Genomic DNA, 54,052 nt, shown 5'->3' with positions numbered 1-54,052 from the left:
CCGTGGTCAACGTGACCAATGGTGCCCACGTTCACGTGCGGCTTGGTCCGCTCAAATTTCTCTTTTGCCATTTTTCAATTCCTAGAAAGAACAAACCCGTGTCACGGTTTTAGGTCTGCATCCCACTGCTGATTCGCCCCGCACGGGGACAGGGCGGCGTGAGATCGCAGACCGGCTGAAATTACTTGGAGCGTGCAGCGACGATGGCCTCGGCAACGTTGCGCGGTGCCTCGGAGTAGTGCTTGAATTCCATCGTGTAGGTGGCACGGCCTTGGGTGGCGGAGCGCAGCGAGGTCGAATAGCCGAACATTTCAGACAGCGGCACTTCGGCCTTGATGGCCTTGCCGCCACCCACCATGTCTTCCATGCCCTGCACCATGCCACGGCGGCTGGAGAGGTCGCCCATCACGGTACCGGCGTAGTCTTCCGGCGTTTCCACTTCTACGGCCATCATGGGTTCCAGAATGACCGGCTGGGCCTTGCGGCAGCCTTCCTTGAAGCCAAAGATCGCGGCCATCTTGAACGCCAGTTCGTTCGAGTCCACGTCGTGGTACGAACCGAAGTGCAGCGTGACCTTGACGTCCACCACCGGGTAACCGGCCAGCACACCCTGACCCAGGGCTTCGATCACACCCTTTTCGACCGCGGGAATGTACTCGCGCGGCACCACGCCGCCCTTGATGGCGTCGACAAACTCAAAGCCCTTGCCGGCTTCCTGCGGCTCGATCTTGAGCACGACGTGGCCGTACTGGCCCTTACCACCCGACTGGCGAACGAACTTGCCTTCGGCTTCTTCGACGGTGCCGCGAATGGTTTCGCGGTAGGCCACCTGCGGCTTGCCGACGTTGGCTTCCACGCCAAACTCGCGCTTCATGCGATCGACGATGATTTCCAGGTGCAGCTCGCCCATGCCGGCGATGATGGTCTGACCGGATTCTTCGTCGGTGCGCACGCGGAACGACGGATCTTCGGCGGCCAGGCGGCTGAGGGCGATGCCCATCTTTTCCTGGTCGGTCTTGGTCTTGGGCTCGACGGCCTGGGCAATCACCGGCTCCGGGAACACCATGCGTTCCAGCGTGATGATGGCGGACGGGTCGCACAGGGTTTCACCCGTGGTCACGTCCTTCAGGCCCACGCAGGCAGCGATGTCGCCAGCGCGGATCTCTTCCACTTCCTGGCGGTTGTTGGCGTGCATCTGCACGATACGGCCGATGCGCTCTTTCTTGCCCTTGACCGCGTTGTACACGGTGTCGCCCTTCTTGAGCACGCCGGAGTACACACGCACGAAGGTCAGCTGACCCACGAACGGGTCGGTCATCAGCTTGAACGCCAGCGCAGACAGCTTTTCTTCGTCGTCCGCCTTGCGGGACGTCGGCGCTTCGTCTTCGTCGGTACCGGTCACGGGAGGAATGTCCACCGGCGAGGGCAGCAGTTCGACCACGGCGTCGAGCATGCGCTGCACACCCTTGTTCTTGAAGGCGGTGCCGCACAGCATGGGCTGGATTTCACAAGCCAGGGTACGCGCACGCAGACCGGCGGTGATTTCCGCCTCGCTGAGATCCCCTTCTTCGAGGTACTTGTTCATCAGCTCTTCGGTGGCTTCAGCAGCGGCTTCCACCATCTTTTCGCGCCACTCCTTGGCCTGCTCCAGCAGGCTGGCCGGAATTTCCTCGAAGGTGAACTTCATGCCCTGGGAGGCCTCGTCCCAGATGATGGCTTTCATCTTGCGCAGGTCGACCACGCCGGTGAATTTCTCCTCGGCGCCGATCGGGATCACGATGGGCACCGGGTTTGCTTTGAGGCGCAGCTTCATCTGGTCAACGACCTTGAAGAAGTTGGCACCGGTGCGGTCCATCTTGTTCACGAAGGCCAGACGCGGCACCTTGTACTTGTTGGCCTGGCGCCAGACGGTTTCCGACTGGGGCTGCACGCCACCCACGGCGCAGTACACCATGCAGGCGCCGTCGAGCACGCGCATGGAACGCTCCACCTCGATGGTGAAGTCCACGTGGCCGGGGGTGTCGATGATGTTGAAACGGTGCTCCGGGAAGGAGTTGTCCATGCCTTTCCAGAAGCAGGTGGTGGCAGCGGACGTGATCGTGATGCCACGCTCCTGCTCCTGCTCCATCCAGTCCATGGTGGCGGCACCGTCGTGCACTTCACCGATTTTGTGGTTCACACCCGTGTAGAACAGGATGCGCTCGGTGGTGGTGGTCTTGCCAGCGTCGATGTGCGCCGAGATACCGATGTTGCGGTAACGCTCAAGGGGCGTATTGCGTGCCATGAAAATTCTCCAAAATTAAGTACCAGAGCCCGCTGCCCTCATGAGGCCAGCGGGCTCGCTTCTGACAAGGATGGCGGGCTCGAATGGAACCCGCGAGCTTCAGAAGCGGAAGTGGCTGAAAGCCTTGTTGGCTTCGGCCATGCGGTGCACTTCGTCACGCTTTTTCATGGCGCCTCCGCGACCTTCGGTGGCCTCGATCAGCTCGTTCGCCAGGCGCATGGCCATGGACTTCTCACTGCGCTTGCGCGCAGCTTCCTTGATCCAGCGCATCGACAGCGCCAGACGACGCACCGGGCGCACTTCAACGGGCACCTGGTAGTTCGCACCGCCGACACGGCGGGACTTGACCTCCACCATGGGCTTGACGTTGTTGATGGCGATGGAGAAAGCTTCGACCGGGTCTTTGCCCGTCTTTTTCTCGATCTGCTCCAGAGCACCGTAGATGATGCGCTCAGCGACGGCTTTCTTGCCGCCTTCCATGATCACGTTCATGAACTTGGAGAGCTCGACATTGCCGAACTTGGGATCCGGCAGGATTTCACGTTTAGGGACTTCGCGACGACGTGGCATTTTTTCACCTCATATTTGTTCAGTTGGCACCTTTTCAGGCACCGCGAGAGCCATCCTGAACTCTCACTTACTCGACCCGCACGGACGATTCCGTGTTGTGGGCCTTGGCGCTCGATCCACCAGCCAGGCGGAAGCGGCACCGCAATTTCCAAAGAATCAGGCCTTCTTGGGGCGCTTGGCGCCGTACTTGGAGCGCGACTGCTTGCGGTCTTTCACGCCTTGCAAGTCGAGCGAACCGCGCACGATGTGGTAACGCACACCGGGCAAGTCCTTGACACGACCGCCGCGAACCAGCACGACGCTGTGTTCCTGCAGGTTGTGGCCTTCGCCGCCGATGTAGGAGATGACCTCAAAGCCGTTGGTCAGGCGCACTTTGGCAACCTTGCGCAGAGCGGAGTTGGGCTTCTTGGGGGTCGTGGTGTACACACGGGTGCACACACCGCGACGCTGCGGAGAGTTTTCCATGGCCGGGCTCTTGGATTTGGTCTTTTCGACCTCCCGGCCGTGGCGCACGAGTTGATTGATGGTTGGCATGAAACGTCCCTAAACGTTTAAAGAAAAGCGAAAACGAAAACCTCTCGGAAAATTCCGAAAAGCCCTCTACTGTAGCACGGGCCTGGTTTTCTGCCAAACCGTTGGAGGCAATTCCTCCGCCCGCACCGGGCAGGAGCGCCGCACGCAGCTCCTGCGCGCGGGCCGAATCACTGAATCCAAAGACGCAGGGCATCCCAAGCGCGGCCAAAAATACCGCTTTCATCCACCGTTTCGAGCACCGTCAGTGGCACTTCGGCCACGGGTGCGCCACTGGCCAGGGTCACGCGCAGCGTGCCGACGGGTTGTCCACGCCTCAGGGGAGCCACCAATGGTTCGGGTCGCACGATATCGGTCTTCAGGCGCGCCCCTTCGCCGGTCGGCACGGAAACCACCACTCCCTCGGGCCGCCCCAGTTTCACCTGGGAGGCCGTGCCTTTCCAGACGCGCGGCGTGGCCAGCGGCGCTCCCGCCTGGGACAGCCGCACGGCCTCGTAGGCCGTGTACCCCCAGTTGAGCAGTTTCTGGCTCTCCGCGGCCCGCGCGTTTTCACTGGCGGCGCCCAGCACCACACTGAGGAGGCGGCGCTGACCCTGAGCGCCCTCACCGAGGCCTGGCACTTGGCGCCGCGCCGTGGCCACCAGGCAATAGCCCGCCGTATTGGTGTGCCCCGTTTTCAGGCCATCGACGCTGGGATCGCGAAACAGCAACAGGTTGCGATTGGTGTCGTTGGAGGCGGGCGTGCCCGGGTAGCGGTAGCGCTGGATCGCGTAATAAGGCACGTACTCCGGGAAATCCCGCATGAGACGGGTGGCCAGGGTGGCCAGATCCCGGGCGGTGGTGGTGTGGCCCGCCACCGTCAGGCCCTCTGGGTTCTTGAAGCTGCTGGCCTTCATGCCCAGCGCCCTGGCCTGATCGTTCATCATCTGGACGAAACGCTCTTCGGTTCCCCCAACGCCCTCGGCCAACGCCATGGTCGCATCGTTGCCCGATTGCACGATCATGCCCTTGATCAGGTCTTCAACCGGCACCTGCATCTTGGGATCGATGAACATGCGCGACCCCGGCATCTTCCAGGCCCGCTCGCTCACCGAAAGGGTTTGCGTCAGGCTGAGCTTGCCCGACTTGAGAGCATCAAACACCAGGTAGGCCGTCATCAGCTTGGTCAGCGAAGCGGGTTCCACCGGCTGGTCGGCCTCCCGGGCCGCCAACACCTGCCCGGAGGTCACATCCAGCAACAGGTAGGCCTTCGCCGCGACCTCGGGTGGCTGGGGCGACTGGGCCGCCGCCGAAAGGGCCACCGTGGCGGCCAACACAGATACAACACGGGCAAACAATCGACGCAACAAATCCGGTCCTTGAGAAATAGAAAAGAAAGAGAGAAAAACCAGCCCGCCGCCAGCTCAGGCGCGCAGGTGGCGCAAAACCAGCTCCCGGAGCAACGGCAGCTGGCCATGAAAGAAGTGCCCGCCACCGGGAACCACCAGTACCGGCAGGGACTGGGGCCGCGCCCAATCCATCGCGGCCGAAAGTGGCACGGTGTCGTCGCGCTCGCCATGGATGACCAAGGTGCGCAGATGGAGTTCCGCAGGAACGCTCGCGACCTCAAATCGGCTGGCGGCGGTACCCACCAGAACCACCCGATGCATCTCACGCCGGGGGTGCAAGGCTGCCACCGCATGGCTGGTGACAAAGGCGCCGAACGAGAACCCGGCCAGACACAGCGCGCCCTGCGGCGCCTGGGCCTCCACAACCGACAGCAGATCGGCCAGTTCGCCCCGGCCTTCGTCGTAGGTGCCCTCGCTGCGCCCCACACCCCGGAAGTTGAAACGCACAGCGGTCCAGCCCGCCAGCACACAAGCACGCGCCAGGGTCTGCACCACCTTGTTGGTCAGCGTCCCGCCGTGCAGCGGGTGGGGGTGCGCCAGCACAGCCGCGCCCAAAGACACTCCCTCGGGCCGGTCGATCGCCACCTCCAGCAGACCGGTCGGACCCGTCTGCAGCAGGTATTCGGTCTGCGCATTCATGGGCAGACTCCCCGGACTGGGCGCGCGCCTGGCCCCAGCGCAGGACACACCGGTGCGACGACCATGGCTCAGCGCCCCACGTCGGGGGGCGTCAGGAGGCGCTGCACCACCACGCCATCGCGCAGGTGAGACTGCACGATCTCGTCGATGTCGCTCTCGTCGACATAGCTGTACCAGACCGCTTCCGGGTATACGACCGCAATCGGCCCCCCTGCACAACGGTCCAGGCAACCCGCCTTGTTCACCCGGACTTTGCCCGCACCCAGCAGGCCGAGACTTTTCGCCTGGGACTTGCAGCGGTCAAACGCGGCCTGGGCTTTGTGCTGGGCACAGCAGGCCTCCCCGCCTTCGCGCTGGTTGAGGCAGAAGAAGATGTGCCGCTCGTAATAAGACTTGTTTTCAGGCATTGTGGGATTTTAGTGGGGACGGGGTGGTGCTGCCGGCCGGGCCACGGCCATCACCCCATGGATCAGCGCGGCGAACGGCCAGAGCCAGCCCAACCACTGGGACAGGCCATGAAACCGGATGAACCGGCCCTGCTCCCAGACTTCGAGCGACTGGGCAAAGTATGGGCTGGCCGGCGCGCGGTTCAACAGGCTCAACGACACCGCCAGGCTCAGCAACATGCCCACGTTGCAGAGCCGTCGGGGCAGGGTCAGCAACGCCAACCCTGTCAGCAACGCCAGCCCCATGCCCAGAATTGCCTGAGGACTGATCCAGGACCAGACATGCTCCGGGCCGTAAGTGAGTGCTGACGATATGCTCGCCGACGCCGTGGCGCACAGCAGCAGCATCACCATGAACCCTGCCCGACGGGGAATGGAACGCATGTCGGCGTACCCCATCAGCAGAGGCGCCAACAGGCCCAGGACCACACACAGCACCTCGGCCAGCGGCCCCAGAGGAACCGACGCCGCTCCCCACAGGGGCAGCCAGTCCAGAAACGGGGTGTCTTCCAGCAGGGTGGTCAACCCCGTCTCCAGCCGATCCCACACTTGCCCAAGACCAAAAGGCACGGACACCGGATAGAGCAGCGCCATTGGCCACAGGGCCAGCAGCACCAGCCCGCCACGGGCGCTGGGTTCAAACCAGTCGGCACGAAACTGGGTCCAGCGCCTCAATCCCCCCAGCCGCTCGAGCACCCAGGCAGTGCTCGCCCCCAGCGCGGCACCGGCCGTGTTCAGCGCGAGATCCACATTGGACGGAACCCGCATGGGAAGGTAGTTCTGCAGCGTTTCCACCGCCAATGACAGGAGGACAGGCAGACCGACCGCCATCGGCCAGGACCAGTGACCCCAACCCGAACGCAGCATGGCCAGCGCCAGCAGAAAACCCAGGGGCGCATAACCGAGCAGGTTGGCGATCACGTCGAAACCGGTCCAGTATTGCGGCAAGGGCGCCTGGAGGAACGCCATGGGCAGGACGCCCTGCACCCGCCAGCCCGAAAAGGGATAGAGACTGGCGTAGACCACCAGCGCGCCAAACAGCAACGCCAGCGGCCAGGCGGAAGAGTACGGTTTCAAAGCGGATTCAAGTCCGCGGAACGGACGTCAAAAGGGTTTGACCACCACCAGCAGGACCACGATCACCAGCATGACGACGGGCGCCTCGTTGAACCAGCGGAACCAGCGATGATCGCGCCGATTGGTTCCCCGCAGGAACTGGCGCAGCACGACGCCACAGGCATGGTGATAGCCCAGGATCAGCAACACCACCGCCAGCTTGGCGTGCAGCCACCCGTTGCCCTCACCCCGCCCGATGCCGTAGCCCAACCAGAGCCACAGCCCCAGACCCAAGGCGGGAACCGCCAGCATGGTGGTGAAACGCATCAGTTTGCGAGCCATGAGCAGCAGGCGCTCGCGCTCCGCCACGCTCTCGGGCGGCACCATGGCAAGGTTCACGAAGATGCGGGGAAGGTAGAACAGGCCGGCAAACCAGCTGGTCACAAAAACGATGTGAAAGGATTTGACCCAAAGCATGGGGTCAGTGTAGCCCTCGGGCCGAAGCCTCGAAAAAGGAGCGGGCAAAAAAGAACCCGGCCGTGGGCCGGGTTGGGAAGCCTTTTTGCTGTCACACACTAAGGCACCCGCTCAGGGAGGAAAAGCGGGAGGCTCACCTTTCGGCTCGCCCGGCTCTATGCTACACCAAAAAAACATTTCCTCCAAAAAACACCCTGTCAATTTTGACAATTCCATGGCCTTCACACGCCACAAAGTGTGACATTTACATCATTTTTGCAAGTTCGAACATCACGGCGGTGCCCAGGGCCTCGCGGATATTGCCGCGCCCGACCTTGGCCATGGAAAACTCGCCGAACCCGGACATGTCAAACGAACTGTCGTCGGGCGAAATCTCGACGAACGGGAACTCGAACACCTCCCGCAGCAGGTCGCGGCGGAAACTCTCGAACGCGTCGTTCTTGATCTCCGAGTCGACCACGATCAGGTTGGGCATGCGCGCCTTGACGGCATCGCGGGCCTGATTGAAGTCCACCACGCTGTCGGAGACGATGCCGATTTCCCGCAAAGCGTCGCGCACGTCGGCGCGGATCTGCAGGCTGGGAGAAATGGTCAGCACATAGGTGCCCGAGAGCGACTTGAACATGGAGGAGTGCTCATCGGACAGGTCGACCGCGGAAATGCCATCGATCGCCTGCACGGTGCGGTTGAACAGCGCCGTGAAGTTCACGCCTTCGTCGGTCACCTCCCGCGAAATCTCGATCCCGCCGGCGCCCAGCGCGATCTGCCGGATCAACATCCAGCTCAGGTTGTCGGACGAAGTGACGCTGGAGGGCGGCACCCCATCGTTGGACACCCGCATCTGCAACCGGGCGTGCTGGGGCCAGGCGTTGAGGTCCATGCGCACGTCCACCCGGTTGCCAAACGGCATCCCCCAGTCGAGCACGGCGTTCACGAAGGTGTGCGCCACCGTGGGGTCGATCAAGACCTCGACCGGCTTGAGCTTGCGCCGCAATGCAATCCCCAGGATGGCCAGTTCCTTCTTGCGCTCCTGCAGCACGCCCTCGACCAGCACCGACATGTCCACTTTTTCATGCGATTGGCGGATGCGCCCGCCGTAGAACCGGTGGATCTGCTGGGCACTCACACCGGCGAGCTTGATCCGCTCGGCCGGAACGCTCAGCGCGCGGTGCTCCAGCTTGTTGATCCGGCCGTGGGCCAGCAGGTTGTCAAGGTGCTGCTGCAGCGCGCTCACGCCTTCGGTGATCTGGTCGGCCAGGCCGGTGACCAGTTCGGGCCAGTGCTCCTCCAGCGACCAGGCGCCGGCATCGGCGCCGCCCGCCTTGCCGGCGGTCGTTGGGTTGGAATGGCTTTTCTTGGTTTGCAACATGGTGAGGACTCGTGAAGTAAGTGCGGGATCCCCCACCTGAGCACACCAGCACCACACACGCCGGTCCACCACATGATCGAACGGCCCAGCAAGCCATTCGAGGGTAGGGGTTGACATGAAAGTACCACCGCCTCCCCGAACACGGTACGGATGCGACTGCAGTATTTTCTTCTTACTGTGGAGTTCAACACAAACCCCCAGGTTTTTCAATCCTCTTGCTGTTTTTACGATTCGACACATTCAGATTGACCTTGCCTCGCACCAGACCGTCCCCGCTGAGCTCCGCCCCGCGCCGGCGCGGCTTTGCCACAATACCCCCCATGCATCTACCCGCCCCCTACCCCCTCGCCCGCCCGCGCCGCCTGCGTCGCGACCCTTTCACCCGGGATCTGGTGCGCGAACACCGCCTCACGGTGTCGGACCTGATCTACCCGGTCTTCGTGCTCGACGGGCACGGCCGGCGCGAAGCGGTGGGCTCCATGCCGGGCGTGGAGCGCCTGAGCCTGGACCTGCTGCTGCCGGTGGCGGAAGACTGCGTGCAACTGGGCATCCCGGTGATGGCGCTGTTCCCGGTGATCGACCCGTCGCTCAAGACCCCCGACGGCCGGGAAGCGCTGAACCCCAATGGTCTGGTGCCGCGCGTGGTGCGTGAACTCAAGAAGCAATTCCCCCAACTGGGCGTGATGACCGACGTGGCGCTCGACCCGTTCACCAGCCACGGGCAGGACGGCGTGCTGGACGAACACAACTACATCCTGAACGACCCCACGGTCGAGATCCTGGTGCAACAGGCCCTCACGCAGGCCGAGGCGGGCGTGGACATGGTCGCGCCCAGCGACATGATGGACGGCCGCATCGGCGCCATCCGCCGCGAACTCGAAGCACGCGGCCTGGTGCACACGCGCATCATGGCCTACAGCGCCAAGTACGCCAGCGCCTTCTACGGTCCGTTCCGCGATGCCGTGGGCTCGGCGGCCAACCTGGGCAAGGCCGACAAGAAGGTCTACCAGATGGACCCGGGCAACAGCGACGAGGCCCTGCGCGAAGTGGCGCTGGACATCGCCGAAGGCGCCGACATGGTGATGGTCAAACCCGGCATGCCCTACCTGGACATCGTGCGCCGGGTCAAGGACGAGTTCCACGTGCCCACCTTCGCCTACCAGGTCAGCGGCGAATACGCCATGCTCAAGGCCGCCGCGCAGAACGGCTGGCTGGACCACGACGCGGTGATGATGGAAAGCCTGCTGGCCTTCAAGCGCGCGGGCGCCGACGGCGTGTTGACCTACTTCGCGCGCGACGCGGCGCGCCTGCTGCGCGCCTGAAGTCCGCACGCTCAACGTCCAAGCGTGGCCACGCATGCGCATCTTTCACATCCAGCCCCACGCGGTCGCCGAGATCGCCGCCCTGCCCGTCCAGGCGCCGCCCCAGGGCTATGTCTGGATCGCCTGCAGCCGGCGCGAGCTTGAGGTCGAACTGGGCGCGGTGCAGGCCTGCCTGCAAGCGACATGCGGCATGACCCTGGTCGACCTGCACGTCTCTGACCTGCTCAACAACCAGTTGCCCTCACACTACGACTACACCTCGCTGTACGACATCCTCGCCTTTCGCCGCCTCGCAGCGGGCCACAGCGAAACCGACCTCGACCACCCGGGCCAGCCGCTGACCCAGCGCCAGAAACAGAGTGGTCCGCCGGTGCTGCGCCGCATCGACACCAGCCCGGTGTGTTTCGCGGTGTTCGACAAGGTGGTGTTGACCGTGCACCCGGCCGGCTGTGGCGTGCTCGAGACCTACGCGGCGCGCCTGCTCTCGCCGGCCAACGGGGCGCAGCGCGCCATCGGCAACCAGTGGCCGACCAGCCCGGCCGACCTGATGCTGCGCGTGGTCAACCTCATGGTCGATGGTTTTCTGGAGCTGCGGCGCGAGCTCACGCGCCAGCTCGACCACTGGCAGACCGAGCTGCTACGCCCAGGCACGCACTTCAACAACTGGGGCTCGCTGCTGGACGCGCGCAAGTCGCTGCACCACCTCGACGAGATCTGCGAAGACCAGCGCGCCTCGATCCAGGACTGGATCGAGGCCCTGGCCGGCTGGGAAGCCAGCGAGACCATCGGCGGGCAGCGCGGCCTGGAGTTGCTCAGGGTGCGCAGCCGCGACGTGCTGGAGCACATCGAACGCGTGGTGCACCACGTGCGCCGGCTGGAACAAAACGCGGAAATCGCGGTGCAGATGCATTTTTCGGCGCAGAGCAACCGCACCAACGACATCATGCGCACGCTGACCGCGCTGACAGCCATCTTCCTGCCGCTGAACCTGATCGCGGGCATCTTCGGGATGAACTTCGAGTTCATCCCGCTGCTGCACCAGAAGTCGGGCTTCTGGTGGGCCATGGGCACCATGGCGCTGACGGCGGTGCTGCTGGGTGTGCTGTTCTGGCGCAAGCGCTACCTGGCGCGCACGGGGAGATAGGCCCAACCCTGCCGCGCTGCGCGCGGCCCCTCAAGGGGCCATGCGAGTGGCCCGGCGAAGCCGGTTCCACCGCATTCTGGGCTGGGTGCCTCGCGCCGGACACGCTGGGGCACGCACACGAAGGACGGACTCAAACAAACGGAGGGCTCAGGCCTTCGTTGGCCAGGGCGCGTTGCACCGCCGGCCGCTCCAGCACGCGCTGCAGGTAGGGCCCCAGGTGCGGCCGGTCGCGCGCCGGTGTGCTGGCGAAGTGCCGCGTCCAGCGGCACAGGGTGAACACATACGGGTCCAGCGCGGTGTACGAGGCCCCCATGAACCAGGGACCGGCGTGGCGCGCCAGTTCGGTGTCGAGCTGGTCCAGCAGGATGCGGGTGCGGGCCTCGGCATGGATCTTGACCTGGGCCATGCCCGAGGCATTGCCGGCGTTGACCCAGCGGTCCGGGTGGAAATACACCATGAGCGTGCTCTGCAGCGTATTGGTCAGCCACATCAGCCACTTGTAGAAATGGGCGCGCTCGGCCGTGCCCAGACCGGGCGCCAGGCCGGCCTCGGGGTGGGTGTCGCACAGGTGCAGGCAGATCGCGGCGGTCTCGTAGAGCACCAGGTCGCCGTCGGTCAGCACGGGAATCAGGCCGTTGGGGTTGAGCTTGAGAAAAGCGGTGGTCTTCTGCGCGTTCTGCGTGCGGTCCACCAACACCCGTTCGTAGGGCAGGCCCAGCTCTTCGAGCAGGATGTGCGGCACCATGCTGGCGCTGCTGGGGGAATGGTGCAGTTGGATCATGGTCGGTTCTTCGGGGTGGATACACCCAACAGGTGGGCAGCATTGTCCCAGGCGATGCGCCGCGTCAACTCGGCGGCGCGCACGGTGTCAGCCGAGGTGCTGGGCCAGGAAGGCCAACGTGCGCTCCCGCGCGAGTTTCGCAGCCGGGGCGTTCCAGGAGCCACGGTGGTCGCAGTTGAAGCCGTGGTTCGCGGCGTAGACGTGCACCGCCACGCCCGGCTGGGCCTTTTCGAAGGCGCGCACGCTGTCCATGGGAATCCAGCGGTCCTGTTCGCCGAAGTGGGCCATCACCGGCACTTTCGGCTGGCGAGCCGCTTCGGCCTCGGTGGTCATGCCGCCGCCGTAGTAGGGCACGGCGGCGGACAGGCCACTGAGCGCACTGGCCGCGCGCCAGGTCAGCAGGCCGCCCCAGCAGTAACCCAGGATCCCGACCTTGCCCGCCTGCGCCGCGTGGTCAATGGCGGCCTGGATGTCGGGCATCACGCCCGGCGCCGGCAACGCCTCCACCGCGGCCTTGAGCGCCATGCCGGCCTGCATGTCGGCTTCGGCGTAGCCCATCTCCACGCCGGCCTTCACGCGGTGGAAGGTCGAGGGCGCGACGACGAAATAGCCGTCGGCTGCGTAGCCATCGGCCACGGCGCGGATGTGGGCGTTGACGCCAAAGATCTCCTGCAACACGACGAGGCCGCCCCGGGGTTTTCCGGTGGGCTGGGCCACGTAGGCCGGAAACGTGAAGCCATCGGCGGCGGTGAGATTGGTGAAAGTCCCCATGGAAAGCTCCTGTGCGTTGTCAAACAAAGGGGTCAGGCGAGCAGCCGGCGCTCGACAAAATCGAGCCGGTCCTGACCCCAGAAAATTTCACCGTCGATGACGTAGCTTGGCGCACCGAATACCCCGGCGTCAATCGCCTGCGCGGTGTGGGTCGCGTACAGCGCCTTCGCACCGTCCTGCTGCGACTGCGCCAGGCGCTGCGGGTCCAGCCCGCATTCGGCCAGCAGATCGGCCAGCACGGTGGCGTCGGCGATGTCGCGCTCCTGCGCCCACACCGCCCGGCCCACCGCGCCGGTCAACCGCATCGCGGCGGCCTCGCCGTCCTGCCCGGCCACCGTCGTGATCAGCCAGCCTGCGGGATCGCCCGCCACCGGGAAGCAGCGTGGCTGCGGGTTGAGGGGGATGCCCAGCGCCTCGCTGAAACGGCGCAGTTCCACCAGCCGGTAGGCCTGGCGCTGGGGCGCCCGCTGCGGCAGCGGCAAACCGCCCGACGCGGGAAACACTTTGCCGAAGTCCACCGGCAGCACCCGCACCTGGGCGCCGCTGCGCTGCAGCAGCTTGGCAAAACGCTCGTGGCCGAGGTACATCCAGGGGCTCTGGGGGGCGAAGTAGTAGTCGACTGTGCGACGCATGGTGGTTTCCTGACGCTGTTGTAATGAAGGGCGGTCGAGCCGGTGTTGTAAGCGATGCCGGCTGCTTTTGCAGGAGAGAGGTTATGGGACAGGACGACAACGCAAGGTATCCGAAGGTGTTGCTGGTAACGGGTGGCAGTCGCGGCATCGGCGCGGCCACCGCCCTGCTCGCCGCGCGCCAGGGCTGGGCCGTGGCGGTGAACCACACCGCGAACTCGCTCGCGGCCGACGAGGTGGTGCGCGCGATCCGCGCGGGCGGCGGCACGGCGATCACGGTGCAGGCCGATGTGGCCGACGAGGCACAGGTGCTCAAGATGTTCGAGAAGGTGGACGCCAAGCTCGGGCGGCTCACCGGGCTGGTGAACAACGCGGGCGTGGTGGACGTGACCGCGCGGCTGGATCAGATGAGCGTGGCGCGCTGGCGCCGCATGTTCGACATCAACGTGATCGGCAGCATGCTCTGCGCGCGCGAAGCGGTGCGGCGCATGAGCACGCGGCATGGGGGCGAGGGCGGCGCCATCGTCAACGTGTCCAGCGCGGCGTCTCGCCTGGGTTCGCCCGGGCAGTACGTGGACTACGCGGCGGCCAAGGGCGCGGTCGACACCTTCACCATCGGCCTGGCCAAGGAGGTGGCGGCCGAAGGCGTGCGCGTGAACGCCGTGCGCCCGGGCCTGATCGAGACCGGCATCCACGCCTCGGGCGGATTGCCCAACCGCGTCAACGAGCTCAAGCACCAGGTGCCCATGCAGCGCGGCGGCACGGCCGACGAGGTGGCGCAGGCCATCGTCTGGCTGCTGTCGGATGCCGCGAGTTACACCACCATGAGCCTGCTCGACGTTTCTGGAGGACGCTGAATGACCGCCACCACCCCCGAACAAAGCCCGCACATCAAGATCTGGTGGGAAGACCTGGAGATCGGCCAGGTGCGCGACCTGGGCAGCGTCTCGCCGACGAAGGAAGAAATCATCGCCTTCGCCAGCCAGTTCGACCCGCAACCCTTTCACCTGAGCGAAGAAGCCGGCCAGGCCTCGGTGTTCGGAGCCTTGAGCGCCAGCGGCTGGCACACCTGCGCCATGGCCATGCGGCTGATGGTCACGAATTTCCTGCATGAAACATCGAGCCTCGGTTCGCCCGGGCTGGAGAGCCTGAAGTGGACCAAGCCGGTCTACCCCGGCGACGTGCTGCGGCTGCAGCACACCATCACCGAAAAGCGCGCCATGAGCAAGCGGCCCGACGTGGGCCTGGTGCGCACGGTGTGGGAGATGTTCAACCAGCACGGCGACAAGGTGCTGCACATGGAGGGGTATGGCATGTTTCGGCGACGGGAGCCTGGGACGCCAAACCCGGCGTGAATGCCGCCTGATTTCCGCTGATGCAGCGCGGGTGGGCCCTTCCTGCCCCACAATGCCGGCCATGGATTTCAAGCCCCTCATCACCCTGCTCGCCATCGTCAACCCGCTGGCGATCGTTCCGTTCTTCATTCACTACACGCAGGGCTTCAGCTCGGCGCAGCGTCGGCGCACGATCCTGATCTCGTCGATCAGCGCGTTCGCCGTGATCGCCACCTGCGCCATCATCGGCCTGCAGATCCTGGAATTTTTCAGCATCTCGCTGGCGAGCTTCCAGGTGGGTGGCGGCATGCTGCTGCTGACCTCGGCGCTGTCGATGCTGAACGCGCAACCGGCCGAGGCCAAGACCACCCAGGGCGAGGTGGACGACGCCTCGGCGCGCGCCTCGATTGCCGTGGTGCCGCTCACCATCCCGCTGCTCACCGGCCCAGCCACCATGTCCACGGTGGTGATCTACGCCGACCAGGCCAAGACCTTTTTCCAGCACGCGGCGCTGGTGGGCTACGGCGTGGTGGTCGCGGTCGCCACCGCGCTGTGTTTCTCGCTGGCCAAGCCGATCGCGCGCCTGATGGGCCAGACCGGCATCAACGTCATGACCCGGCTGATGGGCCTGATCCTGGCCGCGCTGTCGGTGGAGGTGATGGCCGCCGGGCTGGTCAAGCTGTTCCCTGCGCTGGGCGCGTGACACGCGCCCGATTTCAGTAACCGCCCGATGCGCCAGCCGCCGCCGCGCGGGCGCCGGAGAACCGGCGCGCCAGATCGGTCGCGGCCTTGACCAGCAGGCTGGTGTCCAGCCCCACGGCCACGAACAGCGCGCCGGCGTCCAGGTACTGCTGCGCCAGCACCGGGTCGGTGGCCAGGATGCCGGCGGCCTTGCCGGCGGCCCTGACCGTGGCGATGCCTTCCAGGATCACTTTCTGCACCTCGGGGTGGCCGGGTTGGCCCCGGTAACCCATGCTGGCCGAGAGGTCGGCCGGGCCGAAGAACACACCGTCCACGCCGTCGGTCTCGGCGATGGCTTTCAGGTTCTTCACCGCCTCCACCGTCTCGGCCTGCACCAGCAGACACATCTGGCCGTTGGCCTGGTTGAGGTAGTCGTCGACCTGGTTCCAGCGCGAGGCGCGGGCGAGCGCGGCACCCATGCCGCGGATGCCGTCGGGGGCGTAGCGCATGGCCTTCACCATCAACGCCGCCTGCTCGGCCGTGTCCACCATCGGGATCAGCAGGGTCTGCGCGCCCACGTCGAGGTACTGCTTGACCAGGGCCACGTTCGCCTCGACGGCGCGCACCACCGAGTGCGTGGTCGTGTAGGGCGCGACGGCGCGCAACTGTTGCAGCACGCTGCGCGGGTCGTTGGGCGCGTGTTCGCCGTCGAGCAGCAGCCAGTCGAAACCGCAGCCGGCCAGGGCCTCGGCCACGTCGGGCGAAGCAAAGCCGACCCAGCAGCCGATCTGCGGTTGGCCGGCTTTGAGGGCATCGCGGAAGGTGTTCTGGGGGATCTTCATGTCGAAATGCCTAAAAAATTGAGGAAGTCGTGCCTTCGCCCAGAAGCACCGCCGGGCTGGCTTTGCCAGACGGCTAGTGCCGTCCCCCTGGGGGGAAGACGCGAAGCGGCGCAGGGGGGTACAAGTCTCGCATCTGGCCCATGAGCCTGGTGAGGCCCATGAGCGCGTCCATGTTCGGCGTGGCCACGCCCAGGTGCTGGCCGATCTCGCGCACCGCGCCCACCAGGGCGTCGAGTTCGATGGGGCGGCCGGCTTCCACGTCCTGCAGCATCGAGGTCTTGAAGGAACCGAGCTTGCGTGTGACGGCGTGGCGGTCTTCGGGCTGCTGGTCAATCGGGATGCCGATGCGCGCGCCGATGGCCTGCGCCTCGCGCATGACGGCGCTGCAGAAGCCGCGCACGAGGTCGTCGTCGAGGATGCGGTCGCAGGGCGCGCCGGTGATGGCCGAGACCGGGTTCATGGTCATGTTGCCCCAGAGCTTGAACCAGATGTCGCGCTGGATGCGTTCGGACACGGTGACGCCAAAACCCGCCGCGCTCAGCAGATCGGCCACGGCCTGCACGCGCGGCGTCGCGCCGCCGGCCGGCTCGCCGATGATGAGCTGGTTGTTCTTGATGCGCTCGATGCGCGCCGGGGACGGCGAAGCGGCGCTGGCGTGCACCACGCAGCCGATGACCTGCGACGTGGGGATCTGCGCGGCCGTCGCGCCGCCGGGGTCCACCGCGTTCAACTGCAAGCCGGCGGCTTCGCCGGGCAGGCCGTCGAAGAACCACCAGGGCACGCCGTTCATCGCGACCAGCACCACCGTGTGCGGCCCCATGAGTGCGCGCACGGCCGGCGCGACCTGCGGCATGGCCGGGCCCTTGACCGAGACGATCACCAGGTCCTGCACGCCCAGACTCGCCGGGTCGTCGCTGGCGTTCACCGCGACGCGGTGCTCGGCCCCATCGGCATCCACCCAGGTCAGGCCCTGCCCGCGCAGCGTGCGCAGGGTTTCGCCACGAGCCACCGCAGAGAGTTGAACCTGACCCGCGGGCAGACGCGAACCCAGCCAGCCTGCGAACAGCCCGCCGATGGCGCCGACGCCGACCACCGCCACTTTCTGAAAGGTGTTTGCACTCATGCGCGGTACCCCGGGTCGATGCGGTCGATCAGGCGCTGCATGGCGGCGAACGAATCCTCACCGGCGCCGAATTTGGGGTTGAAGTTCAGCGAGTCGCGCACGCAGCCTTCGAGCACCGGCACGGGAATGTGCCGCAGCTTTCCGAGCGGGGCCGAGGCGACCTGGATCTCGCAGGCGCGCTGCACCAGCCACATCAGGCTGAAGGCCTGCGCGAGGGTGTGACCGATGATCACCGGCCCGTGGTTGCGCAGCAGCAGCACGCGCTTGCCGCCCGCACTGGCGAGGATGCGCGCGCCTTCGTCGCGGTGCACCGTGATGCCCTCGAAGTCGTGGTACGCCACCTGGCCATAGAGCTGGGCGGCATAGAAGTTGGTGTAGCTCAACCCCTCTTCGCTGCAGCACACGGCCATGGTCGGCGTGGTGTGCACGTGCATCACGCAGTGCGCGTCGGGCAGCGTGGCGTGGATGGCGCCGTGGAAGGTGAAACCGGCCGGGTTGATCGGCCAGTCGTCGTTGCCGATGATGTTGCCGTCGACATCGACCTTGACCAGGTTGGACGCCGTGACCTCGGTGTAGTGCAGGCCGAAGGGGTTGATGAGGAAGTGGTCAGGTTCGTCGCCGGGCCGCTCCCAAGACGAACCGTCCCCCTCAGGGGGAGAACGGTGCGAAGCACCGGGCAGGGGGGACTGTTTCTGCCCCGGCACGCGCAGCGAGATGTGGTTGTAGATCAGCTCGGCCCAGCCCAGGTGGGCAAAGATGCGGTAGCAGGCGGCGAGCTGCACGCGGGCGTGCCACTCGGCGTCGCTGAAGCGGGCGGGTTTGAGGAAGGCGTCGGCCATGGGGGTCTCCTTCTATATATATATATGTGTGCGTTCAGACGAACCGGAAACGCAGGCAGCCCAGCGGCCCGTAATCGGCCTCGAACAGGTCGCCCGCCTTGGCCGCGACCGGCCGCGTGAAGCTGCCGGCCAGCACGATTTCGCCAGCCTGCAGCGATTCGCCCCAGGGCGCCAGCTTGTTGGCCAGCCAGGCGATGCCGATGGCCGGGTCGCCTTGCACGCCGGCGGCCAGGCCCGTTTCTTCGACCGCACCGTTCTGCCGCAGGATGGCGCCGCACCAGGGGCGGTTGGTGCTGCGCGGGTCGGCCTGGAAGGCAGGGTCGCCAGCACCGATCACGATGCCGGCGTTGGCCGCGTTGTCGCTGATGGTGTCGTAGACCTTGCGCATCACCTTGGTGTGGCGGTCGAACTGCTCGATGCGCGCGTCGATGATCTCGATGGCCGGGGTGATGTAGGCGGTGGCGGCCAGCACGTCGTCGACGGTCACGTTGGGGCCGGCCAGCGGCGCCTTGAGCACGAAGGCCAGTTCGACCTCGACGCGGGGTGCGATGAAATTCCTGACCGGAATCTCCAGCACCTCACCGACCTTCGCGACGTAGAGCATGTCGTCGAGCAGGGTGCCGTAGTCGGGTTCGTCGATCTGGCTGCTGATCTGCATGGCGCGGCTGGTGAGGCCGATCTTGTGACCAATCACTTGTTTGCCTTCAGCCTTCTGCAGCTCCACCCAGGCGCGGCCGATGCGGTAGCCGTCCTCGACGGTCATGCCGGGGTGGCGTTTGGAGAAATGCTCGACCTGGGTGCGGGTCTGTTGCGAGCGCTGCAGCTCGGCGGCGAGCTGGGCGATGAGTTCGGGGCTGAACATGGTGCGGTCAGGCTTTCTTGGGCGCAAAGAGCGGGTGCAGCGAGCTGTTCTTGGCATCGAAGACCTCGTGGCCTTCGTCCACCTGCACGGTGATGCCGATGGGGCGGCGGGCCAGCTGTTCGGCGAAGCGCTCTTTCACGCAGGCGTTCAGCGCCTCGCCCACGCGCTGGTGCACGAGCGCGCTGCGGCCCTTGGCCATGCGCACGTTCATGTAGACGAAGGCGTAGTCGCCGCCCAGACCGGCCGCGATGCCGGCCGCACCGCCATCGGACACGGCGCTGTGCGCGGCGGGGTAGGCCAGCACGCGCGTGCCGCCGGTGGGGAAAACCTGGCGGTCCTGCTCGTCGCGCACGGCGAGCATGGTGTCGCACAGGGCGCGGCACAGGCCGCCCATGTCGACGCCGCCTTCGGCCGCGGGCTTGTCGAGGTTGGGGGTGTAGAGGATCACGAGGTGGGGCATGTTCAGAGCCTTGTGCTGACCAGGCTGAAGCCATCGGCGGCCGAGGCCTGCGCCTTGGGGATGGCCTTGCCGGTGACGGGGGTGACGGGAAACACGGCGTTGATCTGGCCGGTGCCGCTCGCACCGAAATACGGCGTGATGACCTCGGCTTGGCCGTCGTACTCGCTCCAGCCCAGCACGCCCAGCATCATGGCGGTGTCGTGCATGAAGCCTTCGCCGTGGCCCTTGGCCGCGTACTCGGGCAGCATGCCGCAGAAGTCGGCCCACTCGCCGTTCTCCCACATCTGCACCACGCGGTGGTCCAGCGTTTCGAGGAAGGGGCTCCAGACCTTGAAGGCGAACTCGGGCGCGAGGCCGTTCTGTGCGAAGCGGTGGCTGAGCGAGCCGCTGGCTAGGAAGGCGACGGTGCCGTCGTAGTGGTCTTCGACCGCCTTGCGCATGGCCCAGCCCAGGCGTGCGCTGTCGTTGAGGTAGTGCACGGTGCACAGCGCGGAGACCGAGATGGCCTTGAAGTGCTGGTCGGCGTTCATGTAGCGCATGGGCACGAGGGTGCCGTACTCGGGGTCGAGCGTGGTGGCGTGGTGGGCCAGGGTTTCGACGCCGTGTTCATTGGCCACCTTGGCCAGCAGTTGCCCGAGCTCGGGGTTGCCGGGGATGGCGAAGGGCATGTTGCTGATGAAGTGCGGCAGCTCGTTGCTGGTGTAGGTGCCTTGCCACTGCGGGGCGCAGTTGAGGTGGTAGCTGGCGTTGACGAGCCAGTGGGTGTCGAAGACGACGATGGTGTCGACGCCGAGTTCTTTGCAGCGGCGCGCGATTTCCTTGTGGCCGTCGATGGCGTCCTGCCGGGTGCCTTTGCGCGGGCCGTCCAGCTCGCTGAGGTACATGGAGGGGACGTGGGTGATCTTGCCGACCAGTGCTACTTTGCCCATGGGGTTTGTCTCCTGTCAGTGGATGGGATTTGTTTCGTGCGCTCCGTGGGCCGACCACGTCGGGCGCCCACCTCCGCTCATGTCCCCCGGTCTGCGCTGCGCGCAGCCCTCCTCCTTTACTTCGCTGCGGCACACACCCATCACCGCCTTCTCGCTGCGCATCGGCATTTGAACGTTGAGCGCCAACATCGTTTCAGGAAGGGAGTGACGTGGCGTTCTGTGTAGCGAAGTAAAGGAGGAGAAACGGGCATAGCCCGTTTCGGGGGACATGAGCGGAACAGAGCGCCACGGCGCTCCCTTCCCGCCCAGGTGGTTGTGTGAAACAGCAGAGAGCAACTCAAACTCCCCAATGGGGAATGTGGTGCGACCCCAGAGAAACAGCCACGTTCTTCGGCTCCAGGAACACCTCGTAACTCCAAGTGCCACCCTCACGCCCCGTGCCCGACGCCTTGGTGCCACCAAACGGCTGCCGCAGGTCCCGCACGTTCTGCGAATTCACGAAACACATGCCCGCTTCAATCGAAGCCGCCACCCGGTGCGCCTTGCCGATGTTCTCGGTCCACACATAGCTGGAGAGGCCGTAGGCGATGTCGTTCGCCAACTCGATGGCGTGCGCTTCGTCGCGGAACGGGATCAGGCAGGCCACCGGGCCGAAGATCTCTTCTTGCGCGATGCGCATGCGGTTGTCCACGTCGGCGAACACCGTGGGCCACACGTAGTTGCCGGCCCGCACATGCGCCGGCAATTCGGTCGCATAGCTGGGACGGTCGATGCCGCCGCACAACATCGTCGCGCCCTCCTTCGGTCCCAATTCAATGTAGCTGCGCACCTTGGCCAGATGGCCCTGGCTGATCATCGGGCCGATGGTGGTCTTCTCATCCAGCGGGTCGCCGACCACGATCTTCTTCGCGCGCTCGGCGAACCTCGCCGCGAAGTCGGCGTAGATGCTCTGCTGCACCAGGATGCGGCTGCCGGCGGTACAGCGCTCGCCGTTATTGCTGAAGATCATGAAGAGTGCGGCGTCGAGCGCGCGGTCCAGATCGGCGTCGTCGAAGACCACGAACGGGCTCTTGCCGCCCAGCTCCATGCTGAACTTCTTCAGGCCCGCGGTCTTCACGATGCGGTTGCCGGTGGCGGTGGACCCGGTGAAGCTGATCGCGCGCACGTCCGGGTGGGCACACAGCGGCTCGCCCGCTTCCTTGCCGAAGCCATGCACCACGTTCAGCACGCCAGCCGGGATGCCGGCTTCCAGCGCCAGCTCGCCCAGGCGCGCGGCGGTCATGGGCGACAACTCGCTCATCTTCAGCACCGCCGTGTTGCCGAAGGCCAGACACGGCGCCACCTTCCAGGTGGCGGTCATGAAGGGCACGTTCCACGGCGAGATCAGCGCGCACACCCCCACCGGGTGGAACAGCGTGTAGTTCAGGTGCGTGGGCGTGGGGTAGGTGTGGCCGTCCACGCGGGTGCACATCTCGGCGAAGTAAGTGAAGTTGTCGGCCGCGCGCGGGATCAGCTGTTTGCCGGTCTGCGCGATCACCTGGCCGGTGTCCTGGGTTTCGGTCTGGGCGATTTCCGGCACGTGCTTCGCAATCAGCTCACCCAGCGCGCGGATCTTCTTGGCGCGCTCGGTGGCGGGCAGGCCGGCCCAGGCCGGGAAGGCGTCTTTGGCGGCCTGCACCGCGGCGTTCACGTCGGCCTCGGTGCCCGATGCCACTTCGGCCAGCACGCCCTGCGTGGCGGGGTTGATGGATTCGAAATAGTCGCTGCCAGCGACGGTCTTGCCGTTGATGAGGTGATCGATTTTCATAAGGGTCTTTCGCCGGCCAGACCGCAAAAGGGTCAGAGCCTGATTTCGTTCAACGTGGTTTTGATCCGGCGAGGTCACTGTCCTGAATCAGGATCTGACCCCTTTTGCTCAGCGGTGATGGTGTTGGTCAGTGAGCCGATGCCCTCGATTTCGGTAACGACCACGTCGCCCGGCTGGCAGTCGACCACGCCGTCGGGCGTGCCGGTAAGGATCAGGTCGCCGGGCATGAGCGTCATGAAACCGCTGAAGTACTGAATCAGCGTGGGCACGTCGAAGATCATGTCTTTCGTGCTGCCCTGCTGCGTGAGCTGGCCGTTCACCGTGGTGCGCAGCGCCAGCGCCTGGGGATCGGCCACATCGGCCGCGTCCACCAGCCAGGGGCCGATGGGCGTGCAGGTGTCGCGGTTCTTGACCTTGAGGTTGGGGCGGTACCAGTTCTCCAGGTAGTCGCGGATCGCGTAGTCGTTGGCCACGGTGTAGCCGGCCACGTACTGCAATGCATCGGCCTTCTTCACGCGCTTCGCGGGCTTTCCGATGACCACCGCCAGCTCACATTCGTAGTGCATGAACCGCACGCCCTCGGGCCGCACGGTGAACGCGCGGTGGCCGATGAGCGAGGCCTCGCCTTTGACGAAGGCCAGCGGTTCCTCGGGCGCCTTGAAGGCGAGTTCTTTCGCGTGGTCGGCGTAGTTCAGGCCCAGTGCGAGCACAGTGCGGGGACGGGGCACCGGAGCCAGCGGCGGCAGCCAGACCACCTCGTCGAAAGCCACGCGGTGGCCTTTGAAAGCGGGCGTGAGCAACTCCAGCTGACCATCGGCTTCGATGGCGTCGTGGACCGCGCCGGCCCAGGCGATGCGGGCGCGCTTCATGCCAGCTCCTCGGTGAAATGGTTGACCAGCGGATGGAAGCCGACGGCGGTGATTTCGACCGCTTCGCCCGCATGTGCGCGTGGTCGCGAGCCGTCGCTCAGGCAGTCGGTGCCGAGCATCAGCACGTCGCCCGGCCGCAGGGTCTGGAAGGCGTTCACGTCGGCCCAGAGCGTGGCCGCGTCGCGCACCAGATCGGCCAGCGCCACGGTCTGCTTCAGCACCCCGTGCACGCGCAGCTCCAGGCTCAGCCTGGCCAGCCCCTCAAAACCCCCGAGGGCGTCGAAAGGCAGCAGGTCGCGCCCCACCCCCAGGAAGCCGTCCACGCAGCGGAACTTCACCGGCGGACGGTAGTAGCTCTCGTGCGGGACCGCCACGTCGTTGAACAGCACGGCGCCGGCGACCCAGCCGCCCTCGCCCGCGACCAGACCGAGCGACGCGCTCACCTCGACCTCGGCAAGCTGGTGGGGCAAGGGGATGGCATGGCCCGACGGCGTGAAGGTGTTGGCGGTCTTGATGTAGAGCACCGGCGCCTGGGGCGGCGCCTGGTACGGCGCCTCGTTCATGCGCGGCGCCCACAGCGCGTGCTCGCGCCGGAAGTTCAGCAGGGTGCCGTAGACCGTGCCCTGCGGCAGGTACGGCGGGGTCCAGGGGGTGTTCATGGGTGCTCCTTCATGCGGCGTCTTCTTCGGCCTCGCCCTCGCCCGCTTCGGCATCGGGCACTTCCAGCGCGATCACGCCGTCGAGCAGGGCGTAGAGCTGCGCCAGCCGCGCCTTTCCCAGCTGCGACTCCATCCAGGCGTAGTGCGCCTCGATGGTCTGCGACAGCGTGGCCACCAGCTTCAGGCCAGCCGGCGTGGCGCGCACCACGGTGCGGCGCGCGTCCTGCGGGCAGCGCGCGCGGCTGATCAGGCCGTCGCGCTCCATGCGCGTGAGCACGCCGGTGAGGCTGGGGCCGAGCAGCAGGGCCTCGCGGGCCACGCGGCCGGTTTCGACGCCCGCCGGGTCGGCCGCGTGTTCACCCAGCACGCGCAGCACGCGCCACTGCTGGTCCGACAGGCCGTGCTCGCGCAGGCTGGGCCGGGTGTGCTGCATCACGGCCTCGCGCGCTTCGAGCAGCAGGCGGGGCAGGTTGCGGTGGACAAAAGGGGTTTCGGCGCTCATTTATTTAATATGTTAAATGATTTACCACCACCCTGTTTCCGGGTTTACCCTGAGCTCCGGGGTGACCCATACCGGGGCGCTGGTCACCGGGGTCCGGCGCACCGACAATCCGCGCATGAAAACCCTGACCGAGCTGCTGCACACCGAATTTCCGTTGATCCAGGCCCCGATGGCCGGCGTGCAGGGCGCGGCCCTGGCCATTGCGGTGAGCAACGCCGGCGGCCTGGGCTCGCTGCCCGGCGCCATGCTCACGCCCGAGGCCCTGCAGCGCGAGCTGACGACCCTGAGCGCCGGCACGCAGCGCCCCTGGAACGTCAACTTCTTCTGCCACACCCCGCCCGAGCCCGACGCGGCCCGCGAGGCCACCTGGCGCGCAGCACTCGCCCCCTTCTATGCCGAGGCCGGGCTGGACCTCACCGCGGTGCCGGCCGGCGCCGGCCGCGTGCCGTTCAGCGCCGCGTCGGCCGACATCCTGGAATCCTTCCGCCCGCCGGTGGTGAGCTTCCACTTCGGCCTGCCGGCGCCGGAGCTGGTGGCCCGCGTGAAAAGCTGGGGCAGCGTGCTGCTGTCGAGCGCCACCACGGTGGACGAGGCGCGCTGGCTCGTGGCCCACGGCGCCGACGCGGTGATCGCCCAGGGCCTGGAGGCGGGCGGCCACCGGGGCATGTTTTTGACGGATGACATCACCACGCAAGTCGGCACCTTCGCGCTGCTGCCGCAGATCGTGGCGGCGGTGGACGTGCCGGTGATCGCCGCCGGCGGCATCGCCGATGCGGCGGGGGTGGCTGCGGCGATGGCGCTGGGCGCGGCGGGCGTGCAGGTGGGCACGGCCTACCTGTGCAGCGCTGAAGCCACCACCAGCGCTCTGCACCGCGCCGCCCTGCAGAGCGAGGCCGCGCGCCACACCGCGCTCACCAACGTGTTCACCGGCCGGCCGGCGCGCGGCATCGTCAACCGCGTGATGCGCGAGCTCGGCCCCCTGAGCCCGGCCGCGCCGGCCTTCCCGCTCGCCACCGCCGCCATGGCGCCGCTGCGCGCGCACTTCGAGGCGCTGGGCAGCAGCGACTTTTCGCCGCTGTGGTCGGGCCAGAACGCCAGCGGCTGCCGGTCGCTGCCGGCGGCCGAGATCACCCACCAGCTCACCCGGGGTTTTGAGTCCATGGCCCCCACGCTCCACCGCTTGCGCGGGTCGCTGCCCCCCGAGGGGGCCGCGATTCCAGCTGGGGGCGGCCCGGCGCTTGAATCCGGATTTGTCGTGATCTTCCGCGCCAAGGCGCGCACGCTCGACGCCGACTACAGCGCCATGGCCGCGCAGATGCGCGAGCTGGCGCTGACGCGGTTCGGCTGCCTGGATTTCACCGCCGCCACCGAGGGCGATCAGGAAATCGCGCTCTCTTACTGGCCCGACGAAGCCAGCATTCGCGCCTGGAAACAGCACACCGACCACCTGATGGCACAGCGGCTGGGGCGGGAGCGCTGGTACGCCAGCTACACGGTGGAGATCGCCGAGGTGAAACGGCGCTACAGCCACCCGGCCGCACCGGATCAGCCATAGTCGTCGAGGTCGCGGTCGTTACGGACCGTGTGGCTGCGCTGCTCGCGCTGCTGGTTCAGCCAGCGCTTGAGGCCGGCCGGTTCCTGCACCTGTTCCAGCTCCTGCTCGGTCCGCGCCACGGCGGACTCCAGCGCCGCCACCTGCGCCAGCAGGCTCTGTTTCAACGTGTTCGGGTTGGCCACCTGGCCCGGCGGCAGGTCGAACTCGCCCGCCAGGCGCTGCTGGCGCGCGGCGCGCTCGCGCTCCAGCCCGGCCACCTGCTGCTTGAGCAGCAGGGTCAGCGCGGCCAGCCGGTGATCGGCCAGGCGCGAAACCGCCGCCGGGTCTGCCAGTTCGGCGCGCAGCTGGATCTGCATCAGCGTGACCAGGTCCTTGCGCCCATAGGCGGCGTTGGCCTCGCTCATGAGCGCGGTCTTGCGCAGGCGCTCCTGCGGGTCGGGTTCGCGGTCGGGGTGCAGGGCGCTGGCGAGCTGGCGGAACAGGGTGCGCAGCTGGGTGTCGGCATCGGTCTGCTGCACCTGGGCCTGGGTCTGCTCCGCGCCGGGTTTCTGCCGCGCCTTGCGGGCCTTGGCCTTGGCCTGGCGGCGCGCCTGCTCTTCGTCCTGCGACGCGCGCAGCCGCGCCATGCCGGCACGCAACAGCGCTTCCATCGACGCGTCTTCCCCCGCATCGGCCAGCGGTTCGCCCAGCACCTGCTCCAGCCGCTCGCGCAGGGCGTCGGCAGCGGCCTGCTTCTTCTGCGCCAGCGTCTGCGGGCTGTGCTGGTCGTGCAGCGCGGCCATGGCGCTGTCGCCCTCCTCGGCCAGGGTCTGCGCCAACCGGCACAGGGCCGCGGTCGCCGTTGCCTGCTGCAGGCGGCTGAGCGTCTTGCCCCGCAGACACTCGGCCAGCCACAGGGCCAGCTCGCGCATGCGCTGGCGCTGGCGCTGCTGCAAGGGCGCGACCCAACGGTGCAGCTCCACCCGGTGCGACTGGCCCAGCGCGTCCAGCTCGTCGAGCTGGGCCTTGAGCTTGTCGACGCGGGTCAGCTGCAGGTTGAAGGCCCGCGCAGCCGCCGAGAGCGGCTGCTCGTCGGGCGGCAGCGCGCGCAAGGCCGCGGCGGGCGGCGGGGTGGGATGGCGGGGGTCGGGCAAAAGGGGTCCAGTGGGGCGGGCGGGGCCGGAGCCGGCCCGGCGGGACTCGACTATATTGCCTGCCACATGGCCAAAGACAAAACCCAATACACCTGCAACGAATGCGGCGGTACCAGCCCCAAGTGGCTGGGCAAGTGCCCGCACTGCAACGCCTGGAACACGCTGATCGAATCGGTGGCCGAATCGCCATCGGCTCCGGCGAAAAACCGCTTCGCCTCGCTGGCGAAGACCGCCGAGGTCACGACCCTGGCCGACATCGACGCCACCGACGTGCAGCGCACCCCCACCGGCCACGACGAGCTGGACCGCGTGCTGGGCGGCGGCATCGTGGAAGGCGGCGTGGTGCTGATCGGCGGCGACCCGGGCATCGGCAAGTCCACCCTGCTGCTGCAGGCGCTGGATGCGCTGCAACGCTCGGGCCAGAAAACGCTCTACGTCACCGGCGAAGAGAGCGGCGCCCAGGTGGCGCTGCGCTCGCGCCGCCTCGGGCTGGACGGCTCGCAGGTCAGCGTGCTGGCCGAGATCCAACTGGAAAAGATCCTGGCCACGCTGGCCCACACCCAGCCCGCCATCGCTGTGATCGACTCGATCCAGACCGTGTACTCCGAGCAGCTCACCAGCGCGCCCGGCTCGGTGGCGCAGGTGCGCGAATGCGCGGCCCACCTGACGCGCGCGGCCAAGGCCAGCGGCACCGCCATCGTGCTGGTGGGCCACGTGACCAAGGAAGGCGCTCTCGCCGGCCCGCGCGTGCTGGAACACATGGTAGACACCGTGCTGTACTTCGAAGGCGACACCCATTCCAGCTTCCGCCTGATCCGCGCGATCAAGAACCGCTTTGGCGCGGTGAACGAAATCGGCGTGTTCGCCATGACCGAGCGCGGTTTGAAGGGGGTGAGCAACCCCAGCGCGATCTTTCTGAGCCAGCACAGCGAGCCGGTGCCGGGCAGCTGCGTGATGGTGACGCTGGAAGGCACCCGGCCGATGCTGGTGGAGATCCAGGCGCTGGTGGACAGCGGCGGCCCGTCGCCACGGCGCCTGAGCGTGGGCCTGGACCGCGACCGCCTGGCCATGCTGCTGGCCGTGCTGCACCGCCACGCCGGCGTGGCCTGCATGGACCAGGACGTGTTCGTCAACGCCGTGGGCGGTGTGCGCATCAGCGAACCGGCGGCCGATCTGGCCGTGATGCTCGCCATCACCTCCAGCCTGCGCGGCAAGGCGCTGCCCAAGGGCTTCATCGCCTTTGGCGAAGTGGGTCTGGCGGGCGAGGTGCGGCCCGCGCCACGCGGCCAGGAACGGCTGAAAGAGGCCGCCAAGCTGGGTTTCAGCGTGGCGGTGGTGCCCAAAGCCAACGCGCCGAAGAAGAACGACAAGGCCTTCGAGGGCCTGACCATCCACGCCGTGGAGCGCATCGAAGAAGCGATGTCCCTGGTCCGCCAACTCGCCGACTGAAGAAACCATGAAATTCAACCCCGTCCTGCACGGCCTGCGGGGCCTGGCCGCCTTGCTCGTGCTGCTCTACCACTGGAGAAGCAACTTTCCCGCCCTGGCCAACCACCACAAAACCGTCTCGTTCCTGGGCACGGAATGGGCGCCCTTCTTTTTCATCGACTACGGCTGGGTCGGCGTTCACTGGTTCTTCGTGCTGTCGGGCTATCTGCTGGCCGCGACGATCTGGAACCGGCCGCTGACCCGACGCGACGTCGTCCAGTTCTGGCAACGGCGCTTCATGCGCATCTACCCGGCGGTCTGGGTCCAGCTGGCCATCTCCATCGTCGCCACCTACGCCTTCCTGGGCTCGTTCCAGTTCCTCGAAGCGCGACAACTGCTGGGCAACTTCCTGCTCTGGCTGGCGCCGCTGCCCGGCGGGGTCGACATGTACAACGGGGTGTGGTGGACGCTGCCGGTGGAGCTGCTGTTCTATCTGCTGCTGCCGCTCCTGCTGCTGTGCCAGCGTCGGTGGGGGCTGTGGCCCATCGTGGTCATGGCCCTGCTGGTCAGCCTGGGCTGGCGCGCCGGCGTGGCGCAACAACATGCCGGCGAGGACCTGCAGCGCTATGCGTACCTGCTGAAGGCCTTCCCGGGCATGCTGTTCCTGTTTGTGGCAGGGCTGTCGATCAACCGCTGGGCCGATGCCGCGCACCAGGCCATGCGCCACGCCTTGCTGCCTGCGGTGCTGATCTACGTCGCGCTGCTGTGGCTGCTCGACGCCAACAAGGACGTGCTGAAAACAGGCGGCCTCCTGCTGATCACCTGGGATCTGCTGGCCGGACTGTCCATCGCACTGGTGATCGCCACGCTGATCCAGCCTGGAAAAGGCGCACGGTGGCTGGGCTCCACCGTCCTGGTTCGCCTTGGGGACTGGAGCTATGGCATCTACCTCTGGCATTTCCCGGTGCTGCGATGGCTGCCCAAGCTCCTGCCCATGCGATGGAACACCGTCGAGGGCAGCGCCGGGGCGCTCGGCCTCTGTCTGGTCATCACCCTGTTGCTGGCCGTCGCGAGCCACGAGTGGGTGGAAAAACCGGCCCTGGCCTGGCTGGCCCGGCGCCAGCGTGCGCCCAGGGGGCCCTTGGGCCAGGCCGCGCAGAATCCTTCACTTCCACCCCCCCAACTTCCATGAACACCCGTGTGAAAAACGCAGCCCTGGCACTGGCCGCCCTGTTCCTCGTTTATGTGGCCTGGCAGCGCTACGGCTGGCCCGGCGTGATCGCCGTCTCGGGCGGCCTGCTGATGTGGCTGCTGCTGCACTTCACGCGGCTGATGACGGTCATGAAACGGGCCGCGAACCGGCCGATCGGCTGGGTCGACAGCGCCGTCATGCTCAACGCCAAGCTCAAAACCGGCGTGACGCTGATGCACGTGATCGCCATGACGCGCGCGCTCGGTGAGCGCTTGTCCGCCGAGGGCGAGGAGCCCGAGGTGTTCCGCTGGACGGACGGCAGCGCCTCGTCGGTGACCGCCACCTTCCGGGGCGGTCGGCTGCAGAGCTGGGCCTTGAACCGCCCGGCGGCCGGCCCGACCACGGAAACAGCGCCCGCCCCGGCGCCCGGTACCGCGCCGTAAAATCGCCGGTTGGCAGGCCTGCCCCAGGGCCACCCCCTCATCTCCAAAGGACGAATGCATGAGCCCCGTAGTTCCCTCGATGTCCGATCGCGACGGCAAGATCTGGATGGACGGCCAGATGGTCGACTGGCGCGACGCCAAGATCCACGTGCTGACCCACACCCTGCACTACGGCTGTGGCGCGTTTGAAGGTGTGCGCGCCTACAACACCGCCAACGGCACGGCCATCTTCCGCCTGGAAGAGCACACCGAGCGCCTGTTCAACAGCGCCAAGATCCTGCGCATGAAGCTGCCGTTCACCAAGGAAGAGGTGAACGAGGCCCAGAAGGCGGTGGTGCGCGAAAACAAGCTGGAGAGCTGCTACATCCGTCCGCTGACCTGGATCGGCGACAAGAAGCTGGGCGTCAGCCCCAAGGGCAACACCATCCACCTGATGGTCGCGGCCTGGGCCTGGGGCGCCTACCTGGGCGAAGAAGGCCTGCAGCGCGGCATCCGCGTCAAGACCAGCAGCTACACCCGCCACCACGTCAACATCACCATGACGCAGGCCAAGGCGGTGAGCAACTACACCAACTCCATCCTGGCCAACATGGAAGTGACCGACGAGGGTTACGACGAAGCCCTGTTGCTGGACAGCTCGGGCTTCGTGAGCGAAGGCGCCGGCGAAAACATCTTCGTGGTGAAAAACGGCGTGATCTACACACCCGACCTGTCGGCCGGCGCGCTCAACGGCATCACCCGCAACACCGTGTTCCACATCGCCAAGGACCTGGGCCTGGAGATCGTGCAAAAGCGCATCACCCGCGACGAGGTCTACATCGCCGACGAGGCCTTCTTCACCGGCACCGCCGCAGAAGTGACCCCGATCCGCGAACTCGACCGCATCGAGCTGGGCGCCGGCAGCCGCGGCCCGATCACCGAAAAGATCCAGAGCGCGTTCTTTGACATCGTCAATGGCCGCAACGACAAGTACGCCCACTGGCTGACGAAGGTTTGACATGAAAAACGCATCGGTCGAACTGGCCGCCAAAGACCTCAACCACCAAGGCGGCATCTTCTGCCCCAGCCCCCTGGCCGACATGAAGCTCTGGAACGCCCACCCCAAGGTGTATCTGGACGTCGCCAAAACGGGCGAGGCGCGCTGCCCCTACTGCGGCACGGTGTACCGGCTCAAGGCCGGCGAGACGGTTTCGCACGGGCACTGATCCCGAAGCGCTGGCGTGAGCCGCATGGGCCGACCGCGTGTCGGCCCATTTTTTTTGGGCGACGGCACGGCAGGACAAAAAAAAGCCACCCGAGGGTGGCTTTTGGAAGGTCCTTGGAAGGACGTCGTTGGGAGACCAGTTTCAAACGTGTTTCATGACGTGTGTTGTTTGCCGGATCCGTCTGTTGGTGATGTTGTGACAGCAACAGTCTAAATTGTGCGCCGCCACCTGCTTTTACGCTATCCCCCGTTTGGGGGATTTGTGGTATTTCAAAGGTGAATATGACCCGAAATGTTTGTGATTCAGATCACAAATGTCATGGACCGAAGCGGTTCACAGCGGCAGTTCGACCACGAAACGGGCGCCGCCGCCTTCGCCACCTTCACAGTGCACGCTGCCGCCATGGCGCTCGGCAATGGTCTTGACCAGCGCCAGTCCCAGGCCGACCCCACCCTCACGCTCGCTGGCGCCGGGCAGGCGGTAAAACGGCTCGAAAATGCGCTCGCGCAGCTCGGGCGGCACCCCCGGCCCATGGTCCTCGACCCACACCACGGCGCGCGAGGCCGGGGCGGCGGGAATGGCGCCGCGCGAGCGCCGGGCCGACTCCACCGTCCGCACGAAGATGCGCAGGTGCACGTCGGCGTCGCCGGCCTCACCCGATTGCGACGCGCGCACGCCATAGCGCCGCGCGTTTTCCAGCAGGTTGCGCAGCAGGCGGCGCAACAGACGGGCATGGCCCTGGACCAGCACGGGCGAGGCGCCCTCGGCGATCTCCAGCTCGGCGCCGGTGCGGGCGCATTCTTCGGCCGCCAGGCCCACCAGATCCACCTCCTCCGTGGGGCCCAGGACCGAGCTGTCGTTGGCATCGCGCACGTCGAGCCGGCTGGCGAGCAGGATTTCGTCGATGAGCTGGTCGAGTTCTTCGATGCTGCGCGCGATCTCGGCGCGCTGGCCGGTGGTGGCGTTGTCGCGTCCCAACAGCTCCAGCCCCATGCGGATGCGCGCCAGCGGTGAGCGCAGTTCGTGCGAGGCATTGGCCAGCAGCGCCTTGTGCGACATCAGCAGGGTCTGCACGCGCTCGGCGGCGGCGTTGAAGCGCGCGGCCAGGAAGGCCACCTCGTCCTGCCCATGCACCGGCAGCCGCGTGGACAAGTCCCCCTGGCCCCAGCGCTCAACCCCCTTTTGCAGCGCTTCGAGCCGCTTGGTCAGGCGGCGCACGATCGGGTACGCGCCCAAGGCCACGGCCAGCGCCACCATGCCCAGCAGCCAGGCAAAACCAAACGGCGCTTCCAGCCCCAGGGGCGCGCGGCGCGACGACACCACGCTGCCGGGGGTCCGGTTGGGGCGTGGCAGCTGGACGTACAGGGTCTGCCCGTCCTTCATGGTGACCTGGAATTCCAGCCCCTGGCCGGGCACACGCACGGCCTTGGCCGGCGACTGGCCCACCACCTCGCCCGCGCTGTTGCGCAGCACGATCTCGCGCGCCATGCGGGCGTCGCGCTCCTGCCGGTCGCGGTCGAGCGCCATCTGCCACAGCCAGCCGACCACCAGGGTCAACACCGCCACCGCAGCCACCACGGCCAGCCAGATGCGCAGGTACAGGCGCTGCCCAAGCAGGCGTTTCATTCCTGCAGCTTCGCGAACACATAGCCCACGCCACGCACCGTGAGGATGCGCTTGGGGTCTTTGCTGTCGGCTTCGATGGCGTTGCGGATGCGGCCGATGTGCACGTCGATGGAGCGGTCAAAGGCTTCGAGCTCGCGCCCGCGCACGGCCTCCATGATCTGGTCGCGGGTGAGCACGCGCCCGGCGCGCTCGGCCAGCGCCACCAGCAGGTCGAACTGGTACGAGGTCAGCTCACACGCCACGCCCGCCACCTGCACCGAGCGGGCGTCGCGGTCGATCTCCAGCGAGCCGAAGCGCAGCACCGGCGTGCTGCGCGTGGTGGAGGTGCCCCCGCCGTTTTCCGAGCGGCGGCGCAACACGGCGCGGATGCGCGCGAGCAGCTCGCGCGGTTCGAAAGGTTTGGGCAGGTAATCGTCGGCCCCCATCTCCAGACCGATGATGCGGTCCATCGGGTCGCCCTTGGCGGTGAGCATGATCACCGGCACGCGCGCGGCCTCGCCCGGCAGGGCACGGATGCGACGGCAAACTTCGAGCCCGTCGATGCCCGGCATCATCAGATCCAGGATCACCAGCTCGGGCAACGCCAGCTGCAGCTGCTCCAGGCCCTTTTCACCGTCGGCGGCGTGGGTGACCTCGAAACCCGACTGGCCAAGATACTCCGCCACCATCTGGGCGAGGCGGCCGTCGTCTTCAATCATCAGCAATGGAGATGTCATGGTTTTCAGTGTAGCGGTGTCCACCAGAGCACACCATGGTGCCCAAGCCCTGTAAACCGGGTGGGGTGGCTCGCGTAAAGTAAGGTGAATGTCGCCACCTCCGCCCTGGCCGGTCACGGTCACACCCCCTGCCCTGCCGGCCGGCTCGTTCGATGCCCTGCTGGACCGGCTGGCCACGCAACGGCCCGCGCAGCCGCTGCTGAGCTGGCGGGACCCGGCCGCCGCCAGCACCGGTGCCGACTGGGCCATGCTCGACGCGGCGGCGCTGCGCCAGCGGGTGGATGGCGTCGCGCAATGGCTGCACCACCAGGGGCTTCAACCCGGCGAACGCGTCGCCTGGCTGGGCCTGAACCACCCGGCGCAGATCGTGCTGCTGTTCGCCCTGGCGCGGCTGGGGGCGCTGCTGGTGCCGCTGAACCACCGGCTCTCGCCCGCCGAATGGGCGTCGGTGCTGCTCGACTGCACGCCCACGCTGCTGGTGCACGACGACACCCTGGCCACCGCCGCGCAAGACCTGGTGCGGCGCGCCCACCCGGCGCCGGCGCTGTGGCCCGTGCACGCGCTGGCACCCTCCTCGCCGACACCGGGTGCGGCGCCCGCCAGCGAAGCGCCGCCACCCCTCACCGACGACCCGCTGCAGCGACCGCTGCTGCTGGTCTACACCTCGGGCACCACCGGCCAGCCCAAGGGGGCGGTCCACACCCAGGGCAACCTGCTGGCCAACATGGCCATCGCGGCCCAGGTGCAGGGCCTGAGCGAACGCGACGTGGTGGCCACGGCGCTGCCGCTGTTCCACGTCGGCGGGCTGTGCATCCAGACCCTGCCGGCGCTGTCGGTCGGCGCGCAGGTGCTGCTGTTCACGCGCTTTGACGCCGACGCCATGCTCACCTGCATCGAGACCGACCGCCCCACGCTCACGCTGCAGGTGCCCGCCACGTTGCAGGCGCTGACCGCGCACCCGCGCTGGGCCGGCACCGATCTGTCCAGCCTGCGCGCGGTCTGGGCCGGCTCCAGCCTGCTGCCACCAGGGCCGCTGCAGGCCTTCCACGCGCGCGGCGTGCCGGTGTGCAATGTGTACGGCAGCACCGAAACCGGGCCGTTTTCCATCGCCCTGCCGCCCGACTGCGCGCGCAGCCACCTGGGTTCGTGCGGCTGGCCCGCGCCCGGGGTCGGCGTCGAACTGCGCGATGCCCGGGGGCAAGCGATGCCCCAGGGCGAGGTGGGTGAACTCTGGATACGCGCGCCCAACGTGGTGCGCCACTACTGGCCGCTCTGGCCCGCCTGCGACGACGAGGCCTTTTTCCACACCGGCGACCTGGCAAGGCAGGCGCCCGATGGCAGCTACACCGTGGTGGACCGTGCCAAGGACATGATCATTTCCGGCGGCGAAAACATCTACCCGGCCGAGATCGAGAACCTGCTGGTGCAGCACCCCCTGGTAGCCGAGTGCGCGGTGGTCGGCCAGCCGGACGCGCGCTGGGGCGAGGTGGCCGCGGCCGTGCTGGTGCTGCGCGAGGGCGCCCCCAGCGGCGACGACTGGACACAGCCCCTGCTGGATTTTCTGGACGGGCGGCTGGCGCGCTACAAATGGCCGCGCCGCTGGCACCGGATGAACACCCTGCCCAAAACCGCCCTGGGCAAGGTGCAGAAACCGGCGCTCAGGGCCGTGCTCGACACCCTGCACCCGGACTGAACCACCAGCCTGCGGCCCGGTTTCAGGTCTTGGCCTGCGCAGGCGCCAGCCGCGTGGCCTGCCAGATCAGCGACCGACCGGCAACAGGCGCTTGGCCATGAGCACCAGCACCAGAACAGGCAGGCCCATCAAGCTGGTCAGCATGAAGAACCCGGGGTAACCCAGCGCGTCCACCATGCCGCCCGAATAGCCGCCCAGCGTCTTGGGCAGCAGCGACATGAGCGAGCTGAAGATGGCGTACTGCACGGCGGTGAAGGACACGCTGGTCAGGCTGGAGAGGAAGGCCACGAACGCGGCGCTGGCGAAACCGGCGGCCAGGTTGTCGGCCGCGACCACGGCGTACATCAGCTGTACGTCATGCCCGGCGAAGGCCAGCAATACAAAGGCCATGTTGGTCAGTGCGGCCAGCACCGCGCCCCAGAACAGCGAACGCATCACGCCAATGCGCGTGGTCAACAAGCCCCCCACAAAACCGCCGGCAATGGCCACCACCACACCAAAGGTCTTGACCGCGTAGGCGATCTCGGTCTTGGAAAAGCCCATGTTCTGGTAGAACACGTTGGAGATTGTCCCCAGCACCATGTCCGAAATGCGGTACAGGCCAATCAGCGCCAGCAGCAGCCAGGCGGTGCGTGTGCCGTAGCGGCGAAAGAAATCCAGCACCGGCAACACCCAGGTCTCGCGCGCCCGATCCCGGCTGGCTAGGCCCGCGTACACCAGAAGAGCGCCGATCCCGAAAGCCGCCGCCAGCGCGGTGCCCATGCGCAAGGCCTCCACCAGCAGGCCCAACAAGGGGCCGGGCTCGGCCGGCGACAGCCATTGTCCCCAGGACCAGAACACCCCCACAAAGCCCAGCACCGCGCAGAGAAACACCGCCAGCAGGCGCGCGTGCGCCCCCGAAGGCTGGGGTTCGCGCTCGGCAACCACCGGCTCGCGGATCAGCAGCGTGGTCAGCACCCCCACGCCCATGGCCAGGGCCATCACCAGATAGGTCTGCTGCCAGGCGGCGTACACATAGACCTCGCGCGCCGATCCCAAGTGTTCAGCCAGCAGCAGCGCCCCCGCTCCTGCAACGATCATGCCGATCCGGTAGCCCGCGATGTAGGCCGACGACAACACGCCTTGCAACTCGGGTGATGCGATCTCGATGCGGTAGGCATCGATCACGATGTCCTGCGTGGCCGACATGAAGCCCAGCATCACCGCGAACAGCGCCATAGCGGTCAGGCTGGTGGGGCCGCTGGCCGGATCCGTGCTGCCCATGCCGACGATGGCAGCGATCACGCCCAGCTGCGCGAGCAACAGGTAGGCGCGGCGCCGGCCCAGCCAGCGCGTGAGCAGCGGCAGCGGTAGGCGGTCCACCAGCGGCGCCCAGATGAACTTGAACGAATAGCCCAGCGCCGCCCAGCTGAAAAACGTGACCGCCGCGCGCTCCACCCCGGCCTCCACCAGCCACAGCGAGAGCGAGGAAAAGACCAGCAAGTAAGGCAGGCCGGCGGCAAAACCCAGGAACAGCATGGTCAACACACGCCGGTCCCACAGGGAGCGCAAGGTGTCGCGCCACGGCGGGCGGGCGGGCGGCCCCCCCTGACCGGCCTCAGGGGCGTTGGGGGAAGCGTTCGCGACAGCGCTGGGTGTGGGTTGGGCCATGCCCCCATTGTGCCCATGCGCCGACCGTCCCCCTATCATGGCGGCATGTGTCTTCTCTGCGATCTCAAGTCCCCCCAGCCCTCCGCGTCCGCACCGCGCCCCGGCCACGTCTGGTCGTCCCGGCGCGCCTTTGTCCTGGCCGCCGCGGCCTCCGCGGCCAGCACCACCCTGCCCGCGGCGGCGCAGGTCGATGTGGGCAAACCGTCTTCACTGCGCAAGCTGGTGCCGGCCGATGAGATCGAAGGCGCGGCCACGCAGCAGTACGTGCAGATGATGCGCGAGGCCCAGGGCAAACAGGTGCTGCTGCCCGCCGGCCATCCGCAGGTCAAACGGCTGCACGCCATCGCGCGGCGCATCATTCCGCACACCGCGGCCTGGAACCCGCGCGCACGCGAATGGAAATGGCAGGTCAACCTGATCCAGAGCCCGGAGATCAACGCCTTTTGCATGCCCGGCGGCAAGATCGGCTTCTACACCGGCATCCTGGACCAACTGGCGCTCAGCGACGATGAGACCGCCATGATCATGGGCCACGAGATGGCCCATGCGCTGCGCGAACACGCGCGCGAACGCCTGGCCAAGAGCAGCGCCACCGACATCGGCCTGCGGCTGGGCGCCCAGCTGCTGGGGCTGGGCGATCTGGGCAACGTGGCCGCCGGGCTGGGCTCGCAGCTGCTCACGCTGCGGTTCAGCCGCGAGGACGAGTCCGAGGCCGATCTGGTGGGCCTGGAACTCGCGGCGCGCGGCGCCTACCAGCCCCGGGCCAGCGTGAGCCTGTGGCAGAAGATGGCCGCCAAAACGGGGGGCCCGGGCATCGGCTTTCTATCGACCCACCCCACCGGCCCGAACCGCATCCGCGACCTGGAGGCGAATGTGCCGAAGGTGCAGGGGCTGTACGAGCAGGCGCGCAAGGGGTAAGGGTAAAGAGCTCCGCCGTTGCGCGGGTCGCTGCCCCCCGAGGGGGTCGCGCGCAGCGCGGCGGGGGTGATTCCATTCAGCGCACGTAGGGGTTGAACCGCCGCTCTTCGCCGAACGTGCTTTCGGGGCCGTGCCCGGGGATGAACACGGTGTCGTCGCCCATGGGCCAGAGGCGCTGCTGGATGCTGCTGATCAGCTGGGCATGGTTGCCCTGCGGGAAGTCGGTGCGCCCGATGCTGCCGGCGAACAGCACGTCGCCGACGAACGCGCGCTTGGCCTCGGGCGAATGAAACACCACGTGCCCCGGCGTGTGGCCCGGGCAGTGGCGCACGTCGAGGCTGCTGTTGCCGATCTGCACCGTGTCGCCGTCAGCGAGCCAGCGCGTGGGCGTGAAGGGGCCGGCGGGCGGGAAGCCAAACATCTGGCTTTGTTGCGGCAGGCCGTCGATCCAGAACTGGTCGCCTGGGTGCGGGCCGATGACGGGCAGCGCCAGGCGCCGGGCCAGTTCGGCCGTGCCGCCAGCGTGGTCGATGTGGGCGTGGGTGAGCCAGATCGCCTTGAGCGTGACGCCCAGGCGCCGGGCTTCGGCTTCGATGCGGTCCAGGTCGCCACCGGGGTCGATGACGGCGGCGTCCAGGGTCTCGTCGCACCAGACGATGGAGCAGTTTTGCGCGAACGCGGTGACGGGAACGGTGAGGTACTTCAACATGGGCTTGGGCCGGCGGAGGGTGGCCCGGATTATCGTTGGGCCGACGCCTCGGCCGCGCCGTTGCGGTGCCGCGCGGCCGCCTCACTCAGCGCGTAGGCGGGCAGGGCCAGCGCCAGCGGCAACAGGTAGTAGGTGGCGCGGTAGGCCAGCACCGTGGCCAACACCTCGACCCCCGGCAGCCGGCCACCGAGCGTGGCCACGAATACCGCCTCCAGCACGCCCAGCCCCGCCGGCACGTGCGTCAGCACGCCGGCCACCGCCGCCAGCAGCAGGGCACCGAGCACGGTCGGGTAATCGATGCGGCCCCCGAACAGGCTCCAGACGGTGGCGCCGATCAGCAGCCAGCTCGCGCCACCCGCCACCAACTGCCACACCGCCAGGGGGGCGCTGGCCAACGTCAGCGACTGGCCGCGCCAGACCAGCCGGCGCGGGCGCACGAAGCGGCACAGCACCGGGTAGGCCAGCGCCGCCAGCAGCATCGCCAGCCCGAGGGCGCGCAGGGCCGGGTCCGGCAGCGCCCAGCCGTCGCTCAGGCGGGGCGGCGACCACAGCAGCACCGCACCGCCCACCCACAGGTAGCCCAGCCAGTTGGTCGCCATGCTGTGCGCGATGACCTGGGCCACCTGCGCCACCGACAGACCCCAGCGCGTGTACAGGCGCAGCCGCAGGGCGAAGCCGCCCACCAGCGAGCCGGCGTTGAGGTTGAACGCGTAGCTGATGGCGGCGGTGCCCAGCGTGCGCGGCACCGACAGCCGGTGGCCGCTGAGCCGGCGCCCGATCAGGTCGAAGCTGGCGTACAGGCCATGGCTGAGCAGCGCCAGGCCGGCCGCCGCCGCCAGCCTCTCGGGCGGCATCTGCTGCAGCGCCTGCCCGACCGCGGGCCAGTCCACCGTGCGGGCCTGGCGCACCACCAACACGAGCACCAGCACCGCCAGCGCCCACGGGGCCACGCGCTTGAACCACGACCAGGCGCTGCGGACCCAGGGCCTCATCTCGGATCGGTCCGCAAGGGAACGACCTTGGGCGCGCGCACGGGCGTGAGCCGCGCCCAGGTCGGGTAGCGGCGCAGGACGTGGAACACCACCAGGCTGCGCAGCGCGATCCAGGCCGAGCGCAGCGGTCCCGGCGTGGGCTGCCGCACGCGCTGGCAGCCGTGCCGCATCAGGTGTTCGAGGCGCCGACTCAGGTGCCGGGCGAACGCGCCGTCGCGCACCACCACGTTGGCCTCCAGGTTCAGGCTGAGGCTGGTCGGGTCGAGGTTGCTCGATCCGACGGTGGCCCACAGGCCATCGACCACCGCCACCTTGGCGTGCAGCGGCCGCTCGCCGTACTCGTAGACGTTCACCCCGGCGCGCATCAGGTGGCCATAGAGCAGCGCCGAGGCCTTCTGCACCCAGGGCTGGTCGGGCCAGCCCTGCAGGATCAGGTCGACCCGCACGCCGCGGTGCGCCGCGTGGCGCAGGTCGCGCAGGAACCGGTAGCCGGGGAAGAAGTAGGCGTTGGCGATCAGCACGCGATCGCGCGCGCTGCGCACCGCGGCGCGGTAGTGGCGTTCGATGTCGGTGCGGTGGCCGCGGTTGTCGCGCGTGACGAAGGCGGCCACCGCACCGTCGCCGTCACCGTCGTCATCCAGCGCGCCGCTCCAGGTACGGATCGCGCGCCAGCGCTGCAGCCACAGCTGGCGCGCGGGTTGTGGCGCGTCCAGGTTGGCGCGGCAGAAGGCCTGGATCTGGCCCACCAGCGGGCCCTCGACCTCGACCGCGTAGTCCTGCTTGGCCAGCGGCCCGAACTCGGCCAGGTGGTCCAGCGCGTAGTTGATGCCGCCGACGAAGGCCCGCCGGCCGTCGACCACCACCAGTTTGTGGTGCATGCGCCGCAGCATGTTGATGCGCGCGCCCAGCAGGCGCCGGGCCGGCTCGAAGCTGCGCAGCCGCACGCCCGCGTCGAGCAGCGGCTGCGTGAACGACGGCGGCAGGTCGGGCGAACCCCAGCCGTCGACCAGCACATGCACCACGGCACCGCGCCCGGCCGCGCGCAGCAGCGCCTGCTGCAGTTCGCGCCCGACCTTGTCGTCGAACAGGATGAAGGTTTCGAGCAGCACCTCGTGCTCGGCCGCGGCGATGGCCTCGAACACACGCGGGAAGTAGGCCTCGCCGTTCTCCAGCAGCGTGATGCGGTTGCCGGGCACCCAGTGCGAGTTCATGGCGCCTCCTGCAGATCGATGCCGGCGGCCAGCGGCGCGTGGTCGGACAACCGGGACCAGGGCCGCAGCGGCAGCGGCAGCGGCCGGGCCGCCGCCACGCCGCGCACATAGATGCGGTCGAGCCGCAGCAGCGGCCAGCCCGCCGGGAAGCTGCGCGCGTGCGCCCCCAGGCTGTGGCGGAACACCTCGGTAAGCCCGCAGGAGCCCAGACTGGCATCGGCGCGGGAACGCCAGTCGTTGAAGTCGCCGGCGACGAGCAGCGGCGCGTCGGCGGGCACCTCGCGCCGCACCGTCTCGCACAGGCGCGCCAGTTGGTGGCGCCGGTGCGACTCCCTCAGCCCCAGGTGCACGCACATCACCTGCAGATCGGGCAGACCGTCGGGCATGGCCAGCACGCAGTGCAACAGGCCGCGCGGCTCCACGCCGGGCAGCGACATGTCGTGGTTGGCGCTGTGCAGCACCGGGAAGCGGGAGAGCACCGCGTTGCCGTGGTCCAGGCCCTCGGCCACCGCGTTGCGCCCGTAGGCGTGGTCGGACCAGATCTGGTCGGCCAGGAATTCGTACTGCGCACTCACGGCCCTGGAGCCGCCTTCGACCTCCTGCAGGAACACCAGGTCGCTGCCCACCGCGCGCACCGCTTCGCGCAGGCCGTGCAGCACGGAGCGGCGGTTGAAGGCGCTGTAGCCCTTGTGGATGTTGACGGTCAACACGCGCAAGAACCGCGACGGCGGCAGGACGCTCATGCTTTCAGCCGCACGACGGGCACAGCGCGGGAAGTGCGTGGGGCCAACGGAAGGCCCCTGCGCCGGTGTTGGCTTGAGTCCACTGGCCATGCTCCTGGGTGAATGGGGGCAACCTTGGGGGGAATCCCGGGCAGCGCCCCATCTTGGCGCGTCGGGCAGCGCACGACTGTGCGTCATCGCACAGACGTTTTTCGCCCCGCGAACCACGCTTGCACCCATCTTTCCGCCATGACATCCACCACCCCACACCGGACCACCCCGCGCCCCACCCCGCGGCGCGGGCCGCGCACGCCGGCCGCGAAAGCGGCGCAGCGGGGCTGAACATGTCCGCACGGCTCAACCCCCTGGCGGGGCAGCTCGCTGGCGTCGACACGCTGATCGACGTGGCCGCGCTCACCGCGGCCTACTTCGAGCTGCGGCCGCACCCCTCGGAGCCCGCGCAGCGCGTGGTCTTCGGCACCTCGGGGCACCGTGGTTCGGCGCTGGACGGCAGCTTCAACGAATGGCACGTGCTGGCCATCACGCAGGCCATTTGCCAGGAGCGCCGGGCACACGGCGTCACCGGGCCGCTGTACCTGGGCATCGATACCCACGCCCTGTCGGCGCCGGCCTGCGCCAGCGCGCTGGAGGTGCTGGCGGGCAACGGGGTGCACACCCTGCTGGCCACGCACGACGAGCCCACCCCCACGCCCGCCGTGTCACACGCGATCCTGGCGCACAACCGCCAGCGCCAGGGCCCGCCGGGCGAAGCCCTGGCCGACGGCATCGTCATCACGCCATCGCACAACTCGCCGCGCCATGGCGGGCTGAAGTACAACCCGCCCCACGGCGGCCCGGCCGGGCCGGCGATCACGGCGCGCATCGAAGACACGGCCAACCGCCTGCTCGAACGCGAGCTCGGTGGCGTGCACCGCATGAGCCATGCCCAGGCGCTGCGCGCGCCCACCACCCACCGCCACGACTTCCTGCACGCCTACGTCAACGGCCTGGCCAGCGTGATCGACATGGAGGCCATCCGCGAGGCCCGGGTCCGCATCGGGGTGGACCCGCTGGGCGGCGCGGGCGTGCACTACTGGGCCGCCATCGCCGAACGCCACGGACTCGACCTGCACGTGATCAGCGACGCGGTGGACCCCACCTTCGGCTTCGTGCCGCTCGACGCGGACGGCCGCATCCGCATGGACCCCTCGTCGCCCTGGACCCTGCGCCGCCTCATCGACATGCGCCAGCGCTTCGACATCGCCTTCGCCTGCGACGCCGACCACGACCGCCACGGCATCGTCACGCCCGGCTCGGGTCTGCTGCCGGCCAGCCACTACCAGCCGGTGGCGATCGACTACCTGTTCCGGCTGCGCCCGCGCTGGGGCCAGCACACCGGCATCGGCAAGACCGTCGTCAGCACGCAGCTGATCGACCGCCTGGCCGCCCGGCTGCACCGCCCGCTCTACGAGGTGCCGGTGGGGTTCAAGTGGTACGCGCCGGGCCTGCTGGAGGGCACGCTCGGCTTTGCCGGGGAAGACAGCGGGGGCGCGAGCTTCCTGCGCGGCGACGGCAGCGTGTGGACCACCGACAAGGACGGCATCACCGCCGCCCTGCTCGCCGCCGAGATCACCGCACGCACCGGGCAGGACCCGGGCGCCCGCTACCCCGCGCTGGCGAACGAGCTGGGACAGCCCCTGAGCGAGCGGTTGCAGGTGCCGGCCACGGCCGCGCAGAAGGCCCGGCTGGCCGGCCTGTCGGCGCAGGACGTGAAAGTCCAGATGCTCGCGGGCGAACGCATCGAGCGCATCACCACCCACGCCCCGGGCAACCGCGCGGCCATCGGCGGCATTAAGGTGAACACCGCCAGCGGCTGGTTCGTGGCCCGCCCGTCCGGCACCGAAGACATCTACCGCCTCTGCGCCGAAAGCTTCGCCGGCCCGCAACACCTGCAGCGCCTGCTGGCGGAAGCGCAGGCGTTGGTGGACGCGGTGCTGGCGGCGGACCAAGGCTGAGGCGGGCGCCAGACCGGCCGTCGTTTCATCGTGGCGTCACACAAGCGCCCGATCATGCAAGCTGTCCCTGGAAACGCCGAGGATGGCCATGCTGAACAAAACCGACAAAGGCCGGGCTGAAGTGCAGCCCGGCGCACGCACGCTGGGCCAGCGCGAACGCGCCGTGCTGCTGATGACCGATGGCCAGCGCCCCACCAGCGAACTGCACCAGCTGTTTGGCGGGCTGGGCCGCGCCATCGTGGCGCAGCTGCTGGCCCAGGGCTACATCACCGAGGTGCGCACGACGGCGGGCGCCGCGCCGCCCGAGCGCAAGGTCTCGGCCGACAGCTTTTCCGGGCCACGCTCCCTGGCCAGCGCCCGCATGTTCCTGTTCGACCTGAGCGAGCGCATGTTCGCCCCACGCGACCCCCAGCTGGCGCTGCGCCACCGCGATGCGCTGCGGGAAGCGAAAGACGTGGACACCATGCTGGCGGTCAGCCGGCGCATGCTGCTCGACATCGAGCGAATGGCGGGGACCGAGCGGGCCGACGCCATCAGCGAACGGCTGGCCAAGCTGCTGCCGGAGTCGGCGCTGGTTTAGGAGAACCACCCCCGTCGCGCTGCGCGCGACCCCCTCAAGGGGGCGGCACCAGCCGTCCGGCAAAGCCGGCCCGGCGGTGCCCTTGGGCTGGGTCACTTCATGCGTTGCAGGTCGCGTTGGGCGCAGCCACGGAGAAGCCCGCTCTGGCTGCGCACCCTTCTCACAGGTCGAGGTCGTACTCGATGGTGATGGGGGCGTGGTCGCTGAACTTCTCGCCCTTGTAGATCGCCTCCGAGCGTGCCAGTGCCGCCAGCGCCGGGGTGGCGAGGTGGTAGTCCAGCCGCCACCCCACGTTGTTGGCGTAGGCCTGGCCCCGGTTGCTCCACCACGTGTAGCAGGTGTCGGTGGTGTCGGGCTGCAGGCGGCGGTACACGTCGACGATGCCGCCGTCGTTCAGCAGCCGGGTCATCCAGGCGCGCTCTTCGGGCAGGAAGCCGCTGTTCTTCTGGTTGCTGCGCCAGTTCTTGAGGTCGGCGTTCTGGTGGGCGATGTTCACGTCGCTGCAGACGATGAAGTCGCGCTGGCCCTTGAGCGCCATCAGGTGCGGGTAGATCAGGTCCAGAAAGCGGTATTTGGCTTCCTGCCGCTCCGGGCCGGAGGAACCGCTGGGAAAGTACACGCTGATGATGGAACGCTTGACACGGGGGGTGTCGAAACGCAGCTCCACATAGCGGCCTTCGGCATCGAACTCGCCGCGATCGAACCCGATCACCACGTCGCTCGGTTCGTGGCGGGTGTACACCGCCACGCCGGAATAGCCCTTTTTCTCGGCGAAATGGAAATGCCCCTTGAGGCCCGCGATCGCTTCGAAGCGCCCGCTCACATCGAGCGCCTGGGCCTTGACTTCCTGCACACAAATACAATCGGGTGAGTGCCCGGCGAGCCAGGCCTCCAGCCCCTTGGTGCTGGCGGAGCGGATGCCGTTGAGGTTGAGGCTGGTCAGTTTGAACAAGGAATTCCCCATGGTGTTGGAAACGGGCCCGGCGGCGGCCGGTGTCGAAAGCAGCGCGCTGGCGCAGGACTTCGTGCAGTTCTGCGTGGACTCGGGCGTGTTGCGCTTTGGCGAGTTCAAGACCAAAGCCGGACGGCTCTCGCCCTACTTCTTCAACGCCGGCCTGTTCGACGACGGCGCCAAGCTCGGTCGGCTCGCGCAATTCTATGCAAAAGCCCTGCTCGACAGCGGCATCGAATTCGACATGATTTTCGGCCCGGCCTACAAAGGCATTCCCCTGGGCGCGGCGGTCGCCATCGAGCTCGCGCGGCTCGGGCGCAACGTGCCCTTCGCCTACAACCGCAAGGAAGCCAAAGACCATGGCGAAGGGGGTTCGCTGGTGGGTGCGCCGCTTCGGGGCCGGGTGCTGATCGTGGACGACGTGATGAGCGCCGGCACCGCCGCGCGCGAGTCGATCGCGCTGATCCAGGCGGCCGGGGCCACGCCCCACGCGGTGGTGATCGCGCTGGACCGCCAGGAAAAAGCCACCGAAGCCGGCCCGGACGGCACCGTGCGTGACGTGGACCACAGTGCGGTGCAATACGTGCAACAGCAGCTCGGCCTGCAGGTCTGCGCCATTGCGAGGCTGGCCGATTTGCTGCAGTATCTGGCCACACACACCGGTGGGGGGCTTGGGGCTCATCACGAGCGCGTGCTGGCCTACCGCCAGCGCTACGGTGTGGCTTGAGGACGACGTGCTTTCCCTACCCGGCTCCCCTTTCCACCGCCAACGCCTGATCCGCACCGGTCTGCCCATGCTGGCCGGCGTGGTGGTGTCGATGGGTGCCCTGGCGCAGCAGACCCGGCCCAGCGAGATCTACACCTGTGTCGACGGCAAGGGCCGGCGCATCACCTCGGACCGCCCCATCGTCGAGTGCCTGGACCGCGAACAGCGTGAGCTGGACGGCACCGGCCTGGTGCGGCGCGTGGTGCCACCGAGCTACACCGCCGAAGAACGGGCCCAGATGGCAGCCCAACGCAAGGCCGAAGACGAACAGCGCGCGCGCGTGGCCGAAGAAAGACGCCGCGACCGCGCCCTGGTGATCCGCTTTCCCAACCAGGCCCTGCACGACAAGGCGCGCGCCGAGGCACTGGCCCAGATCGACGAGGTCGTGGACGCGGTGCACAAACGCGAACAGGCGCTGGAACAACAGCGCAAAGACATCCGCGCCGAGCTGGAGTTCTACCAGAGCGATCCGAGCAAGGCGCCCCTCGCGCTGCAGCGCAAGGTCGAAGACAACGCGCAGCAGATGCAGGTGCAGAAACGTTTCCTGGAAGAACAGACCCAGGAGAAGAAGCGCATCAACGCGCGTTTCGACGAAGAGCTGGCCAAACTGCGCCAGCTCTGGGGCGGCAACGCCGCGGCCAGCAACGCCACCGTGCCACAGCGCTGACGCAGCGCGCGCCAGCGCCGCGGGTTTATTGCAGCTTCTGACGCAGCAGGTCGTTGACCTGCTGCGGGTTGGCCTTGCCCTTGCTGGCTTTCATGACCTGCCCGACCAGCGCGTTGAACGCCTTGTCCTTGCCGGCGCGGAACTGGGCCACGTTGTCGGCGTTGGCGGCCATCACCTCGTCGATGATTTTTTCCAGCGCGCCGGAGTCGTTCATCTGTTTGAGGCCTTTGGCCTCGATGACAGCGTCGATGTCGCTGCCCTCGCCGCTCCACAGCGCGTCCATCACCTGCTTGGCGGCGTTGTTCGACACCGTGCCGTCGGCGATGCGGCCGATCAGCGCGGCCAGCTGCTTGGCGTTCACCGGCACCTCGGCCATGTCGCGCTCTTCGGCATTGAGCCGGCGCGACACCTCACCCATGATCCAGTTGCTCACCAGCTTGGCCTGACCACAGGCCTTGGCCGCGGTCTCGAAGTAGGCGGCCATGGCCGGGCTCTGCGTCAGCGTGGTGGCGTCGTACTCGGGCAGGCCGTATTCGGCCACCAGGCGTTCGGCCATGGCGCGCGGCAACTCGGGCATCCCGGCCTTCACCTGTTCCACCCAGTCGCGCGCGATCACCAGCGGCGGCAGGTCCGGGTCGGGGAAGTAGCGGTAGTCGGCCGCATCTTCCTTGGTGCGCATGGCACGGGTCTCGCCGGTGTCCGGGTCGAACAGCACGGTGGCCTGCTGGATCGCATGGCCGTCCTCGATCTGCTCGATCTGCCAGCGGATCTCGTAGTCGATCGCCTGCTGCATGAACTTGAAGCTGTTCAGGTTCTTGATCTCGCGGCGCGTGCCCAGCGGCGCGCCCGGCTTGCGCACCGAGACGTTGGCGTCGCAGCGGAAGCTGCCTTCCTGCATGTTGCCGTCGCAGATGCCGATCCAGGTCACGATCTTGTGCAGCTCTTTCGCGTAGGCCACGGCCTCGGCGCAGGAACGCATGTCGGGCTCGGTCACGATCTCCAGCAGCGGCGTGCCGGCGCGGTTCAGGTCGATGCCGCTCATGCCGTGGAACTCTTCGTGCAGGCTCTTGCCGGCGTCTTCTTCCAGGTGCGCGCGCACCAGGCGCACGGTCTTCTTCTCGTCGCCGAGAAAGAAGCTCACCTCGCCGCCCTGCACCACCGGGATCTCGAACTGGCTGATCTGGTAGCCCTTGGGTAGGTCGGGGTAGAAGTAGTTCTTGCGTGCGAACACGCTCTGCTCGGCGATGTGCGAACCCAGCGCCAGGCCCAGGCGGATGGCGTGTTCCACCGCGCCGCGGTTCATCACCGGCAGCGTGCCCGGCAAGGCCAGGTCCACCGCGCAGGCCTGCGTGTTGGGTTCGGCACCAAACGCCGTGGGCGCGCGGCTGAAGATCTTGCTGTTCGTGGCCAGCTGGGCGTGGGTCTCGAAGCCGATCACGACCTCGTAGCCCTGCACCAGCAGGGAAGCTTGCTTTTTGTCGCTCATGTTCAGAAGCCCTCCGGCGTCTTGGTGTGCCAGTCCGTCGCGCGCTGGAATGCATCGGCGGCTTGCAGCAACTCGCCTTCCTTGAAATAGTTGCCCACCAGTTGCAGCCCCACCGGCAGGTTGGCCGCGCCGAAGCCGGCCGGCACGCTCATGCCGGGCAGGCCGGCCAGCGAGGTGGACAGGGTGTAGATGTCGGCCAGGTAGTTGGCGACCGGGTCGTCGCTCTTCTCGCCGATCTTCCAGGCCACGGTGGGTGCCACGGGGCCGGCGATCACGTCGCACTGGGTGAAGGCCTGCTGGAAGTCCTGCGCGATCAGGCGGCGGATCTGCTGCGCCTTCAGGTAGTAGGCGTCGTAGTAGCCGTGGCTCAGCACGTAGGTGCCGATCATGATGCGGCGCTGCACCTCGGGCCCGAAGCCTTCGCTGCGCGACTTCTTGTACATGTCGGTCAGGTCGCCGTACTGTGCGGCGCGGTGCCCGAACTTCACGCCGTCGAATCGGCTGAGGTTGGAACTGGCCTCGGCCGGCGCAATGATGTAGTAGACAGGGATGGAGAGCTCGGTGCGCGGTAGCGAAATGTCCACCAGCGTGGCACCCAGCTTTTCATACTCGGCCAACGCGGCGCGCACGGCGGCCAGCACGTCGGGCGCGCAGCCTTCGCCAAAGAACTCCTTGGGCAGGCCGATGCGCAAACCCTTGAGCGGCATCGCAGCCGAAGCGCCCTCTCGCGGCGCCCCCAGCAGGCGCGTGTAGTCCTCGGCCGGGTGGTCCAGGCTGGTGGAGTCGCGGTCGATGTCGGGGCCGGCCATGGCCGTCAGCAGCGTGGCGCAGTCGGCGGCGCTGCGCGCCATCGGGCCGGCCTGGTCGAGGCTGGAGGCGAAGGCCACCATGCCGTAGCGCGAGCAGCGGCCGTAGGTGGGCTTGATGCCGGTGATGCCGGTGAAACTGGCGGGCTGGCGGATCGAGCCGCCGGTGTCGGTGCCGGTGGCGGCGGGCACCAGGCGCGCAGCCACGGCGGCGGCCGAGCCGCCGGAGGAGCCACCGGGCACGCGGGCCGTGTCCCAGGGGTTGTGCACCGGCGCGTAGGCCGAGTTGTCGTTGCCCGAACCCATGGCGAACTCGTCGCAGTTGAGCTTGCCCAGGGTCACGGCACCGGCGGTGGCCAGGTTGGCGACCACGGTGGCGTCGAACGGGCTCTGGTAACCGGCCAGCATCCTGGAGCCGGCGGTGGTGGGAAAGCCCTGGGTGACGAAGATGTCCTTGTGCGCCAGCGGCACGCCCAGCAGCGGGCCGCGTTCGCCAGCGGCCACGCGGGCGTCGGCGGCACTGGCCTGCGCGAGCGTCAGGTCTTCGTTGAAGGCGAGGTAGGCGCCCAGGCCGGCGTGCTGCTGTGCACGCGCCAGCAGGTGCTGGGCGGCTTCGACGCTGGAGGTCTTCTTGTGGCGAATAGCGTCGGCCAGTTCGGCCATGCCCATCTGATGGATATCGGGCTGGCTCATTCGATCACCTTGGGCACGAGGAACAGACCGCGCTCGACGGCGGGTGCGCTCTTCTGGTTGGCTTCGCGGTTGTTGGGTTCGCTGGCCACGTCGGGGCGCAGGCGCAGGCTCACGTGGTCGATCACAGCCGTGGGATGGGCCAACGGCTCCACGCCGGTGGTGTCGACCGCGTTCATCTGTTCGACGATGTCGAAAAAGCCGTTGAGCTGGCTGAGCATGCGCTCGCTCTGCGGGTCGGACAGCTCCAGGCGCGCCAGGTTGGCGATGCGCCCGATGTCGGACAGGGTCAGGGACATGGCTGGACTCGGTTCCGGTGAAAGAAAAAAGAAGCCCGCTCAACCGTGCCCAAAGGGCGCCGAAACGGGGTGTAAAGTGAAGATTTGCCCCCTGGATGCGCGCAGTTATGCACAGGGGATGCGGTATTATCCAAGGTTTAACGGCAATTCCTGCTCCGAAACGGTTTTTGTCGCTGAATCAAAGACTTAACACCCGACCTCCCCGTTTAGACACCAGGCGATGGCCGCACGAAGCTGCTGCCATGCCCCACAGGATTTTTGCACCATGTTTGAAGCCTTTCGTCGGCAGTTTTCGACCGACCTCGCCATTGACCTCGGCACCGCCAACACCCTGATTTATGTCCGTGGCAAAGGCATCGTGCTCGACGAGCCGTCGGTGGTTTCGATCCGCCACGAAGGCGGGCCCCAGGGCAAAAAAACCATCCAGGCGGTCGGCCACGAAGCCAAGGCCATGCTGGGCAAGGTGCCCGGCAATATCGAGGCCATCCGCCCGATGAAGGACGGCGTGATCGCCGACTTCACCGTCACCGAGCAGATGCTCAAGCAGTTCATCAAGATGGTGCACCCGCGCTCGATGTTCAAGCCAAGCCCGCGCATCATCATCTGTGTGCCCTGCGGCTCGACCCAGGTCGAGCGCCGCGCCATCCGCGAGTCGGCCCTGGGCGCGGGCGCTTCTGAGGTCTACCTGATCGAAGAACCCATGGCCGCGGCCATCGGTGCCGGCCTGCCGGTGTCCGATGCTTCGGGCTCCATGGTGGTGGACATCGGCGGCGGCACGACCGAAGTCGGCGTCATCAGCCTGGGCGGTATGGTCTACAAGGGCAGCGTGCGCGTGGGCGGTGACCGTTTCGACGACGCCATCATTGCCTACATCCGCCGCAACTACGGCATGCTGATCGGCGAGCCCACCGCCGAAGCGATCAAGAAGAACATCGGCTCGGCCTTCCCCGGCTCCGAAGTCAAGGAAATGGAAGTCAAAGGCCGCAACCTCTCCGAGGGCGTGCCGCGCAGCTTCACCATTTCCAGCAACGAGATCCTCGAAGCCCTGACCGACCCGCTGAACAACATCGTTTCGGCCGTCAAGATGGCGCTGGAACACACGCCGCCCGAGCTGGGCGCCGACATCGCCGAGCGCGGCATGATGCTCACTGGCGGCGGCGCGCTGCTGCGCGACCTGGACCGCCTGCTGGCCGAAGAAACCGGCCTGCCGGTGCTGGTGGCCGAAGAGCCGCTGACCTGCGTGGTGCGCGGCTGCGGCATGGCCCTGGAGCGCATGGAGCGCCTGGGCACCATCTTCACCAGCGAATAAGCCCCCGCGCCGGCTTCCGGCCTGACCACCCCACCCGCGAGCCTTCCCCGACATGCCACTGGGCACCCTGGACCGCACACCGCCCCCCTTTTTCAAGCAGGGGCCGTCGGCCATGTCCAAGCTCATGGTGTTCAGCGCGGTCGCGCTGTTCCTGATGGTGGCCGACGTGCGCTTCCGGCTCGCGGCGCCGGTGCGCGCGGCCATGGCGACCGCCCTCTACCCGGTGCAGTGGCTGGTGCTGCAACCGGTGCAGGCGGTGGGCACGGCCGGGGGGTATCTCACGTCCCTGCACCGGGCGCAACAAAACGAAAGCGAAGCACTCCAGCGGCTGGCGGCCCAGGCCGGCAACGCGTTGCAGCTGGAGCAGCTCCAGCTGGAAAACCAGCGCCTGCGCGAGCTGCTGGCCATGCGCGAACGCCTCAGCGCGCAGGCCATCGGCGCCCAGGTGCTGTACGACGCGGCCGACCCGTACTCGCGCAAGGTCGTGATCGACCGTGGCCAGACCCATGGCATCGAGGCCGGCTCGCCGGTGATCGACGAAAGCGGCGTGCTGGGCCAGGTCACGCGCGTCTACCCGCTGCTGTCCGAGGTCACGCTGCTGACCGACCGGGACCAGGCCATCCCGGTGCTCAACACGCGCACCAGCGTGCGTGACGTGGCGTTCGGCCAGCCCTCGTCCGACGGCGATGGCCTGGAGCTGCGCTACACCCTGGCCAGCGCCGACATCGAGGCGGGCGACCTGCTGACCACCAGTGGCGTGGACGGGGTGTACCCGCCGGGCCTGCCGGTGGCGCGGGTGGCGCGGGTGGAAAAGCGCGCCGAGTCGTCCTTCGCCCGGGTCGTGTGCACGCCGCTGGCCCGCACGCAAGGCACGCTGCATGTGCTGGTGCTGTCGCCGCTGGCGCACACGCTGCCTCCCGCGCCACCTCCGCAGGAGCCGGCCGGCCGGCCGCGCCGTGGCGGGCCGCTCGACTCGCCCGGCGGCAGGAGCGCAGCGCCATGATCATGCGCCCTGGTCAGCAGTTGCTGCTGCCCGCCAACCCGGCTTTCATCTGGTTCAGCCTGCTCGGCGCCCTGATGCTCAACATGCTGATGAACATCGGCCTGTGGGGGCGCGCGGCCTGGACGCCCGATCTGCTGGTCGTGGCCCTGGTGTTCTGGAGCGTGCACCAGCCCCTGCGCATCGGAGTGGGCGTGGCGTTTGCCTTTGGCCTGGCCATGGATGTGCACCAGGGCGCCCTGCTCGGCCAGCACGCGCTGGCCTACACCGTGATGGGCTATTTCGCCATCTTCATGCACCGGCGCCTGCTGTGGTTCGGGGTGCCGACGCAGGCGGTGCAGGTGCTGCCGCTGTTCCTTTGTGCGCAAGTGCTGGTGCTGCTGGTGCGCATGGCTTCGGGTGGCACGTTTCCGGGCTGGCCGGTTTTCCTGGCCCCGTTCATCGAAGCCGCGCTCTGGCCCGTGGCCAGCGTGCTGTTGCTCGCGCCGCAGCGGCGCGCGCCGAACCCCGACGACAACCGACCTCTATGAACACCCCCCGCGCCGCCTTCGGCGTCACCCCCCTGGCGGGGGGGCGATGCGAGTGGCCCGTCCTGAGCCTGTCGAAGGGCGGTTCCACCGCATCCAGGGCAAGACATCCCGCGCCGGACCGTCCATCCTGCGCCCGTGGCCGGGCCGGGCAAACGGCATGACCGAGATCCGCAACGTCGAGGCCGACCTGGCGCAGTTCCGCACCCGGGTGCTGGTGGCGGGATTGGCGGTGGTGTTCGCCTTCGGGCTGGTGGCCGCGCGCATGGTCTACCTGCAGGTGACGCGCCACGACGATCTGCTGGCCCAGGCCGAGAGCAACCGCACGGCGGTGCTGCCGGTGGTGCCCAACCGGGGCCAGATCCTGGACCGCCATGGCCGCGTGCTGGCCACCAACTACTCGGCCTACACCCTGGAGATCACCCCTTCCCTGGTGGACGATCTGGACGCCACCATCGAGGCCTTGTCCGGGTTGGTGGAAATCCAGCCGCGCGACAAGCGGCGCTTTCGCAAGCTGCTGGAAGAGTCGAGACAGTTCGACTCGCTGCCCATCCGCACCCGGCTGAGCGACGAGGAGGTGGCCCGTTTCACGGTGCAGCGCTACCGCTTCCCCGGCGTGGAGGTGCGTGCGCGGCTGCTGCGCCAGTACCCGAACGGCGAGGTGGCCAGCCACGTGATCGGCTACATCGGGCGCATCAACCAGCGGGAAAAGGAGTCCATCGAGGACTGGCCCGAGGACGAGCAGGCCAACTACCGCGGCACCGAACACATCGGCAAGCTGGGCGCCGAGCAGAGCTACGAGCGCGAGCTGCACGGCGTCACGGGCTTCGAGCGCGTGGAAACCTCGGCGGGGGGGCGCGCCGTGCGCTCACTGGCCAACATCCCCGCCACCCCGGGCAACACCCTGGTGCTGTCGATCGACATCCAGCTGCAGAAACTGGTCGAGGACATGTTCGGCGAGCGCCGGGGCGCGCTGGTGGCGATCGATCCGCGCAATGGCGAGGTGCTCGCCTTCGTGAGCAAACCCACTTTCGACCCCAACCTGTTCGTCGAAGGCATCGACACCGACAACTGGAAGCTGCTCAACGAGTCGCTGGAAAAACCCCTGCTCAACCGCGCGCTGCGCGGCACCTACCCGCCGGGCTCGACCTACAAGCCCTTCATGGCGCTGGCCGCGCTGGAAACCGGCAAGCGCAGCGCCGAAACCGTGATCAACGACCCGGGCTACTGGATGTTCGGCAACCACCGCTTCCGCAGCCACGGCGACGGCGGCCTGGGCGCGGTGGACATGTACCGCAGCATCGTGAAGTCCAGCAACGTCTACTACTACTCGCTGGCCAACGAGATGGGTGTGGACGCCATGCACGACTTCATGGAGCCGCTCGGCTTTGGCCAGATCACCGGGCTGGACCTGCGCGGCGAAGTGCGCGGCGTGCTGCCCAGCCAGG

At 67.7% G+C, this 54,052-nt stretch carries 54 protein-coding genes and 2 pseudogenes (1 of these 56 only partly in view); 21 read left to right on the top strand and 35 right to left on the bottom strand.

From position 1 onward, the window contains the following. From AC07YZ_RS21895 to AC07YZ_RS21850, 10 genes and pseudogenes are all read right to left on the bottom strand, one after another. Window positions 1-71, bottom strand: a pseudogene (locus AC07YZ_RS21895) (GTP-binding protein); the annotation flags it as partial. Between the two features lie 110 nt (window positions 72-181). Continuing rightward, a complete protein-coding gene (fusA, locus tag AC07YZ_RS21890; RefSeq protein ID WP_226490992.1) occupies window positions 182-2,284 on the bottom strand; it encodes an elongation factor G in 2,103 nt (700 codons plus the stop codon). Between the two features lie 99 nt (window positions 2,285-2,383). Then, complete coding sequence (rpsG, locus tag AC07YZ_RS21885) at window positions 2,384-2,854, bottom strand: 30S ribosomal protein S7 (RefSeq protein ID WP_068169697.1); 471 nt, start codon at window positions 2,852-2,854, stop codon at window positions 2,384-2,386. A 156-nt stretch (window positions 2,855-3,010) separates the two neighbouring features. Then, a complete protein-coding gene (gene rpsL, locus AC07YZ_RS21880; protein WP_068169701.1) occupies window positions 3,011-3,388 on the bottom strand; it encodes a 30S ribosomal protein S12 in 378 nt (125 codons plus the stop codon). Window positions 3,389-3,555: 167 nt separating this feature from the next. Then, window positions 3,556-4,731, bottom strand: coding sequence for a D-alanyl-D-alanine carboxypeptidase family protein (locus AC07YZ_RS21875; RefSeq protein WP_494796329.1), 1,176 nt, complete (start codon window positions 4,729-4,731; stop codon window positions 3,556-3,558). Window positions 4,732-4,788: 57 nt separating this feature from the next. Next, window positions 4,789-5,412 (bottom strand): alpha/beta hydrolase, encoded by a 624-nt coding sequence (locus AC07YZ_RS21870; RefSeq protein WP_494796328.1) that lies wholly within the window; start codon window positions 5,410-5,412, stop codon window positions 4,789-4,791. 68 nt (window positions 5,413-5,480) lie between these two features. Continuing rightward, a complete protein-coding gene (locus AC07YZ_RS21865; protein ID WP_226490990.1) occupies window positions 5,481-5,819 on the bottom strand; it encodes a (2Fe-2S) ferredoxin domain-containing protein in 339 nt (112 codons plus the stop codon). A 9-nt stretch (window positions 5,820-5,828) separates the two neighbouring features. Then, window positions 5,829-6,935 (bottom strand): VanZ family protein, encoded by a 1,107-nt coding sequence (locus tag AC07YZ_RS21860; RefSeq protein WP_494796327.1) that lies wholly within the window; start codon window positions 6,933-6,935, stop codon window positions 5,829-5,831. Between the two features lie 27 nt (window positions 6,936-6,962). After that, the gene (locus AC07YZ_RS21855) at window positions 6,963-7,391 is read right to left on the bottom strand and encodes a CopD family protein (protein WP_494796326.1); all 429 of its coding nucleotides are present in this window, start codon (window positions 7,389-7,391) and stop codon (window positions 6,963-6,965) included. Window positions 7,392-7,635: 244 nt separating this feature from the next. Further along, window positions 7,636-8,760: a hypothetical protein gene (locus AC07YZ_RS21850; protein ID WP_494796325.1), complete on the bottom strand. Its 1,125-nt coding sequence runs from the start codon at window positions 8,758-8,760 to the stop codon at window positions 7,636-7,638. 320 nt (window positions 8,761-9,080) lie between these two features. On the opposite strand from AC07YZ_RS21850, the gene hemB reads away from it, so the two are divergent. Further along, a complete protein-coding gene (hemB, locus tag AC07YZ_RS21845; RefSeq protein ID WP_494796324.1) occupies window positions 9,081-10,082 on the top strand; it encodes a porphobilinogen synthase in 1,002 nt (333 codons plus the stop codon). Between the two features lie 34 nt (window positions 10,083-10,116). After that, complete coding sequence (locus AC07YZ_RS21840; RefSeq protein ID WP_226490985.1) at window positions 10,117-11,226, top strand: magnesium transporter CorA family protein; 1,110 nt, start codon at window positions 10,117-10,119, stop codon at window positions 11,224-11,226. Window positions 11,227-11,356: 130 nt separating this feature from the next. Here AC07YZ_RS21840 and AC07YZ_RS21835 read toward each other — a convergent pair whose 3' ends face one another. From AC07YZ_RS21835 to AC07YZ_RS21825, 3 genes are all read right to left on the bottom strand, one after another. Next, window positions 11,357-12,007 carry a glutathione S-transferase family protein gene (locus tag AC07YZ_RS21835; protein ID WP_226490984.1) on the bottom strand — a complete coding sequence of 217 codons (651 nt, stop codon included), beginning with the start codon at window positions 12,005-12,007 and terminating at the stop codon, window positions 11,357-11,359. An 87-nt stretch (window positions 12,008-12,094) separates the two neighbouring features. Continuing rightward, window positions 12,095-12,778: a dienelactone hydrolase family protein gene (locus tag AC07YZ_RS21830; RefSeq protein ID WP_494796323.1), complete on the bottom strand. Its 684-nt coding sequence runs from the start codon at window positions 12,776-12,778 to the stop codon at window positions 12,095-12,097. Window positions 12,779-12,810: 32 nt separating this feature from the next. Further along, window positions 12,811-13,410 (bottom strand): 2-hydroxychromene-2-carboxylate isomerase, encoded by a 600-nt coding sequence (locus AC07YZ_RS21825; protein WP_494796322.1) that lies wholly within the window; start codon window positions 13,408-13,410, stop codon window positions 12,811-12,813. Between the two features lie 83 nt (window positions 13,411-13,493). On the opposite strand from AC07YZ_RS21825, the gene AC07YZ_RS21820 reads away from it, so the two are divergent. The 3 genes from AC07YZ_RS21820 (at window position 13,494) to AC07YZ_RS21810 (ending at window position 15,444) form a co-directional block, all read left to right on the top strand. Next, window positions 13,494-14,264: an SDR family oxidoreductase gene (locus AC07YZ_RS21820; protein ID WP_494796321.1), complete on the top strand. Its 771-nt coding sequence runs from the start codon at window positions 13,494-13,496 to the stop codon at window positions 14,262-14,264. Further along, a complete protein-coding gene (locus AC07YZ_RS21815; RefSeq protein ID WP_494796320.1) occupies window positions 14,265-14,762 on the top strand; it encodes a MaoC family dehydratase in 498 nt (165 codons plus the stop codon). A 61-nt stretch (window positions 14,763-14,823) separates the two neighbouring features. After that, window positions 14,824-15,444, top strand: a complete 621-nt coding sequence (locus AC07YZ_RS21810; protein ID WP_226490979.1) for a MarC family protein — start codon at window positions 14,824-14,826, stop codon at window positions 15,442-15,444. Window positions 15,445-15,457: 13 nt separating this feature from the next. Here the strand turns inward: AC07YZ_RS21810 and hpaI are convergent, their stop codons facing one another. The 10 genes from hpaI to hpaR all read right to left on the bottom strand — a co-directional run bounded on the left by hpaI (window position 15,458) and on the right by hpaR (window position 24,314). Next, entirely contained in the window at window positions 15,458-16,264 is an 807-nt protein-coding gene (gene hpaI / locus AC07YZ_RS21805) for a 4-hydroxy-2-oxoheptanedioate aldolase (RefSeq protein ID WP_494796319.1), read from the bottom strand. A gap of 73 nt (window positions 16,265-16,337) precedes the next feature. Beyond that, the gene (locus tag AC07YZ_RS21800) at window positions 16,338-17,387 is read right to left on the bottom strand and encodes a 2-dehydropantoate 2-reductase (RefSeq protein WP_494796318.1); all 1,050 of its coding nucleotides are present in this window, start codon (window positions 17,385-17,387) and stop codon (window positions 16,338-16,340) included. After that, window positions 17,384-18,226, bottom strand: coding sequence for a class II aldolase/adducin family protein (locus AC07YZ_RS21795; protein WP_494796317.1), 843 nt, complete (start codon window positions 18,224-18,226; stop codon window positions 17,384-17,386). Before AC07YZ_RS21795 ends, AC07YZ_RS21800 begins: the two co-directional genes overlap by 4 nt. 34 nt (window positions 18,227-18,260) lie before the next feature. Beyond that, window positions 18,261-19,088 carry a 2-oxo-hept-4-ene-1,7-dioate hydratase gene (gene hpaH / locus AC07YZ_RS21790; RefSeq protein WP_494796316.1) on the bottom strand — a complete coding sequence of 276 codons (828 nt, stop codon included), beginning with the start codon at window positions 19,086-19,088 and terminating at the stop codon, window positions 18,261-18,263. Window positions 19,089-19,095: 7 nt separating this feature from the next. After that, the gene (locus AC07YZ_RS21785; RefSeq protein WP_494796315.1) at window positions 19,096-19,548 is read right to left on the bottom strand and encodes a 5-carboxymethyl-2-hydroxymuconate isomerase; all 453 of its coding nucleotides are present in this window, start codon (window positions 19,546-19,548) and stop codon (window positions 19,096-19,098) included. 2 nt (window positions 19,549-19,550) lie between these two features. Next, window positions 19,551-20,477: a 3,4-dihydroxyphenylacetate 2,3-dioxygenase gene (gene hpaD, locus AC07YZ_RS21780; protein WP_226490973.1), complete on the bottom strand. Its 927-nt coding sequence runs from the start codon at window positions 20,475-20,477 to the stop codon at window positions 19,551-19,553. A 337-nt stretch (window positions 20,478-20,814) separates the two neighbouring features. Beyond that, window positions 20,815-22,284, bottom strand: a complete 1,470-nt coding sequence (gene hpaE / locus AC07YZ_RS21775; protein WP_494796314.1) for a 5-carboxymethyl-2-hydroxymuconate semialdehyde dehydrogenase — start codon at window positions 22,282-22,284, stop codon at window positions 20,815-20,817. Between the two features lie 74 nt (window positions 22,285-22,358). Continuing rightward, on the bottom strand, window positions 22,359-23,153 hold the full coding sequence (locus AC07YZ_RS21770; RefSeq protein WP_494796313.1) for a fumarylacetoacetate hydrolase family protein: 795 nt from the start codon (window positions 23,151-23,153) through the stop codon (window positions 22,359-22,361). Continuing rightward, window positions 23,150-23,812 (bottom strand): fumarylacetoacetate hydrolase family protein, encoded by a 663-nt coding sequence (locus AC07YZ_RS21765; protein ID WP_494796312.1) that lies wholly within the window; start codon window positions 23,810-23,812, stop codon window positions 23,150-23,152. Before AC07YZ_RS21765 ends, AC07YZ_RS21770 begins: the two co-directional genes overlap by 4 nt. 10 nt (window positions 23,813-23,822) lie before the next feature. Beyond that, window positions 23,823-24,314 (bottom strand): homoprotocatechuate degradation operon regulator HpaR, encoded by a 492-nt coding sequence (gene hpaR, locus AC07YZ_RS21760; protein ID WP_494796311.1) that lies wholly within the window; start codon window positions 24,312-24,314, stop codon window positions 23,823-23,825. 115 nt (window positions 24,315-24,429) lie between these two features. On the opposite strand from hpaR, the pseudogene AC07YZ_RS21755 reads away from it, so the two are divergent. Next, a pseudogene (locus AC07YZ_RS21755) lies at window positions 24,430-25,467 on the top strand (NAD(P)H-dependent flavin oxidoreductase); the annotation flags it as partial. Window positions 25,468-25,859: 392 nt separating this feature from the next. On the opposite strand, the gene AC07YZ_RS21750 reads toward AC07YZ_RS21755, so the two are convergent. Beyond that, on the bottom strand, window positions 25,860-27,002 hold the full coding sequence (locus AC07YZ_RS21750) for a hypothetical protein (RefSeq protein ID WP_494796310.1): 1,143 nt from the start codon (window positions 27,000-27,002) through the stop codon (window positions 25,860-25,862). 66 nt (window positions 27,003-27,068) lie between these two features. On the opposite strand from AC07YZ_RS21750, the gene radA reads away from it, so the two are divergent. The 5 genes from radA to AC07YZ_RS21725 are packed head-to-tail and all read left to right on the top strand — an operon-like array spanning window position 27,069 to window position 31,270. Continuing rightward, the gene (radA, locus tag AC07YZ_RS21745) at window positions 27,069-28,451 is read left to right on the top strand and encodes a DNA repair protein RadA (protein ID WP_226490967.1); all 1,383 of its coding nucleotides are present in this window, start codon (window positions 27,069-27,071) and stop codon (window positions 28,449-28,451) included. Between the two features lie 7 nt (window positions 28,452-28,458). Beyond that, window positions 28,459-29,622 (top strand): acyltransferase family protein, encoded by a 1,164-nt coding sequence (locus tag AC07YZ_RS21740; protein ID WP_494796309.1) that lies wholly within the window; start codon window positions 28,459-28,461, stop codon window positions 29,620-29,622. Beyond that, the gene (locus tag AC07YZ_RS21735) at window positions 29,619-30,065 is read left to right on the top strand and encodes a glycerate kinase (protein ID WP_494796308.1); all 447 of its coding nucleotides are present in this window, start codon (window positions 29,619-29,621) and stop codon (window positions 30,063-30,065) included. Before AC07YZ_RS21740 ends, AC07YZ_RS21735 begins: the two co-directional genes overlap by 4 nt. Window positions 30,066-30,123: 58 nt before the next feature. After that, window positions 30,124-31,062 carry a branched-chain amino acid transaminase gene (locus tag AC07YZ_RS21730; protein ID WP_226490964.1) on the top strand — a complete coding sequence of 313 codons (939 nt, stop codon included), beginning with the start codon at window positions 30,124-30,126 and terminating at the stop codon, window positions 31,060-31,062. Between the two features lies 1 nt (window position 31,063). Beyond that, complete coding sequence (locus tag AC07YZ_RS21725; RefSeq protein WP_226490963.1) at window positions 31,064-31,270, top strand: zinc-finger domain-containing protein; 207 nt, start codon at window positions 31,064-31,066, stop codon at window positions 31,268-31,270. Window positions 31,271-31,603: 333 nt separating this feature from the next. Here AC07YZ_RS21725 and AC07YZ_RS21720 read toward each other — a convergent pair whose 3' ends face one another. Continuing rightward, entirely contained in the window at window positions 31,604-32,896 is a 1,293-nt protein-coding gene (locus AC07YZ_RS21720) for a HAMP domain-containing sensor histidine kinase (protein ID WP_226490962.1), read from the bottom strand. Next, window positions 32,893-33,612 carry a response regulator gene (locus tag AC07YZ_RS21715; RefSeq protein ID WP_226490961.1) on the bottom strand — a complete coding sequence of 240 codons (720 nt, stop codon included), beginning with the start codon at window positions 33,610-33,612 and terminating at the stop codon, window positions 32,893-32,895. The genes AC07YZ_RS21720 and AC07YZ_RS21715 overlap by 4 nt, the downstream gene beginning before the upstream one ends. 88 nt (window positions 33,613-33,700) lie before the next feature. Here AC07YZ_RS21715 and AC07YZ_RS21710 point away from each other — a divergent pair, with 88 nt between their 5' ends. Beyond that, window positions 33,701-35,305, top strand: a complete 1,605-nt coding sequence (locus tag AC07YZ_RS21710) for a class I adenylate-forming enzyme family protein (protein ID WP_226490960.1) — start codon at window positions 33,701-33,703, stop codon at window positions 35,303-35,305. A 66-nt stretch (window positions 35,306-35,371) separates the two neighbouring features. Here AC07YZ_RS21710 and AC07YZ_RS21705 read toward each other — a convergent pair whose 3' ends face one another. Continuing rightward, the gene (locus AC07YZ_RS21705; RefSeq protein WP_226490959.1) at window positions 35,372-36,856 is read right to left on the bottom strand and encodes an AmpG family muropeptide MFS transporter; all 1,485 of its coding nucleotides are present in this window, start codon (window positions 36,854-36,856) and stop codon (window positions 35,372-35,374) included. Between the two features lie 144 nt (window positions 36,857-37,000). Here AC07YZ_RS21705 and AC07YZ_RS21700 point away from each other — a divergent pair, with 144 nt between their 5' ends. Further along, window positions 37,001-37,873 (top strand): M48 family metallopeptidase, encoded by an 873-nt coding sequence (locus tag AC07YZ_RS21700; RefSeq protein WP_226490958.1) that lies wholly within the window; start codon window positions 37,001-37,003, stop codon window positions 37,871-37,873. Window positions 37,874-37,949: 76 nt separating this feature from the next. Here the strand turns inward: AC07YZ_RS21700 and AC07YZ_RS21695 are convergent, their stop codons facing one another. Genes AC07YZ_RS21695 through AC07YZ_RS21680 form a run of 4 tightly spaced genes read right to left on the bottom strand, consistent with a single transcriptional unit; the run spans window position 37,950 to window position 41,519 of the window. Further along, window positions 37,950-38,582 (bottom strand): MBL fold metallo-hydrolase, encoded by a 633-nt coding sequence (locus AC07YZ_RS21695; RefSeq protein WP_494796307.1) that lies wholly within the window; start codon window positions 38,580-38,582, stop codon window positions 37,950-37,952. A 29-nt stretch (window positions 38,583-38,611) separates the two neighbouring features. After that, a complete protein-coding gene (locus AC07YZ_RS21690) occupies window positions 38,612-39,574 on the bottom strand; it encodes a lysylphosphatidylglycerol synthase domain-containing protein (protein WP_494796306.1) in 963 nt (320 codons plus the stop codon). Next, a complete protein-coding gene (clsB, locus tag AC07YZ_RS21685; protein WP_494796305.1) occupies window positions 39,571-40,785 on the bottom strand; it encodes a cardiolipin synthase ClsB in 1,215 nt (404 codons plus the stop codon). Before clsB ends, AC07YZ_RS21690 begins: the two co-directional genes overlap by 4 nt. Then, window positions 40,782-41,519, bottom strand: a complete 738-nt coding sequence (locus tag AC07YZ_RS21680) for an endonuclease/exonuclease/phosphatase family protein (RefSeq protein ID WP_494796332.1) — start codon at window positions 41,517-41,519, stop codon at window positions 40,782-40,784. The genes clsB and AC07YZ_RS21680 overlap by 4 nt, the downstream gene beginning before the upstream one ends. A gap of 332 nt (window positions 41,520-41,851) precedes the next feature. Between AC07YZ_RS21680 and pgm the strand changes: the two genes are divergently transcribed. Further along, entirely contained in the window at window positions 41,852-43,522 is a 1,671-nt protein-coding gene (gene pgm / locus AC07YZ_RS21675; RefSeq protein ID WP_494796304.1) for a phosphoglucomutase (alpha-D-glucose-1,6-bisphosphate-dependent), read from the top strand. A gap of 88 nt (window positions 43,523-43,610) precedes the next feature. Next, window positions 43,611-44,102 carry a hypothetical protein gene (locus AC07YZ_RS21670; protein WP_494796303.1) on the top strand — a complete coding sequence of 164 codons (492 nt, stop codon included), beginning with the start codon at window positions 43,611-43,613 and terminating at the stop codon, window positions 44,100-44,102. Window positions 44,103-44,262: 160 nt separating this feature from the next. Here AC07YZ_RS21670 and AC07YZ_RS21665 read toward each other — a convergent pair whose 3' ends face one another. Beyond that, the gene (locus AC07YZ_RS21665; RefSeq protein WP_494796302.1) at window positions 44,263-45,054 is read right to left on the bottom strand and encodes an exodeoxyribonuclease III; all 792 of its coding nucleotides are present in this window, start codon (window positions 45,052-45,054) and stop codon (window positions 44,263-44,265) included. 10 nt (window positions 45,055-45,064) lie between these two features. On the opposite strand from AC07YZ_RS21665, the gene pyrE reads away from it, so the two are divergent. Then, window positions 45,065-45,781, top strand: coding sequence for an orotate phosphoribosyltransferase (pyrE, locus tag AC07YZ_RS21660; RefSeq protein ID WP_226490950.1), 717 nt, complete (start codon window positions 45,065-45,067; stop codon window positions 45,779-45,781). Window positions 45,782-45,788: 7 nt separating this feature from the next. Continuing rightward, window positions 45,789-46,487, top strand: a complete 699-nt coding sequence (locus tag AC07YZ_RS21655) for a DUF4124 domain-containing protein (protein WP_494796301.1) — start codon at window positions 45,789-45,791, stop codon at window positions 46,485-46,487. A 25-nt stretch (window positions 46,488-46,512) separates the two neighbouring features. On the opposite strand, the gene gatB is transcribed toward AC07YZ_RS21655, so the two are convergent. Genes gatB through gatC form a run of 3 tightly spaced genes read right to left on the bottom strand, consistent with a single transcriptional unit; the run spans window position 46,513 to window position 49,768 of the window. After that, window positions 46,513-47,973: an Asp-tRNA(Asn)/Glu-tRNA(Gln) amidotransferase subunit GatB gene (gene gatB, locus AC07YZ_RS21650; protein ID WP_494796300.1), complete on the bottom strand. Its 1,461-nt coding sequence runs from the start codon at window positions 47,971-47,973 to the stop codon at window positions 46,513-46,515. 2 nt (window positions 47,974-47,975) lie between these two features. Next, on the bottom strand, window positions 47,976-49,472 hold the full coding sequence (gatA, locus tag AC07YZ_RS21645; RefSeq protein ID WP_494796299.1) for an Asp-tRNA(Asn)/Glu-tRNA(Gln) amidotransferase subunit GatA: 1,497 nt from the start codon (window positions 49,470-49,472) through the stop codon (window positions 47,976-47,978). Continuing rightward, entirely contained in the window at window positions 49,469-49,768 is a 300-nt protein-coding gene (gatC, locus tag AC07YZ_RS21640) for an Asp-tRNA(Asn)/Glu-tRNA(Gln) amidotransferase subunit GatC (protein WP_226490946.1), read from the bottom strand. Before gatC ends, gatA begins: the two co-directional genes overlap by 4 nt. 265 nt (window positions 49,769-50,033) lie before the next feature. On the opposite strand from gatC, the gene AC07YZ_RS21635 reads away from it, so the two are divergent. From AC07YZ_RS21635 to mrdA, 4 genes are all read left to right on the top strand, one after another. Continuing rightward, the gene (locus tag AC07YZ_RS21635) at window positions 50,034-51,077 is read left to right on the top strand and encodes a rod shape-determining protein (protein ID WP_068169816.1); all 1,044 of its coding nucleotides are present in this window, start codon (window positions 50,034-50,036) and stop codon (window positions 51,075-51,077) included. A 52-nt stretch (window positions 51,078-51,129) separates the two neighbouring features. Then, window positions 51,130-52,080: a rod shape-determining protein MreC gene (gene mreC, locus AC07YZ_RS21630; protein ID WP_494796298.1), complete on the top strand. Its 951-nt coding sequence runs from the start codon at window positions 51,130-51,132 to the stop codon at window positions 52,078-52,080. Next, window positions 52,077-52,607 (top strand): rod shape-determining protein MreD, encoded by a 531-nt coding sequence (gene mreD, locus AC07YZ_RS21625; protein ID WP_226490944.1) that lies wholly within the window; start codon window positions 52,077-52,079, stop codon window positions 52,605-52,607. The genes mreC and mreD overlap by 4 nt, the downstream gene beginning before the upstream one ends. 157 nt (window positions 52,608-52,764) lie before the next feature. After that, window positions 52,765-54,052: the 5' portion of a penicillin-binding protein 2 gene (gene mrdA, locus AC07YZ_RS21620; RefSeq protein ID WP_494796297.1), read on the top strand. Its footprint extends 689 nt past the window's final position; the window shows 1,288 of its 1,977 coding nt (coding positions 1-1,288); its start codon is at window positions 52,765-52,767; the stop codon falls past the right edge of the window.

Source organism: Hydrogenophaga sp. GW101-3F08 (assembly GCF_059424585.1).
Note: the sequence above shows the minus strand (reverse complement) of the source record. Positions and strands in the feature narration are given on the sequence as shown.

What these genes read in the sequence shown, in the direction of transcription:
- hpaI (WP_494796319.1), bottom strand. Translation starts at nt 16,264, where the DNA reads ATGAAGATCCCCCAGAACACCTTCCGCGATGCCCTCAAAGCCGGCCAA.
- radA (WP_226490967.1), top strand. Translation starts at nt 27,069, where the DNA reads ATGGCCAAAGACAAAACCCAATACACCTGCAACGAATGCGGCGGTACC.
- hpaD (WP_226490973.1), bottom strand. Translation starts at nt 20,477, where the DNA reads ATGGGCAAAGTAGCACTGGTCGGCAAGATCACCCACGTCCCCTCCATG.
- AC07YZ_RS21865 (WP_226490990.1), bottom strand. Translation starts at nt 5,819, where the DNA reads ATGCCTGAAAACAAGTCTTATTACGAGCGGCACATCTTCTTCTGCCTC.
- AC07YZ_RS21870 (WP_494796328.1), bottom strand. Translation starts at nt 5,412, where the DNA reads ATGAATGCGCAGACCGAATACCTGCTGCAGACGGGTCCGACCGGTCTG.
- AC07YZ_RS21635 (WP_068169816.1), top strand. Translation starts at nt 50,034, where the DNA reads ATGTTTGAAGCCTTTCGTCGGCAGTTTTCGACCGACCTCGCCATTGAC.
- AC07YZ_RS21770 (WP_494796313.1), bottom strand. Translation starts at nt 23,153, where the DNA reads ATGAAGCGCGCCCGCATCGCCTGGGCCGGCGCGGTCCACGACGCCATC.
- mreD (WP_226490944.1), top strand. Translation starts at nt 52,077, where the DNA reads ATGATCATGCGCCCTGGTCAGCAGTTGCTGCTGCCCGCCAACCCGGCT.
- AC07YZ_RS21725 (WP_226490963.1), top strand. Translation starts at nt 31,064, where the DNA reads ATGAAAAACGCATCGGTCGAACTGGCCGCCAAAGACCTCAACCACCAA.
- AC07YZ_RS21730 (WP_226490964.1), top strand. Translation starts at nt 30,124, where the DNA reads ATGAGCCCCGTAGTTCCCTCGATGTCCGATCGCGACGGCAAGATCTGG.
- AC07YZ_RS21850 (WP_494796325.1), bottom strand. Translation starts at nt 8,760, where the DNA reads ATGTTGCAAACCAAGAAAAGCCATTCCAACCCAACGACCGCCGGCAAG.
- clsB (WP_494796305.1), bottom strand. Translation starts at nt 40,785, where the DNA reads ATGAACTCGCACTGGGTGCCCGGCAACCGCATCACGCTGCTGGAGAAC.
- hpaR (WP_494796311.1), bottom strand. Translation starts at nt 24,314, where the DNA reads ATGAGCGCCGAAACCCCTTTTGTCCACCGCAACCTGCCCCGCCTGCTG.
- fusA (WP_226490992.1), bottom strand. Translation starts at nt 2,284, where the DNA reads ATGGCACGCAATACGCCCCTTGAGCGTTACCGCAACATCGGTATCTCG.
- AC07YZ_RS21855 (WP_494796326.1), bottom strand. Translation starts at nt 7,391, where the DNA reads ATGCTTTGGGTCAAATCCTTTCACATCGTTTTTGTGACCAGCTGGTTT.
- AC07YZ_RS21795 (WP_494796317.1), bottom strand. Translation starts at nt 18,226, where the DNA reads ATGGCCGACGCCTTCCTCAAACCCGCCCGCTTCAGCGACGCCGAGTGG.
- AC07YZ_RS21710 (WP_226490960.1), top strand. Translation starts at nt 33,701, where the DNA reads ATGTCGCCACCTCCGCCCTGGCCGGTCACGGTCACACCCCCTGCCCTG.
- hemB (WP_494796324.1), top strand. Translation starts at nt 9,081, where the DNA reads ATGCATCTACCCGCCCCCTACCCCCTCGCCCGCCCGCGCCGCCTGCGT.
- pyrE (WP_226490950.1), top strand. Translation starts at nt 45,065, where the DNA reads ATGGTGTTGGAAACGGGCCCGGCGGCGGCCGGTGTCGAAAGCAGCGCG.
- mreC (WP_494796298.1), top strand. Translation starts at nt 51,130, where the DNA reads ATGCCACTGGGCACCCTGGACCGCACACCGCCCCCCTTTTTCAAGCAG.
- AC07YZ_RS21830 (WP_494796323.1), bottom strand. Translation starts at nt 12,778, where the DNA reads ATGGGGACTTTCACCAATCTCACCGCCGCCGATGGCTTCACGTTTCCG.
- AC07YZ_RS21815 (WP_494796320.1), top strand. Translation starts at nt 14,265, where the DNA reads ATGACCGCCACCACCCCCGAACAAAGCCCGCACATCAAGATCTGGTGG.
- AC07YZ_RS21810 (WP_226490979.1), top strand. Translation starts at nt 14,824, where the DNA reads ATGGATTTCAAGCCCCTCATCACCCTGCTCGCCATCGTCAACCCGCTG.
- AC07YZ_RS21700 (WP_226490958.1), top strand. Translation starts at nt 37,001, where the DNA reads ATGTGTCTTCTCTGCGATCTCAAGTCCCCCCAGCCCTCCGCGTCCGCA.
- pgm (WP_494796304.1), top strand. Translation starts at nt 41,852, where the DNA reads ATGTCCGCACGGCTCAACCCCCTGGCGGGGCAGCTCGCTGGCGTCGAC.
- gatB (WP_494796300.1), bottom strand. Translation starts at nt 47,973, where the DNA reads ATGAGCGACAAAAAGCAAGCTTCCCTGCTGGTGCAGGGCTACGAGGTC.
- hpaH (WP_494796316.1), bottom strand. Translation starts at nt 19,088, where the DNA reads ATGTTCAGCCCCGAACTCATCGCCCAGCTCGCCGCCGAGCTGCAGCGC.
- AC07YZ_RS21765 (WP_494796312.1), bottom strand. Translation starts at nt 23,812, where the DNA reads ATGAACACCCCCTGGACCCCGCCGTACCTGCCGCAGGGCACGGTCTAC.
- rpsL (WP_068169701.1), bottom strand. Translation starts at nt 3,388, where the DNA reads ATGCCAACCATCAATCAACTCGTGCGCCACGGCCGGGAGGTCGAAAAG.
- rpsG (WP_068169697.1), bottom strand. Translation starts at nt 2,854, where the DNA reads ATGCCACGTCGTCGCGAAGTCCCTAAACGTGAAATCCTGCCGGATCCC.
- gatA (WP_494796299.1), bottom strand. Translation starts at nt 49,472, where the DNA reads ATGAGCCAGCCCGATATCCATCAGATGGGCATGGCCGAACTGGCCGAC.
- AC07YZ_RS21735 (WP_494796308.1), top strand. Translation starts at nt 29,619, where the DNA reads ATGAACACCCGTGTGAAAAACGCAGCCCTGGCACTGGCCGCCCTGTTC.
- hpaE (WP_494796314.1), bottom strand. Translation starts at nt 22,284, where the DNA reads ATGAAAATCGATCACCTCATCAACGGCAAGACCGTCGCTGGCAGCGAC.
- AC07YZ_RS21715 (WP_226490961.1), bottom strand. Translation starts at nt 33,612, where the DNA reads ATGACATCTCCATTGCTGATGATTGAAGACGACGGCCGCCTCGCCCAG.
- AC07YZ_RS21820 (WP_494796321.1), top strand. Translation starts at nt 13,494, where the DNA reads ATGGGACAGGACGACAACGCAAGGTATCCGAAGGTGTTGCTGGTAACG.
- AC07YZ_RS21840 (WP_226490985.1), top strand. Translation starts at nt 10,117, where the DNA reads ATGCGCATCTTTCACATCCAGCCCCACGCGGTCGCCGAGATCGCCGCC.
- AC07YZ_RS21690 (WP_494796306.1), bottom strand. Translation starts at nt 39,574, where the DNA reads ATGAGGCCCTGGGTCCGCAGCGCCTGGTCGTGGTTCAAGCGCGTGGCC.
- gatC (WP_226490946.1), bottom strand. Translation starts at nt 49,768, where the DNA reads ATGTCCCTGACCCTGTCCGACATCGGGCGCATCGCCAACCTGGCGCGC.
- AC07YZ_RS21835 (WP_226490984.1), bottom strand. Translation starts at nt 12,007, where the DNA reads ATGATCCAACTGCACCATTCCCCCAGCAGCGCCAGCATGGTGCCGCAC.
- AC07YZ_RS21785 (WP_494796315.1), bottom strand. Translation starts at nt 19,548, where the DNA reads ATGCCCCACCTCGTGATCCTCTACACCCCCAACCTCGACAAGCCCGCG.
- AC07YZ_RS21740 (WP_494796309.1), top strand. Translation starts at nt 28,459, where the DNA reads ATGAAATTCAACCCCGTCCTGCACGGCCTGCGGGGCCTGGCCGCCTTG.
- AC07YZ_RS21720 (WP_226490962.1), bottom strand. Translation starts at nt 32,896, where the DNA reads ATGAAACGCCTGCTTGGGCAGCGCCTGTACCTGCGCATCTGGCTGGCC.
- AC07YZ_RS21800 (WP_494796318.1), bottom strand. Translation starts at nt 17,387, where the DNA reads ATGAGTGCAAACACCTTTCAGAAAGTGGCGGTGGTCGGCGTCGGCGCC.
- AC07YZ_RS21670 (WP_494796303.1), top strand. Translation starts at nt 43,611, where the DNA reads ATGCTGAACAAAACCGACAAAGGCCGGGCTGAAGTGCAGCCCGGCGCA.
- AC07YZ_RS21825 (WP_494796322.1), bottom strand. Translation starts at nt 13,410, where the DNA reads ATGCGTCGCACAGTCGACTACTACTTCGCCCCCCAGAGCCCCTGGATG.
- AC07YZ_RS21695 (WP_494796307.1), bottom strand. Translation starts at nt 38,582, where the DNA reads ATGTTGAAGTACCTCACCGTTCCCGTCACCGCGTTCGCGCAAAACTGC.